This window comes from Streptomyces sp. ITFR-21 (assembly GCF_031844685.1).
GTDB lineage: Bacteria > Actinomycetota > Actinomycetes > Streptomycetales > Streptomycetaceae > Actinacidiphila.
The window spans coordinates 56,036-112,948 of the sequence record NZ_CP134606.1; the positions used below are offsets into that span (position 1 = coordinate 56,036).

Consider the following 56,913-nt stretch of genomic DNA (forward strand, 5'->3'; position numbering starts at 1 on the left):
GACGCGGACCCGAATCTGACCGGCCACGAGATGGCCGTCCTGGTGAACAGCGTCCAGGCCCACCTGGTGACCCCCGGCCGCGGTGAGCTGTGACATGCCCCTGCCCCAGACCAGCCCACCGCCCGCCGGGGACGAGCCGCAGGAGCCGCGCACCTACGCGGTCACCGGGGGCCGCACCCGGGCGAACCACACCCTTCCCCTGGAGGCACAGCTGATGGCCGGCGCTCCTGGCGCGCAGTACCCGCTGTCCGCGGAGGCGGTGCAGGTGGTGGCGGCATGCGGCACGCGCAGCGTGTCTGTGGCCGAGATCGCCGCCGCGATCCGCCGCCCGGTGTGGGCGGCCAAGGTCCTCATCTCCGACCTGCTCGACAGCGGAGCACTCCGCCGTCCGGTCTCCGCCGGTGCTGACCCCGCACGCGACCCGGACGTCCTGCGCCTGGTCCTGGACGGACTGCTGCGATGGGCGTGAACCCGCGTCAGAAAGCAGGTGCGGTGACCACCGCCGGCCGGCAGCGGCCCACGGCAGCCGTCAAGATCCTCATCGCCGGGGGGTTCGGCGCGGGCAAGACCACCCTGGTCGGCGCCGTGTCCGAGATCGAGCCCCTGACCACCGAGGAAGTCCTCACCCTCGCCAGCACCGCGACCGACGACCTGGCCGGGGTGGAGGGCAAGACCACCACCACCGTGGCCGTCGACTTCGGACGGATCACCTTCGACTACCCGGAACTGGACCTGGTGCTGTACCTGTTCGGCACCCCCGGCCAGGACCGCTTCCTCTTCCTGTGGGACGGCCTGGCCGACGGGGCGGTCGGCGCCGTCGTCCTGGCCGACACCCGGCGGCTGGCCGACAGCTTCCCGTCCATAGGCCACTTCGAGCAGCGCCGGATCCCCTTCGTCGTGGCCGTCAACGAGTTCGACGGCTCCCCCTACCGCTACACCCCCGGCGAGGTCCGTGACGCCCTCGACCTGCCCCCGCACGTACCCGTCGTGGTGTGCGACGCCCGCGACCGGGCGTCAGCCGCCTCCGCGCTGGCCGCACTCGTCAACCACGCCCTCGGCCAACTGCCCACGCCTCCCTCCCGTATCGGAGCGCCCGTATGACCGTCTTCGACACCGAATCCGGCCTGCACGTCACCGCACCGGATCACGACCTGCGCGAGAGGACGGAGCTCCTGAAACAGCTCCGCCTGGACGACGAGGCGATCCCCGAACTGGACGCCATAGCGAAGGAGCTGGGGGAGGCGGCCGGCCAGCCCTGGGCCATGGTCAACTTCATCACCGACCAGCAGCACTTCGCCGGCCTGTACGTCGCCCCGGGCGCACAGCCGGTCGGCCGCAGCATGGTCCGCGCACACGGATACTGCCCCGACGTCCTTGACCGCCCGGTCGCGCTGATCCTGCCCGACGTGTGCAGCCACCCGCGCTTTAAGTCCAACCAGGTCGTCGACTACCTGGGCGTGCGCACCTACGCTGGCGCCCCGCTCATCCACAACGCCACCGGCATCACCATCACCCTGGGCACCGTCTGCTTCATCGGCCCCGAGCCCCTGCCCCAGGAAACCGGCCAGGCCAACCGAGCCCTGGTCAACGCCGCCCGCGACACCGTCATGAACACCATCCGCAACCGCTGACCGGAACGAGGAAGACCATGGTGACGACATCTCCGGCACCTCCGGCCGCATCCGGCGAGGAACCGCGCGGTGAGAGGGCACAGGCCGGCCCGGCCCGCGCCGGCACCCCGTCCGGCCGCCACGAGCAACTGCGCCGGGAGGTCAGGAAATGGGCGCGTGAGGAGGTCGCGCCCCGGGTCGCGGCGATGGAGGCGTCCCAGGAGGTGGATCGGGAGCTGCTGGCGGCGGCCGCGCGCAAGGGGTGGATCGGCGTCACCATCGGCCCGGAGTTCGGGGGCATGGGGCTGGACCACACGGCCAGGACCATCGTCATCGAGGAGCTGTCGCGGGTGTCCGGCGCGGTGGGGGCGGCTGTCCAGGCGTCGATTTTGGGCACGGCCAAGATCATCCACTGGGGCAGTGCCGAGCAGCGCAGGGTGTGGCTGCCCCTGGTGGCCAGCGGCGCGTGCCTGCCGACGATCGCCGTCACCGAGGGGGGCTCCGGCGGCCACGTGCTCGGCATGCGGGCCACCGCCCGCCGCGACGGCACCGACTGGGTCATCAACGGCGCCAAGAGCTTCGTCGGCAACAGCCACGTCGCGACGATGCACGGCGTCGTCGTCCGCACCGGCGGCGCGGGGGCGCGGGCGCTGTCGGCGTTCCTGGTCCCGGCCGGCACCCCGGGACTGTCCCTGCGCCCCCACCCCGCCACGCTGGGCCTGCACGGGTTCTCCTTCGGCGACCTGGTCTTCGAGGAGTGCCGGGTGCCCGCGGACGCCATGGTCGGCGCCGAAGGCGACGGCCTGGAGGTCGCCCTGTCCTCCAGCATCCTCTACGGGCGCCCTAATTTGGCCGCGGTCGCTCTCGGCATCCACCGGGCCATATCCGAGGCGACCATCGCGTACGCGGGGGAGACCCGCCGCTACGGCAGGCCCCTGGCCGATCTGGACTCCGTGCGCACGAAGATCGCGGCGATCGCCTCCCACCTGACGACCGCGCGGACACTCGCCTACCAGGCGGTGGCCATGCTCGACCAGGGCCTGCCCTGCGACATCGAGCTGATGAACGCCAAGCTGGTCGGCGCCGAGCTGGGCACCCGGTCCGCGCTGCTCGGCATGCAGGTCCACGGCGCCGCGGGCCTGCGTACCGGGCGGCCCGTGGAGCGCCTGCTGCGGGACATGCTCCACACCGGCCCGCCCGCTGGCACCAGCGACATCCAGCTGCTGCGCATCGGGCAGGACGCCCTCGGCCAGGCCCCGTACGAGCAGATGTCGGTGCGTTTCGGCAGACCCCCGGCGGCCCCGCCCCGCGGCGGGGCCGCCTGAACCCCCGCCGCCCGTGCACCCGCAGCGGCGCCCCTTCCCCCGCACGCCCCGCGCCCGCACCAGGCCGCGCAGTATCCGACCCCGACAAATTTGTCCACCAGCGCTTCGCGCCCGGTGTCCGAGACGAGACAACATCAGTGACCACGACCACCGCCCAGCCCGTCGCGACCGCATCCGCCGCACCCTCACGGCCGCACCTGCGCGAGACCCTCATGGACTGCGACGACAACGCCCGCCGCGCCCGTCCGCCGGACGGCCTGATCGCCGTCCTCCCGCCGCACCAACTGGACGCCGTCCTCACCCACGCGCTCGAACTCGACGAGCACAACGCCGGGATACTGCGGCGCATCGTGACCGCGCTCGGAGGGTGGCCCGGCCGCGCCGCCGTCGCAGACGACGGATGCCGGGCGGCCCTCGGGATCGCCCTGCGCTGCGACCACGACCCCGACTTCCAGCGCATGCTCCTGGCCATGCTCAACCAGGCCGCCAGGGAAGGGGACGCGAGCAGCGCCCAGTGGGCCCGCCTGTCCGACCGCGTCCAGGTGAACGCCGGCCAGCTCCAGACCTACGGCACCCAGTTCCGGTACGGGCCCTCCGGTGTCGAGCCGTGCCCCATAGCCGATCCGGACGGGCTGGACACCCGCCGCGCCTCGGTCGGCCTGCCGCCCCACGACGAGCAGTTCGCGCGGCTGCGCCGGCGCCACGAGCCCGGCCGGGGCCCGGTCCCCACCCCAGCTCCCGGAGCGGTGTTCGACCCGGGGGCCGGTGTGCGGATCCCGGCACCCCGGCGACCCGGCGGATCCCCGGCCGGTGCCGCGAGATGACCGGGCAGCCGCCCGGCGGGACCGCCCTGCCCGCAGCCCGCATCCGCCGGGTGAGAACGCGGACCCATCCCACTCAACTGCGCGCGCGCCAGCCCCAGACCGGTCCAGACACGAAAGGCGCTGCCCATGGGACTGCGCATCGAAACGGCGCAGCTCGGCAGGATACTGAGAGCAGCCAGGGGCGGGCGGACGCTGGGAGACCGCATCCGTCGCCTTGCGGGCAGTGCTGCGGCACTCCCCTGGCGGATGGAAAGGTTCTGGGCCCGCCACGTCGGCCAGCGCGATCTGGCCGGGCGTCTCGACCGGGCCCTCCTCAGGCCCCCGGCGCCGGGGGCAGGGGAGCCCCCGGCCGAGCCCGGCGGGTGGTGAAAACCCGGACCGGCAGATCATCCCCGGCCTGCCCCCGCCCGCACCACAACCGTCCGGATCCTGGAGAGAAACCGCACATGACCACCCCGACCGCGACCTGCTTCGGCCCCGCGGGGGCCCGCGTGGCCGTCACCGCGGGCCGTGACGAGGCCGCCGCGCTGGCACGGCTGTTCACACCCTGGTGGGACTGCGCGCCGCAGAGCGGGGCCCAACCCGCCGCCCACATCGGCGTGCACGTGAGCGAGCGTCTCCACGGACAGGCCGTCGACGCGTTCCGTACGGCCGCCGCGCGCCCGCGCACGGGCCGGTACGCCGGTAGCCCGCTGGTGGCCACGGCCGGCGCGGACGGCACGGTGCACGCGCTGGCGCCGGACGCCGGCGTCGCCTACCGGTCGGCCGGGGGCAGCGTCACCGTCGTCGGGCGGGACCGGGACCGGGTGGTGGCGGCCTCGTTCCAGGTGGCGGCCGACCTGGTGCAGGGGCTGATGGAATCTCAGGGCTACACCCTGCTACGGGCCTCGTCCGCGGTCCACGGCGGCCAGGCCGTGCTCGGCCTCGGCGGACCGGGACCGGACAGGTCCGGCCGGGCCGCGGCGGCGCTGCTGCTGGCGGCACGTCACCGGTTCGGCCTGCAGGCCACCGATCAGGTCTTCGCGCGCGCCGAGGCGGACGGCACCGTCAGCACCCGGCCCCGGACCGGTCCCATCGCCCTCGGCCTGGGCCTGCTGGACGCCCTCGGCTGGTACGGCACGGTCCGCGAACGCCTCGCAGGCGGGGAGGCACTGCACCCCGGCACCGACCGGCACGTGGCCGTGGCCCTGGCCGCCGGCCGCCGCACCCCGCTGTTCGGCCCCGCGGGGGAGCGCACGGCCCGTCTGTGGCCGGACCAGGTGTTCAGCTGGTTCGGGCTGGTCCCCGCCCACGCGGCCACCGCGGCGGCGGTCGCGTTCCCCGCGGCGGATCCCACGGTCGCGCCCGCCTTCACCGGCCGCAGGGCCGTCACCGACGGCGACCTGCTCCTGCCCGCTCCCGACGGCGAAGACCCGCTGGGCCTGCGCCCGCTGCATCCCGCCGCCCGCCGCACCGCCGCCGACCGCCTGCTCGCGGCCCTGAACAGGCTGCCGCACCACACCACGCCCCCGCCCCGCACCGCAGCCGCCTGCGCCCCGGGCGGTGCCCCCGCCACCCCCTGACCCCCCTTCGGCGCCCGCAGCCGCAGCCGCGGCCGGGCCCGTCAACGGCTCACTGCCGGGGACACGCGCCATCCTCCCCTGACGGCGCGGGCAGCGAGCAGCCGGCCGCCGCCGCCCCTGAACCCCGGCGGCGGCCGGACCCACCCACCCACCCGACACCCACGCCCGACCGAGGAACCCGTGACCACACTGCCCGCCGCCGACCTGTCCACCCCGCTGCTGACCGATGTGGGGCTCACCGACGCCGCGTTCGCCGCCACCATCTACGCCGCACTGGGCCGGCTGAACGGCCTCGCCCGGACCGCCGGCCTGCAGCTGAACCCCGGATTCCCCGACGAAGAAGGGACCAGCGTGTCGCTGGGAGACGCCGACGAGACCACAGTGGTGAGGCTGGCGGGCCTGCTCTCCACGGCGCCCGCCCCCGCCCCGCCCGCGTCCGGGAACCCGCCGGAAGCCGTCGACGGCATGGACGGCGCGGCCCGGACGCTCCTCACCGCCGCCCGGGCCGCCGGTGTCGAACTGACCCCCGGGGCCCCGCGGACCGGGGATGACGGACGCAACTGGCTGCCCCTGGGACACATCGGCCACGCCGGCGCCATGCGCCTGGCCGACGTGATCGAGCACCATCTCGCCGGCCTGTTCGAGGCCGAGCAGGCCCTGCGGGCCGCGCTCAGCACGGCCGGTGTCACCGCCGGCCGGCTCTCGGCAGACATCGGCGCCGTCGACCTGGGCGACATCACCATCCCCGGCGCCGTCGCCCTGCTGCGCCGCCTCCTTCCCGCCGGCCGGGTGCCGGACGTGCCAGACACCGATCCGGACGACCCGCCCGCCGGCGAGGCCCTCGCCGGGCACATCGCCCGGGCCGTCACAGCGGTCACCGGCCGCCCCTTCGACGCGTCCTACACCCACCCCTGCCACTGGTGCTCGCACGGACCCGCCATCGTCCTCGGCCGGCTCCAGCCCGCCGACGCACAGGCCCTTGCCGCCCGCCTCACCACCGTCTGAGAGAACCATGCCCACAGAATCCGTCCCCTACATCACCCTGCGCGACGGGGAGAGCGACACCTCCGACCAGGCCCTGAAACTCAGCGCCACACGAGACGGCTTGCGCCTGGCCTACGACGGCGAAACCCCCGACGACCGTGACGGGCGGGGCTTACTCCTGGCCCGGACCACCGAGCAGACCGACGAAAAGGGCCTGCCCACCGGCGTGCCGCGGTGGGCCGAGGTCCATCCCGGGCGGCAGCGCGAGGCCATGCTCGACCTGCTCTGCCACTACTGCGCGGACCCGCCCGACTGGACCCTGCAGGGCGTGCTCTTCCTCGACGTGGCCGGCCCCGCCCAGCGGGCCAAACCCGCCTGGCCCGCTGGCTCCGCCCAGTACGCGGTCTCCCTGCACGAGGTGACCGTGGTCGACCTGGACCGGGAACTCGCCACCGCCGACCTCGCCTGACGGCCGGGCCGGGGCCCTGCCTGGCTGTCCCCGGCCGCGCACCGGCCGGCCAGACCCCACGGCCCCCACGGCCCCGGGCAGAAGACCGGCAGCGCCGAGGCCACCGAACGCCACCGGACCAGCTCGGCCCCGCCCCTCAGGGCCGCCCCGGGCGCCCGCAGCCCGGCATCACCCCGCGCCCGCACCGCGGGCGCCACCACCAGAAACGAGCCCCCACATGAAACGCCGCACACTGACCGTACTGACCTGGAACTCCCAGGGCAACGGCAACGGCGGCCGGGCCGCCCGCATCGCGGGCCACGAGCTGCTGGCCCGGCACACCCCCGACCTGATTTTCCGCCAGGGAACCGGGGGCGCCGACGCCGACGGCGGTACCATCCGGTACGAACTGGAGGACGTCCTCGCCCTGCGCGGCTGGCTGGGGCCAGGCTCCCACACCGCCCTCTTCGCCAGCACCCACACGTTCGCGCCGGTCCGACAGTGGGCGACGACCGGCGGTAACGCCTGGCTGACGCCGCCCACCGCGCTGACACTGCGGCTGCGGCGCGCCGGTGACGCCTCCCTCCCGATCCTCGCCAGCTCCTACCACCTCGACGACACCTCGGCCGCCAACCGGCTGGCCGAGACCGGGTGGCTGACCGCCCTCGCCGGCAAGCAGTGGACCACCCCGGACGGGCGCAACGTCGGCCTTCCTGCACTGCTCGGCGGGGACAGCAGCAGCTACCCCGCAGACGACCTCCCGGACGCCCCCGCACTGCCCGACCTCGAAGCCATCCCCGACCCGCAGCACCGCGCGCACCGCTCCCGCCCCGACCCGGCCGGCGGCCGCCGGCCGGACACCGCCCCCGACGCCGCGCTGCGCAGGGCCGGGCTGGTCGACACCGCACGCCACTGGGCGGCCGGCCACGGCGACCCCACCGCCGTGGCCCGCACCGTCAACGCCTCCCCGGCCACCGGTCCGGACAGCCGCACCGACCGGATCTACACCACCGGCCAGCTGCTGCCCGCCATCGCCGGAGCCGACGTGATCGAGGTGCCCGAAGCGACGTCCGGCCACCACATCCTCCGGCTCACCCTCGACGCGGACACCCTGGCCGACCTCCTCGCCGAGCTCGCCCGGCCGACGGCATGAACACCGGGAAGGCGGCCCGCCCCGACGCCGGCCGGGCCCGCACCGGACCCGGCGGCAGACCGCCACCACCACCCCCGCCCGGCCCAACGCCGGGCCCCAACCGCATCCGCACCATCCCCGCCACCACGCGGCCGACCCCGAACGGAACCACCCGATGAACAGCGACGCGGCCCTGCACAAGCTCGTCGGCACCCTCACCGCCGACCGGGACCTGGCCCCGCACTGGCGCCAAGCGCTCCTGGACACCCCGCGGCATCCGTTCCTGCGCCCAGGCTTCTTCCGCCCGCAGCAGGGGACTTCCTACTGGGAACCGGTGGTGCCCGGCAACGACGACTGGCTGCCCGGCTGCTACACCGACACCGTGCTGGTCACCGAACTCGCCGGAGCCGTCTCACCGCAGGACGTCGACGGCCGGATCACAGCAAACCCCACCCGCTCCGCCCTGCCCCCCGGGCACGTCCTGCGGATGCTCGACGCCGCCCGGACCGAGCCGGGGATGAGGGTCCTGGAGGTCGGTACCGGCACCGGCTACACCACCGCACTGCTGTGCCACCGGCTCGGCGACAAGCACGTGACCAGCACCGACACCGACTACGAGGTCTCCTCCCGCGCCGGCATCACCCTGGAGCAGCTGGGGCACTCCCCGGAACTGCTCGCCGGCGACGACGTGCAGGACAAGCTGCCCCGCCACCGGTACGACCGGCTCATCGCCACCAGCGCCGTGCGGGACCTCCCCGTCGCCTGGCTGACCGCCGTCAAGCACGGCGGGCAGATCATCGCCGCACTGGGCGGATGGATGGGCGCCACCACCCTGGTGCACTTCACCGTCGACGCCAACGGCACCGCCGTGGGACGGCCGGTGACAGGCGACTGGCCCGCCGACCTCGCCACCGACGACCGGATACCGCAATACGGGCCGATCCCGGACGGCGGCAGGGAGCGCCAAGTGGCCGTCGACCCCCAGACACTGGAGGACGGCACGGCACGGTTCATCGCCCAGACCGCCGAACTCTCGGCCCAGATCATCCGCCTCACCGGGGACGACTCCTCCGCAGTGCACGACTCGCTCGCCCTTCTCGACCAGGAGGACAACTCCTGGGCGGTCCTGCGCCGCCGAGGCGGGAAATGGATGGTCCGGCAGGGCGGCGAGACACTGCTGTGGGACCGGATCGAGACGGAACTGATCCGCTGGCACCGCGACGGCCGCCCGCCGTTGAAGGACCTCCTGATCGTCTCCACCCCGCACTGGTCCCGGCCCTCGGTCACCTGGACGCCCGCCCTGTAGCGGCTGATCACCGCGCACGCGCTGCATCCGCTCTTCTCGCCGACTCGCGATGAGCTGGAGTGGGCGGCCGACGCCACGGACTGCGATGAGCATCTGCTGGCCTTGCTGCTGATGCTGAAGCCGTACCGGCGCGCGTGCTGGACACCCTCGCGCACACCCAGCCGCACCAGGCGGCCTGCGGCGGGTACATCACCGCCTTCAACGAGGAGGGCAAGGAGGTCGACATCTCCTTCGCCACCCCGGAACTGGCACAAGGCGGTGGTCGACAAGACCCGGAGCGGGCGCAGCCGCCCGACGACGGTGGCCGCAGGCCGCGTGACACCCGGCGCGGCCGTGGCCGCCCCCTGCCGGCAGTAGGGCAGGGACGGGTGAACCGCCTGCGCACATGCGGGTCGGGTTGCAATGATGGGATGGCAGGTTGCCGAGGGGTGGGACACCGCAGAGCGCAGAGCGCGGGGAGCGGGCCGCGGTGCCTACTTGCGGAAAGCTCTGGCCACACAGGCGAACCTCCTGGACGGGATCGGCCGCGCCGCGGAAGCCTCCCGCATCCGCACAGAGCTGACGCAAAGCGCGCCAATGGAGGACGGCGGCTGAACCTGTGCCGTTCACCTGCCGCGGTAAACACCGGATTTACTGCGGCAGACCCCCTACGGTGATCTTCGCAACCTGCGACGGGTGGTGGTGCACCTGTCCGCCCCGCCCTCCTCGTACACCGCGGCGGTCGACCGGTACCTCACCGGTGCGGGCATCGCGAAGTCCTCCGCGCGGCCGGTGGGCACGTCGCTGGTGATGAAGACGTAGTCGCTGTCTTCGGCGAGGCCGCGGACGGACTTCTCGTAGGCGACCTGGACGGGTGAGCGGTCGGCGCTGTCGTGAACGTAGGCGAGGCCATCGCCCTGGACGCGGCGCAGGACAGCATCGGCCCGCGGCGACAAGACCGTCCGCACCGCCCTCGCCTCCGGCCGGACCATCCGCCGCGGCCAGGGCCACTCCCTCCGGATCACCGCACCGCGCGAACTCCACCGCACCGCGCTGCAGCAGGCCGCCGCCTCGCCACCGAATCCGCCAGCCCCGCCGGGCGCGTGACTGATCCCCGAAGCCGATGGCGCTCCGGCCGGGCGGAGGAGCGGCCGGGCTGTCCTCTGACGGCCTCAGTGTTCGGACACTCCTCATCGGGCCCACCCCTGCATGTGTGCGTCGGACCGGCGCATTCGTGACCGTCGTCCCCTTAGATGGGGCCCATCCCTGCGTGCACGGGCTGGAGCCGTTGATCATGAACACCTGAGGGGCCATGCGGGCCCATCCCTGCGTGTGTGGGCTGGAGGGTCGGTGAACTGCGCGTTGTCGCGTCCGTACTCTGCTGACGCGCACACTGTGGAGTTGTGAGGGATGGCTGGTTCATTGCTGAGCCAGGGTGGCCGCCCCCTGGGGGGTGGTCTTCCACCCGTCGGCTAGGCCGTCGGGGGTCGCTTCAGCGACGGGGGTCCTGTGCCGTTGCCGGCACGCGGGTGGTTCCCATCTCGGCGGGCGTTTTGCGTGTCCCCTCTGCCAGGGGCCACGGACGTCGGTACTGCCCGGCGCGCGGCCTGGTGGATACTGCGCACGGCGTTGATCCTGCGGCTGACATCGAGGCCGCAGGATGGGCAGGTGAAGCGCTGGTCGGAGGGCTTTGAGCTTGGGTTTCGCTCTCCGCACTTCGAGCACTTCGTCGCGGTGGGCTCGCCTTTGTCCAGGAGGACGAGGACGGAGCCGTACCAGCAGGTCTTGTAGGCGAGCTGACGGCGCAGCTCGCCGAGTCCGGCGTCGAGCAGGTGCCGGTTGAAGGTCGACTTGACCGCGACGTCGCGGCCGGGCTCTTCGAGCGTGCCGCGCGCCGACGCCGTCAGCGCCACCAGGTCGAGGTTCTCCACCGCCACGATGTGGGCGCCGGTCGCCAGGCGCTTGCTCGCCAGGTGCAGGTGCGTGGCGCGCTGCTGGGCGACCCTGTGGTGGATGCGCCCCACCCGTTCCGCGGCCTTGCGGCGGGACTTCGAGCCGCGGCGTGTCCGGGCCAGGGCGCCCTGGGCGGCTGCCAGGCGGTCCTGGGCGGTGTTGAGCGGCTTGAGGGAGGCGATCGTGCTGCTGGCGGGATCGGCGGGGTCGAGCGGCGCGGACAGGACCGCGAGGGGCTGGGAGCCGAGGTCGACGGCGACGAGCCCGGCAGTGCGCTGGCGGGGTGTGGGGTGTCCGATCTGCCGGATGGTGCCGCCGTGGACGGACTGGGCGGTTTCGGCTGCCTGCGGGTCGAGGTAGTCCCGCCAGGCGTCGGGGTAGGCGGGGGCGGTCGCGCCGGCGGGCAGGTGGTGGCGCCACACCACGGGCACGTCCTGCTGGACGGTGGCCAGCGCGGACGCGTACCAGCGGTGTGCGCCCCGGGTGATGGTGACCGAGGTGATCTCGGCGCGGTCCTTGCGCAGCAGGCGCAGCAGCGCCCTGGCGGGGGAGTCCAGACGGAGCAGGCCGACGCCCTTGACGAGCAGATGCCGGTAGTCCGGCAGGAGGATCGCGCCGCGATTGGGGTTGGGCAGGAAGAAGGAGTCGGCGGCGCGGCCCTTCTTCTTGAAGCGGGGCAGTCCCATCCGCCGGCCGGCGCGGCGCCCCGTGGCCGATGACAGCCAGTTCCTCCAGGCGGTGTCGGCCCGGGCGAAACCGCAGGCGAAAACGCCGTTGGCGACCTGCGGCCACCACGGGCTGCCACCCTCGTCCACGGGCCGGTCACGGTCGGCGACCCACATCGCCTGCACGTCGAAAGCCCCGGGCCGGTACACGCCGGCCGAGACAAGGTTGCGCTTCATCTGCAGAACGAGCGGCCGGACACCCGCCAGCTCCGCCCTCTTCGCCGCGGCGTACCCGGCCGGATCGGACCGCTGAAGGCCGGCCAGACGCACCCGACGGGCATACAGGTCGTGCGCGGTGGCACTCGCGCCCTGGTCCGGAGCCGGCCCTGGATCGAGCAGGGGCCTGCCCTTGTGCACCACACGCCTGCGATGATCGTCGACAACCCGGAGATCCGCGCTGAGCACCGCGTTCTCGGCGCTCAGCGCGGTCCGCGCCCGCCGGTACAGCTCCAACCGCTCGGCCTTGGAACGCTCCTCCAGCAGACGCCCGGCATCCAGCCCGGTCTCCGCCTCCACCCACGCCTGCCTGCGCTCGGCGTAGACCCCGTACTGACCGAGCATCAACGCATGCGCACGGTTGTACGCCCACCGCGCCGCACCCGCATGACGCTCCATCACCGCCACCTGGCCCGGATCCAGGTCCAGGGCGAATCGGTACGCACGGATAACCTCCACGACAGGCACGACTCCCCCTCCCCCTGCTCCGACCGGCAACGCAGCGCAACCTACACCATCAGCGTCCAGGCAAGCACTCTGAGTAGTCAGACCCGACGCTGCCCTGGACCCGCCACAGCGGCCGGCCGCCGTCCGACTCGGCCGTCACGGTGCCCCGGTAGACCGCGGCCTCGTACAGCGACCAGGGCGGTCGGTGTCGGCGGGCCGTACGAACTGCACCGGCTGCTCGTCGACGTCGCGGACGAACAGGTCTTCCCAGCGGGCGGGGTCCTCGGTCTCCTGGGTGGTGGTCACGGGTGCCTCACGCGCGGGCGGCGATGCGCTCGCCGAGCTCGGCGGAGGCTGGGCTGTCGGCGATACCGGGGAGGCGGGCGGCGATGTTGGTCAGGCCGTCGTTGATGCGGACGGACTGCACGCCGTCGGCGCAGTCGAGGAACTCGCTCCAGCTGGCCAGGGCCGCCTCGGTGTTGCCGCGCTTGAGCTGGACCTGGCCGAGATCGGCGAGCACGATCGCCCGCGTCCTCTTGCGGTCGAGGCCATGGATGTCGAGGGCGAGGTGGAGGTGTTCCTCAGCGGCGGCGAGGTCGCCGAGCTTGGCGTGGATCATGCCGGACTCATGCGCCCACCGGCCGTGGCTGTAGTGGCTCGCCCAGGACTGCCCCGGCAGGGCCGGCGCGTGCTCGATCGCGGCCTGGGCTGAGGTTAGGAGCTTCGCGGCGGTGGTGTGGTCGCCGTCGGCTGCTGCCGCGCGGGCGTAGGTGTTGCGGTAGTACGCGAGCGCCTTGGCATTGGTCAGCTTCCGGCCGCGCTGCTCGCACGCCTCGGCGAGGCGTACGGCGGTGGGGATGTGGCCGAGGTCGATGGCCTGGTCCGCGAGCCCGCGCAGGGCGGTGGCGGCGAGTTCGTTCTCGCCGGCCTCGGCGGCGAGGCGGAAGCTGTGCAGGTGGTACTTCTGGCTCAGGCCCTGGTTGCCCTCGTCGCGGGCCATCCAGCCGATCAAGTGCACGAGTTCGCTGGTGGCGGCGAACAGCTCCCGGCCGGTCTTCTCCGTGTAGCGGCCGTCCAGCCAGCGTTTGACGTCCATGGTCAGGTAGCGGACGGCGAGGTGGCGGGCGTGGCCGCCGCCGAGCTCGGAGGCGGCGTCTCCGAGGGTGGTGGTCATCGTGCGGACCGCGGCGACCTCGCCCATGCCGACGGCGACGGGGCCGGGACGGTTCGCGCGGCGGGTGACCGCTTCGGCATCGGGCAGGTCGAGCGCGGCCAGGCCGACAGCGGCGGATGCCGCGAGGAACTGCCGTCGGTCCACGTCGGTGCCTCCCAGGAGCATGACCGCGGTCACGGTATCGGCGAACTGGCCCCCATTGTCCTTGGACAGATCGATGTTGAGGACCTGTTCGATGAATGGCAGCCACACCCGGGGGACCCGTAACCCCTTCTCCCACCGGTAGACCTGCTGCCGGTCGCAGAACCCCGTCTTCCCCCAGCGCGCCACCGACAGCTCGTCCGAGAGCTTCTCCTGGCTGCACCTGGGCCGCCGTGCTTCGCGTGCGGCGCGGATGCGTTCCCCGATGGTCATGTCCGGCCCGATCGTCGGTTTTGGTTCACAACTGGCCTACAGCTGGCAGACATTCTGGCAGCTCCCCACGGCCCGCGTCTGCGCGTTGACTGATGGTCACCAGCCCGGCGACACAGACAGCCGGGCAACGAGCGGAAGGAAGTCCGCCATGGGCGAGAACACCACCCCGGTCTACCAGGCCCCCGTCGTCCTCGACGCCGGCGCCGTCGTCGTGGTGACGCTGGGCACCAACAACTTCGACACCGCCGACGAGACCCAGTACAAGAACGCCTGACCCGCGAACGGCCGGGGCCCGGCGGGGAACCGAGTGCCACGCCCTGACCCCGGCAAGGAGGCGCCGGGCCTGCTTCGTCCTCGTGCTGGGGCACGGGGGCGGGCGGCCCGGCGCCTTCGCCTTTCGACGGCCGGATGGAAAAGGGAGAGGGCACCGATGAGGTGGAGTGCGGGATGGTACGGGGCCGCCGGGAGCGACCGGCGGCCCGCCGGAGGCCGGGCGGTCCCCGGCCTCGACAGCACGTGGACCTGTGGGTGGCCCGCCGCCCGGATCAGCGCGGTGGGCGACGGGCGGGCGGCGCTGGCGGTGATCGGCGAGTGCGGCGCCGACGAGGCCCAGCTCCGGGATGCGCTGCCGGTCGTACGGGCGAAGGGCTGGCGGGCGCTGACGCGCTGGCCCGGCTCATACCTCGCCGTCGCCCGCACCGGCGAGACATCGGCGGTGATCGGGGACCTGGCCGGGCAGCACCCGGTGTACTACCGGACCGACGCGGCCGGCACATGGTGGTCGACCGCCGCGTCCGCGCTCGCCGCGCTGGACGGCGCCCCCATCGACGTGACCGCGCTCGCCGCCCATCTCGCCTTCGGACAGCCCGACGTCCTCGCTGGCCGGAGCCTGTTCCGCGACGTTCGCCGGGTGCCCGGCGGGCATCTGCTCCTGCTCGGCCCGGGCGGGGCGGCGGTGGAGCGGTACGAGCCGGTCTCCTCCCCGCGGGTGGACCTGCGCGCACAGGCGCCGGTGGTACGGGCCGCGCTCGCCGAGGCGGTCGCCGCCCGGATCGACGACCGGCCGGTCAGCACAGACCTGGCGGGGCTGGACTCCACCACGCTCGCGTGCCTGGCCGCCCAGCGCGGGCCGGTGGCCGCGGTGACGTTCGCCGACGAACGCCTGCATGACGACGACCTCGCGTTCGCGGTCCGCACCGCGGCCACCGTGCCGGGGCTCATCCACCATACGGTCCCCGGCACCTTGGGCACCGTGTACTACGCGGGCCTTGGCGACCTGTCGGCCCTGCCGGTGACCGACGCCCCGAACGCGTACGTGGTGACCGCCTCGATCAAGCGGGCCGTCCTCGACACGGTCGCCGAGAACACCCCGGGCCCGGGGGTGCACTTCACCGGCGCGGCCGGCGACGCCGTCCTGTCCGCCCCCTCCTCCTACCTCGCGGATCTGCTGCGCGAACGGCGCCACCGCCGGGCCTTGCAGCACGCCCTGGCCCATGCCCGCCTGCGGCACACCTCCGCCTTCCACGTGCTCGCCCGCGTCCGCCCGGCCTCCAAGGTCGACCTGGTCGGGGCCTGGTGGCAGACGGCCGCCGAACTGCGCGGGCCCGCGCGGGACTGGATTCCCCAGGCCCAGCGCCCGCTCGCCTGGACGCCGCTGCTGGCCTCGGCGGACTGGATGACCCACGGAGCCCGGCTGATGCTCGCCTCCGCCCTGGACGAGGCCGCGGGCACGCTCACCGACGCGCCGGCCCGGCTGGCCGAGTGGTCCGACCGGCAGGACCTCGCGCGGGTCGGCGCGGACACCGCCGGGTTGCGGGCGCTCGCGCTCGCCGGGCACGGCATCGAGGTGGCCGCCCCGTTCCTGGACAACGAGGTGATCCGGGCCTGCCTCGCCGTGCCCGCCGACGAGCGCGGCGCCCCCGGCGCCTACAAGCCGCTGCTGGACGCGGCGTTCACTGGCAGCGGCGTCTTGCCCGGCTTCGTGCTGGCCCGTACGACGAAGGGCGGGTTCAACGCCCTCGCGTACGCGGGCCTGCGCGACAACGCGCCGGTCCTCAAAGACCTGCTGGGGCCGTCGTCACAGCTGGCGGCGCTCGGGCTGGTCACCGAGCAGCCGGTCGCCGACGCGCTGGCCCGGGCCGCGGCCGGGCAGCCCACAGCCCAGGGCGCCCTGCACCTGGTGGTGGCCGCCGAGGTGTGGCTGCGGCAGCACGCCGCCGCCCGGGCGGCGGCGTGGGAGGAGGTGGGCGGCCGTGTGGCGGCTGCGTGAGGGCACCCACCCCGTGCTCACCGACGAGGGCGGCGCGATCCTCAGCGAACACACCGGCCGCTGGGCCTACCTGACGCCCACCGCGTCGGCCGCGGTGATGCTCCTGCTCGCCTCCACCAGCCAGGAGGAGGCCGCCGGCCAGTACGCCGCCCGGTACGGCATCGGCGTGGAGCAGGCCGCCGCCGACGTCCGCACGGTCGCCGAGGCGCTGGCCGCTCAGGGCCTCGCCCTGGGCGGCCAGGCACCGGCCCGACCGCGCCGCCGCCGGTGGAGGTGGCGGCCGTGACCAGCATGGAGGCGTACTCCACCGTCCGCACCGGCACCTTCGGTGAGCGGCTGGCCGCCGCGGCCGGGTTCGCTCTCGCCCTGGTGCTGCTGCGGCTGCCGTTCAGGCACGCGGTCAGGGCCGCCCGTCTTGCCCGGCGCCGGGGCCGGCGCGAGCTGGACGCGGCCCGGGCCGAGGTCCTGGTCGGTGCCGTCCGGCACACCGCCCGCTTTTGGCCGGGCCGGGCCGCCTGCATGGAGACCTCCCTCGGGGCCGTGCTCGCCGCCGCCCTGCTCGGCCGCCGCCTCGACTGGCACCTGGGGGCCCGGTTCGCCCCGCCTCCGGTCGAGTACCACGCCTGGGCCGAACTACCCGGCCACGGCCCCGTCGGCGAGTACACCGCCGCCGGATGGCACCACCACACCGCCCTGACGATCTGACCCCGCCGACGAGCTGCCGGGCGCGTGTCCTTCACCCGCCCGGAGCAGTTGTCGCATACGAGTGCCCCAAGCCCCTTGAAGGAGTGAGCAGTGACCGCCGTCGCCGACGCCGCCACGACTGTCCCCGAACGCCACTACACCCACCACGACGGCCGCGGCGCCACCCCGCACCGCTCCAACCCGGCCGTGATCCACCGCGAGCTCACCACCCTCGACGTCCAGGCGGGCATGAACGTCGCCGAGTTCGGCACCGGCTCCGGCTACTCCGGCGCGCTGCTCGCCGAGCTCGTCGGCCCCACCGGCGCGGTGACCAGCCTCGACATCGACGCCTACCTCGTGCGCTGGGCGAACCTCATCCACCACGAGCGCGGCCTCGACCACATTCGCTGCCACGTCGCCGACGGCACCGCCGGCTTCCCCGAGCGGGCCCCGTACGACCGGATGATGGCCTGGTGCACCCCGCCGCTGCTACCGAAGGCGTGGGTGGACCAGGTCGCCGACGGCGGCCTGATCGTCGCCCCACTGCCGATCGCGACCGTGCCCAACATGACGGTGGTCGCCAAGATCCGCGTGGTCGGCGGCGAGCCGGTCGTGGAGGCGGTGTTCACCGGCGGGTACATCGAGGCGACCGGCTCCCCGAAGGACAACCTCGACCTGCCGGGCCGGTGGGTGGACTGGGAGATGCGCACCCCTGCCCCGTCGTGGATCTCCATCGCCTGGCGCGGGCGCGACGACCGCCTCCACACCGGCGCCCGTACCGCGCTCGCCCGCCTACTCAAGGACGCCCACACCGAGCCCTACGGCGGCGGCGAACTCGACTGGCCGTCCTGGCGGACCTTCGCCGCCACCCAGGCCGACCCGCAGCTCACCATGGCGGGCCTGAGCCCGGACCTGTGGGCCATCGGGCACTCCACCGCGACGACGGCCGCCGTCCTCCAGCAGGACGGCACGATCCTCGCCGACCGCCCCGACTCCCCGTCCCTCGCGATCCTGCGCGACTGGCTGACCGCCTGGGAGACCGCCGGCTGCCCCGCGCCCGAGACCTACACGCCCGCCCTCGCCCCGGGCGCGGAGGGTTGGCATCTGCGCCTGACCCGGTAGAACCCGGAAGGCCCTGCGGACTCAGGGGCCCGGGCGGGGAGCGTGACGGCCCCCGCCCGGGCCCCTGGCAACCTCCACTGTGCGCCTATCAGGTCTGCCCGCTGCACCGGGGAACTTCGCCGATATCCGTGATCGCTGTACGCCATCGCCTCTACCGTCCAGCCCGACATGTGATCACAGGGGTGTGCGGAAGGGGCCGAACAGTGGGGCGGGATCTGGGCCTGGACGGGGTGGTGGGCCACTTCACCCTGTGAGGGGCCTCGCATTTTCCGGACAGTGATCTGACAGTTTATTTCACGCGGCTATACGAAACTCCATGTATTCGGCGTGAACTTCTCGCGGTGGGCGGTATCCGACAGCCGAGTGGAGGCGTTTGTGATTGTACCAGAGTTCGATGTATCGGGTGATGTCCTGTCGGGCGTCCTCTCGGGTCGGGTACGTCACGCGGGAAACCCGCTCGTTCTTCAGAGCGCCGAAGAATGATTCCGCCATCGCGTTATCCCAGCAGACGCCGGTACGTCCGGATGACCGGCGGAGTCCGAACTGTTTCAGCGTCGCCGCGAGCTCGGCGGACATGTAGTTCGATCCGCGATCGGAGTGGAATATTGCACCGTCGGCGAGTTTCCTGTTCCGCGCCGCGTTGCGGATGGCCTGGGATATGAGAGGAGTTTGGTAGTGGTCGTCCATCGCGTAGCCGATGACTTCCTTCGTGCAGCAGTCGATGACGGTCGCGAGATAAAGCCATCCTTCTCCGGTTTTTACGTAGGTTATGTCGCCGACGAGTTTTTCGCCGGGCGCGTCGGCGGTGAAGTTCCGGCTGACAAGGTCCGGCACGTCGCTGGCTGCGGCCTGGGTGAGCGACCACCGCTTCGGCTTGGGCTGGCAGGGCACCAGACCCAGCTCACGCATCAGCAGGCGGACCAGCTCCAGGCCGGCGGGGCGGCCCCAGCGGACGAGCTGGGCGTGGACGCGCCGGTATCCGTAGGTGCTGTCCGACATGTCGAATGCCTTCTTGATGAGCAGTTTCAATTCCTCGCGCCGCTGGGCTGTGGCAGAATCCGGGCGGTTCCGCCATTCGTAATAGCCGGACTTGGACACGTCGAGCCGTTCACACATGAACTCGACGGGATGCGCGTACTCCGTGGTGTCGAGCCGCATCGTTTCGATGAACTCGTACCTGCTCACTACCGGGGATCCTTCGCGAAGTACGCCGCACATTTTTCAGGAAGACGTTCTCCATCTCCAGTTCACGGATACGCCGGTCCTGTTCCTTCAGGCGTGCCCGCTCATCCAGCGTCAACGGCGAACCTGCCGCTGGCTCGTTCTGCTTCTGGTACTTCTTCACCCAGCCCCGGAGCGTCTCCGGGTTCAATTCGAGCTCGCGGGCCGTCTCAGAGATGGTCCTACTGGACTGGAGTGCGACCCGGACAGCTTCCTCACGGAACTCCGGGGTGTACTTACTGGGTGGCGCCACTTCGTGCTTCCTCGTTTCCTTGACAGGACAACCCTATTGGGTCCCTGTCCGGAAGCTTAGGGGCACCTCACTGAACAGCGACGAGGCGGGCTGGTTACGGAACAAGACCGGGGCATCCACAGCATGAAATCTCGGGCATCCTCACGGACCGCTCGATCCCAGTCTGCTACGCCGATCGCTGCAAGAAACCGCCACCACCGCAGGAGGTCATGTCCGTAAGAACGCAGCGTTGAGGGAGGGCGCCCTGCCGCCAGCAGGTCCTGCAAGAAGACCTGGGCTGGCTCGACCCGGCGCCCAAGTCCGTACTCCAAGCAGTACGGCTCCCAGGGATCGCCCGTCTTCAACAGCCGACCTATCGCAGGCACCTCAAGGCGCCTCAGATCTCGCTCTGGTACCCCTGTATCGTCCACGGCCGGAACTTAGCAGATCATGCGCGAAGCGTAGTGAGAACGGGCGCCGACGCTTCCTCCTTCATGTACCGGTTGCATGGCCTGACACCTGCAGCGGAGCTGGGATGCGGCGCCGGGCCGAGGCCGTCCCCGTGCGGGAGCTCGCCGGGTCTCGGCCGGCCGGGTCTGGGGGCCTGCCGCCTCGACGCGGGGTTCGCGGGCTGGCTGGGCGAGGCGGGGGGCGATGCTCTGCGTGGGACGGGACCGATGCCCGCTGCAGCTCGGCGGCCGGATATACGGTGATGCACTGCCGGGGGACGGCCTGCCGGCCGGCGAAGCGCTCCGCCCGGTAGGCCCGGCCCGGGCGCGGAGAACGCGGCGCCCCTCCCGAATTGCAGTCGGGAGGGGCGCCGTGTCTGCAGGGCCGCTGCCCCCGGCCGCTCCCCGCGGGGGCGGGGAGCGTTCAGCCCACGGAATTGGGGATAGGGGTCATCTCCGCAGGTCGGGGAGTGCGTGCGCCGGGTGGGTGGACGGGCCGTCAGCTCACGCCGGGGGGGTGCCTTCGGTCCGGGTGCGGGGGCGTCCGCCGCCGACACCGCGCCCGGGGCGGGCGCCGGCGCGGGCGACGATCTGCGCGGCGCTGTACCGGGCCTCGGCTTTCCCGGAGGGGCCGGGTTCGTACCGGGTGTCGATGTCCCAGCGGGACATCTGCTTGCGGACGGAACCGGGGTCGATACCGAGGTGGGCGGCGACCTGCTGGGTACTCATCCACCCCGCCTGGGCTGCCCCTTCGGTGTCCGTGGCCGCGTCCGGCCAGAGCTTCGCCAGCGCGGTCTCGGCCTCCCTGGCGCGCTGGGCGGCCTGCCAGGCGGCCTGGGCGGCCTGCTCCGCTGCCCGCCGGGTGTGGCGGACGGTCTCCTGTCGATCGTGGACGGCCTGCTCCCACTCGGCGAGGACCGGCTGCACGTGGGGCCACAGCTCGGCCGTGATGGTCAGGCCGCGGGGCTCGGCGGTCGTGCCCGTGGTGCTGGTGATGGTGACGGCGGCGATGCGCAGGCGCTGGGACTCGCTGAGGCGGCTGGCCCCGGTGATCTCCACGGTGACCCCGCCGCGCCGCCAGACCGCGGGCGTGCCCAGCGGACGGTCGGCGGTTATGGCCGCGGTCACCTCAGCGGTGAACCGGTCCGCGGCGGTGTCGGTGTCGGTGTCGTCGGGCAGGCTGTGCCGGTCGACGGCAGCCCAGAACTCATCGGAAGGGATGTCGTCTATGTGCACCGGCCCGTACCGGGTGCGGAGCTCGACGGCGAGGGCCTCGATGTCGTAGTCGTCCGCGCTGTCGCCAAGCGCGATGCTGATCGCGTACTGGGTCTCGTCGTCGGTGACGGGGTCCGCTGCCATGTCAGTAGTCCTCTCGCAGGCTGCTGATGTAGGTGGACGCGTCGGCTTTGGTGAGCTGCTCGATGCCGGCGCGGTCGGTGGGTCCGGTCATGAAGCCGCCGCCGTCGCCGCTGCGGCGGCGCTGGGCGAGCAGGCTGAGGATGTGGTCGACCTGGCGGGGGTGGCCAGGTTCACGGCCCGCTGCGCCTGGGCCCGGTCCTCGGCGTCCTGGGCGCGCAGGGCGATGTCGGTCAGCCGGTCGTCCAGCCAGCGGCGGGACCGGCCGGTGAAGGGGCGGTAGCGGCCCATCCCCTGCGCGTCGGAGCCGAGCGCGTCGAGGATCTGCTGCACGGTGATGCCGCTGGCGACCAGGCGGTTGAGGTCGGCGGCCTCGGGGTGGTCGCGGTCCCAGGGAAGCGCGGCGGCGGGTTCGGTCATGGGGGTGGCCTTCCGGGTACGGCGCATCGCGGCGATGGCGATGCGGTGGGCGAGAGAGGCGGCATCGACGGTCCACCGGCGGCCGGCCTTCTGTGCGGCGATCACGCCGGTCCGGCACCAGGTGCGGATCGTGGCGGTGGTCACGCCGGCCTGGAGCGCGGCTGCGGTGGTATCCATCGGGGTCCTCCCTCTCGACATCCCTAACTATGCCCCATGTGGGGCATAGTTAGCAAGAGGTGGCCCCCGCCGGACGACGACTGGGAGCTTCCCCCCGGCCGAAGACCAGGGCGCCAGCCCGCTGGCGTCCGCCGGCACCGGCGTCCCGCTGGCCTGCCGGGACCGGGACGAGGTGCAGCGCGCGTCCGAGCTCACCCTGCTGGGCGCGGCCAGCGGCGCAAGGTACGTGGGCCGTGCGGCGGCTTCGATGGCACGCGGTCAAGGTTCGACGGCAGAGGACACGATCCTCCTGCCCCGGATGCTCGGACAGGACGCCACCGGGTCGTGGTCGGCGTGCTGCGCCGGGTGCAGCGGGACGGCGGCTGGCGGTACGTCGTGGAGCTGTGCCGCTGCGCCAGCACGCGCAGGCCGTTGCCCACGCCGCTGTTCGCTCCCTGCCCGCGCCCCGGTGAGCCCCGTACGGGCGGGGGCGAGGGCCCCGGCCCGTACGACGGCGCCCCGCCTGCGGCTATTAGTGCTGCCGGGGCGGGGGCGCTGCGCGTCGTACCCGCGCGGTCGGAGGGGCCTGCGCCGAGCGGTGTCGGGGTGCCGGTCAAGTGCGGTCCGGCCGGCTGCTTGCCGGGTGCCAGGTGTTGAGGGTCTGCCGGGTGAGGGCGCCCAGTGCGGCGGTGTCGCCGGGGCCGAGGGCCGTGGAGGCGAGGATGTGCCCGGTCAGGTCCCGCAGTGACTGGGTGTTCGCCTCCTGGCGCTGCGCGAGGATGATCCGTGCGGCGCCTGCGAGGGCGAGGCGCTGGACCGGGGTGAGTTTCGGCGGTGCGGCGGAGCGGAGCGTTTCGAGGCGGTCTGCGAGAGCGGTCCAGTCTGCGCGCTCGGTCCACTCGGTGCGGCCGGCGGAGGCACGACCGCGGTCGCGCAGGAGGCGGCGGGCTCCGTCCGGGCCGCCGAGGAGGCGCAGCTGCTGCGGGGTGAAGCCGGTCAGGTCGTCGGTGTCGGCGGCGTGGTCGGCTTCGGTGAGCCGCTGCTCGCGCAGGGCGTCGAGGTGGGCGGGCGGCATGGGTTCGGCTAGCAGGGTCTGCGCCGGGGTCAGGTCGTGCCAGCCGAGATTGTCGGCCTCGTCGGCCTCGTCGTCATCCTGCGCGGGCGCGGGCCAGGGTGCGGCGGGCGGCAGTACCTGCTGCCGGGCGGGCACGGGGATGGACCAGCGAACGGTGTAGGCGAGGTGGACGGCCGCGTGGCCGCAGGCGTCGAGGTCGGGGTGGGGGGTGACGCGCAGGACGGGCAGCCGGTCGCGGGTGGCGGCGTCGCGGGCGTCGACGGTGCGGGAGTCGGCGAACCAGTTGCCAGCGAGGACCATGAGGAGGGGCCGAGTGGGGGCGGATTCGGGCGTTGCCTCGACGAGGAGGTGGGGGGCGTGCGGGAGAGCCATCAGCGGGTGCCTTTCGGGTTGACGACCACCCGACCGTAAAGCAGTTTACGAAGTAGCGTCAAGTACTTTACATTCGGGTCGGGGTGCGGCATCGTGGTCACCGCACCGGACACCGAGGAGGACGTGATGAGCGAGACGACCGGCACGGCCGACCAGCCGGCCTGGGTGGACATCTACCTGGGCCACCGCGGCAGCTTTCGGCAGGCCCACCCCTACCCCGCCGGGGACACGGCCCTGGCGAAGCGCCACGACGCCCGCCTGGAGATCGTGCCCCTGGCGCACACCATCGCCGACCTCACCGGGCAGGACCGCTACGACCACGGCGCGTACTGCGCCCGGACCGACCCGACCGGCCAGGACGAGACGTACGGGGAGACGCACGGGAAGCACTGGAGCGGGCACGCGGTGGAAGAGGAGCTCGCCCCGGTCCTGCAGGCCCTGCGGGGGGTGGAGGCGGCTCTGGACGCGGTGGACGCCGTGAGCCTGGACCCGGAGCTGATCGCCCGGCTGTTCCGTGACGCCGCGCCGGAAGTGGCCCTGAAAAGCCTCGCCACCGCCCTGGCCAACGAGCGGAACGCCGCCCTGGACAGGCACGGCCTCACCTACGGCCTGCTGCACGTCTATCTCGCGTACCGGCACCTGCCGATCAGCCACGGTCGGGAGCTGTACGTCGCGCCGAGCACCCCCTGGGACTACGCGGGCACCGCCCTCGCCAACGCCCTGTCCGCATACGCCAGCGCATCCCCGAGCCGGTTCGAGGACGCGGCGAACAAGATCTTCCAGCACCGCCGGCAGCACGCCACGGGCCTGCCGCCCGAGCACTGGATGTGACCGCAGGCCCCCGGCCGGGGGGCGTCCCGGCCAGGGGCCTGCCCCCTATCATCAGCAGGCTCCTCCCGGGCCGCGGCGCTGCCGCAGACCCCGGATACCGGCCGGGCAAGGCCGGTCTTCCCTGCGTGCGCAGGGCTGCACGGGCGGCACTGCCCGCGCCCCGTCCACCCTTCCAGCAGGAGACCGTCATGCCCGAAACCCCCCCTGCCGCTGCGGCGCGGCCCACCGCGCCGGAACTGGCCGCCTGGCTGGCCGAGCACAGCCCGGCCCTGTCCGTCGAACCCGAGGGCGACTTCATGACGGAATATTTGTACCGGGTGGCTCGCACGATTGGTGAGTATGGGTACGCCGTGCAGCCGGTAGTAAGCGACGGGCATAGTGCGCCATACTCATACACGATCGGACTGCACCAGTCTCATGGCTACGAACTCGTGATGACTGGCCTGGGCCATGAAGTAGCCAACGGTGTGCTTCACAGACTAGTTGACAGGTTTAAAGACTCGACTGGGCCCGCGTCAGGTGTTTCCCTCGACGGCGTGCTGGCTGGTGGATTTCAGGTGCGGATGCGACGTGTGGAGTCCCTGGAGAACTTCTCATTGCACCGTGCGATTTTCGGTGATGATTCCTGCCCACCGTACTGGCAGGTGGTCTGGCCGGATGCTGCGGGCGTCTTCCCTACGGACCTGGGATGTTCCATTTCACCGGAAGGCCAGCCGCTCCTGTGATCTCAGGGAGTACAGGCCGTCGGGCGGCAGGACGCCCTGTAGAACAGCGCCGGCTCCCGCCATCCGAGCGATCCCGGCCTGATCCGATGCGCCGCGAGGAGAGCCTCGCGAATTTTCGGCCCCTCCATTCAGAGAGCGATGTGCGGAAGCCCATACGGTGGCCTCCGCACATCGCTATGCGTCCCGCCCAGCTTCAATCTTCTGCACGCCGAACGGCGCAGGGGCGCGGCGGTCTGCCGGCGCCCGTCACTGACCGGGCGACCTGGGCGCCATACCCAGTAGGGGCGCAGCGAGCCCCTCCCTCGGTGCGCGCAAGTCGGGCGGGGCGGCGGGGGCGTTGTCGGGTGGAGTCGCACGAGGTGGCCCGGCTCCGGCGCGGCTTGACCCGGTCAGCCCCCGCCCCTGCTCGACCCTGCGACGTTGGTGTCTTCCCCGGCGGCCGGGCTGGTCCCGCCGCCACCAACCAGAAGCGTACGGCTGGCCGCTGCGGCCGGCTCGGGGGCGCCCGCCAGGGAGGCGCTCGGCCGACACAGCCCACACTCCTGCAGCAGGCGGTGCGGCCGTTTTTGAGGATGGCCCGGGCGTCCTGGCGGCGGCCATCCTCGCGGGGCACCACGGCGCGTGTCCCCGGGCCGAACGGAAGAGACCGTGACTGTTCGCTCCGCTCGTCGTTGAGTATGCGGAACCACGCCCGCCTGCCGCTGGAGTTACCCGTGCCGGTTCTCACGGCCACGCCGCCCGGCCTCGTGCCCACCTGGGACCGCAGCCCCGTCGAACTGGCCATCGTGGACGATGCGCTCGCCGCGGAGGATCCCGAGACTCTGGTGCGCACCGACATCCCCCAGCCCGACGGCTCGGTGCGCCTGTACGCGGCCTGGACGGATGGCGGCGGGCCACTGGCCGACCACATCGACCGCATCGCGCTCGCGCGCGGGCTGGACGCGTGGTCTTGGATCGATCCTCACGCACTGTGCCCGCACCTCCCACCGCGGCCGGATCGAGATGCGCACCCACCCCCTGCTGCAGGTTCTCGCGGACGTCGAGCATGGCTACAGGGGCAACGAGGAGTACCGGGCCAATCTCGCCCGGCTGCTGGCCGACGACGCCGCCCGAGGCGGCCGCCCACCGCTGCCCGCGCCTGGGATTCCAGCCTGGGTTGGCGTCGGTCCCCTCCTGTGGCACCGGTATCAGGGAGGCGACCCGGTCGTCGAGCGGCACTGGCTGGCCCGCTGAACGAACGTCCGCCCCTGAATGGTTTGGTCCGAGTGAACTTCGGGGGTTGCCGCACGCTCCCGCTTCGTGACCGAGATGATGTCCCACGACAGGGCACAGCGGGAGGCTGGAGGAACTAAGAGGTGAGCCGCTGGGGGAAGGAGCAGGACCGCTACGTGGTGCGGGCTGTCGACGTGCTTTCGGGCGTGGTCAGCGGGACCAGGCCGGAGCCGGCCCGCCGTGTCATCGCATCTCGGGCGATCCTGGCTGTCGAGCAGCCGATGCACGAGGAGTTGGTGCTGGCGGAGAACGCGGACGCTGCGGCATCGAAGGCGGCTGACGAGCAGTGGGTGGACGACGTCGCGGTGCGACGGTGGGTGACCGAGACGCTGGCGGACCACGCCGTCTCCTACAACGAGCTCCATGACGTGTGGGAGGGCGATGCGGAGTACGTCGACCGCACCGACCATCCGGTGTGGGAGCTGGTCAGCCTGTCCCCCTTCTCGCGGCGCCTGCGGCTGTTGCAGGACGCGACCGCGCAGACGGCCGCCGGGCTGGGACGCGACATCGGCGTCGGCGCGCACCAGATCGGGCACTGGGCAGCGGGTCGGTCCCGGCCCGGGGAAGGTGACCGGGAAGCCCTGGCCCAGGCGCTGGGAGTCCACCCCGCGTGGCTGCATGCCTCCCGCGACGAGCAGGCCGATGCGCAGCTGTATCGGTTCCGGTCCTGTCCGTGCGCGAAGTCGTCCAGCATGACGCGCCTTGGTTTGGGGCCTGAGGAGCCGGGTTGGTACGACAGCCCCGCCGAGCAGGACGCCGCGGTGCATTGGTGTGATGGTTGCGGCCAGTCCTGGCTGAAGGATTCGGCGCAGTGGCTGCTGCCGCTGCCGTCCGGCGAGGAGCCGTCACCCTCCGAGGGGCATCTGGCCGACGGCAGCCATCCTGCCGATCGGCTTCTCCACCGGTCTCTTGACGAGGCGTGGCCGGCGGCGCTGTGGCCGTCTCCGAACCCTTCTCGCGGGACGAAATCGCGCGCCCGGGCTGGGTACCGGATCCCCGCACTGCTGACGAAGGAGCCGCGGCTCCTGTCTGCTCAGCCGAAGGTGGCGAAGCCGCAGGCGCCGGAGCCGGTGTGGCATGCCCGGCCGGAGGAACGAGTGGCCGCCAACGCCGATTGGTGCCGTACGTGCCGGTCACTCGTCGGCGCGCCGCCCACGGCCGCCGGCGGACCCTGGCTTCTCCTGCACCGCAGCGAGCCGGGACGTTCGCTGAGCACCTGGACGTACCCCACCGAGAAGGACGCTCTGCACGCCGCCGCCCATCTGGCCATGACGTACCTCGGGCTGGACGGTCCCGTCGATTCGGTGGCGGCGGACCTCTTCGCCGATCAGGCGCACGCCCAGGTCCTCGCCCGCTTCCTCGAACTGCGCCCTGAAACCGACCAGTTCGAGGTCGCGGAACTCGTTCCGATGCGTGCCGATCAGTTCTGAGTCCGGCCCACAGCTCCTGAAGTCCCGCCGGACAGGGCGGCCTTCACCGCTTCGCGGCTCGTCAGCCAGGCGATCCACGCTCCGTCGGGTGCCCGGCCCAGGTGGAGGTCCGGCGTGTGGTCTGTCGGTCGGACGCAGATACGGCCGTAGGCACCGTGCAGGTCGGCGCACAGCCGGGCCAGGTCTTCGGCAGCGAGCGCCGAGAGATCATCCGGGAGGCTCTGGCCGACCACGGTCGCACGGGCTTCTGCTCCTCGGCGCCGCTCGACGGCGTCCATACGCTCGGCGATCAGACGGGTCCAGCGCAGCTCGGTGTCCTCTGGGTCACCTGCGGGGGTGTAGAGGCACTGCTGTGCGCCGTGTTCGTAGAACTCGTCGGCCAGGGTCATGCCGATCGACTCCAGCATGCGGCGCGAGGGGACGTTCGCTGCCTGGGTGACAGCGACCAGCGGCCCGCCGGCGGGGATCGCCTCAGCCCACCACTGGGCGATCGCGGCGACGGCTTCCCGGCCAAGGCGCTGGCCCCAGACGCTCGGGAGCAGTTGGTAGGAGACCTCGGCGCGCCCTTCACAGCGATGGTCGGGGCCGATGGCCACCAGGCCGATCGCCCGCTGGTCGGCGATCCGTACGACGGCCCAGGTGCCGGCCGTCTTGGGGTATGCGGCCTGTCCCGCGGCAGCGCGCTCTTCCGTGGCCGGACCGCCGAGGTGCGCACGGACCCGGTCGTCGGTCAACAACTCGCGTACGACGGCTCCGTCTTCGTCCGTGTCCGGGCGCAGCAGGAGGCGGTCGGTGCGCAGTTCGGCGGGCCAGACGCGGTCCAGGGCGGTGTCGACGGATTCCATGAGTGCCACCTTGGCAGCGTAGGGCTATGCCTGGGTCGGTTTCGTGCGGAGACGGCACAGGCGGGTAGCTAGAGCCTGCGGCCGCCGGCTCGTCCTCGTCGGCCGGCCCTCTTCGAAGGCGTCGGGCGTTCGCGAGTTCGCACGGCTGATCGTTCTTTCGGTTCGCGTGCGATTGCCGGTGGGGGTGGTGTCAGTGGCGGCTGGCAGTCTGGCCGGGTAGAGGCCGAGGCCGTTCGGCACAGCAGGAAGAGGGAACACCGTGGACCAGTTCAGGGGCTGGAAGAGGTACCCGCGCGTCATCGAGAGTGCACTGGGACGCGCCGGCTACGCGGATGCGGAGTTCACGGTGCGCCGGACGCAGGCGCGGGGGACGGCGGAGGCCCGGTGGTCGTGGATCGGCGGCGCTGCGGAGCTGACCGGCGAGGAGTGGCCGGACGGCTTCGAGCTGCTGTGGGACTCGTCCACCGGCTGGTCGTACCGGGAGCGAGGCGGCGACAAGCTCGTCGCCTTGCCGGTACCGGTGCTGGCGGCGCCGGAGGCGATCACCGCACTGCTGCCTGCCCTCATGGACGGGCGGCGCGACCAGCTTCCCGCATCCGAGGACCGGTGGGAGCACGCCGCGCTGCTCGCGAGCTGGGCGGAGTCTGCCGCAGTCCTCGGGGACGACAAGTACGACGCGGCCTATCAGCGTGCCGAGGAGCAGGCCGGGACGTTCGACCGGTGGCAGGCCGAGCTGGACGGCGCTCTGCCCGCCGCGGCGCGGCTTCCCGCAGAGGCCGAAGGCACCGCCGCAGCCGCCGGCACGTCCAGTGACGCCGACGGGCCGGACGCCGCGGAACAAACCCGGCGCGCGCACGTGAACGTCGTCCTGGACTGTGCCATCAAGGCACGCGATGACCGCAGCCGCCGCCCGAACCCGGAGCTGTTCGGGGCCTTGACCGACTTCTTCACCCGCGCCGTGGTCTTCCCCGGCCGGATGGACCCCGCCGAAGGGCAGCGCCACACCAGCGACCCGTCTCGGGCCCTGGCCCACCTGCTCATCCAGCACCTGGAGCACTACGGCATGGACTTGGAGGACATGCCCGAGTTGGAGTCGCCCGAGACGTCGGTCGCACCCGTCGGCGATTCGGTAGCCGAGTGCGTCGCCCAGGCGTTGCGCTCCAGCCGCTGGTTCACGGCCGCAGCCTCCCGACCCGGCGGCCAGGTAGGGTTCCACACCGTGTTCGGCACCGAAGGGGTTCTCCACCTCGCCAACGTGACCGGCCCGGACGACGGCCCGAAGGCGTAGGGCGGCGTTCCCGAGTTGAATCTCCTGCCGGAGGAAGCCGGCCCATGGCGCTCGGGCCACCAGAAGGCCTGCCAGGGCGCCCCGGTACAACGGCCCGAGGCCGTCGTTCTCACCTTCAGAACCTAGATGTTCCGTCCTCCGGGTCCCAGCCCGGCACATCGCGTTCGCTTCCCGATCACCCGACACCAGCCAGGAGTTGACGATGTCAGAGACCACCACGCGATCCGAGCCCCGTGGCGTCGCCTTAGTCCTGATCAGGATGACTGCTCAGGGCGAAGCCGCTCATCACGCCGCGGGCGGCGAGGGTCCCCCTCCTGCCGACAGGGGGATGTACGGCGCCCTGACGGCTGCGCTGGAGACATGGCAGGGTCTCGGCTCCCTCCGCCCGGACGCACTGCTGCTGATCGAGTGGTTGGCCACCGAGTGGGCGGGATACCGACGTCAGCTCCTCGGCCATGATCAGGACCGGTTCGACTCCTGGCTCGGCGAGTTCGGTGACGAGGTCAGCCTGAGCCAGCGCCACGCCCACCCTGCCGGGCCCACCTGCCTGGAACTTCTCAGCGTCGCCGCCTCTGCCCAATCCGGCGACAGTCCGACGGAGCGGACGGCACAGCTCGCCATCCCCTTCCTCGCCTACCTCCGCCCGAACTCCGAGCTCGAAGACGCCCGCGAGATCGCGCTGAGCTTCGCCTTGTGGGCGGGTCAGGACCTGTCCGTACTGATGCAGCACGACGCCGAGCGGATCGCCGGCTACACGCAGGCACGCGCTCGCTGACCGCTGCGCAGGCGGTCGTACGCCGGGGCCTTGCTGGTAAACGTGTGAGACCTGGCCGCGAGAGGCCGGTGCGCCGGTAGATACTGCCGGAGTGGTGAACGATCTGAAGAGCGCACTGGCCGCGCTGGAGGCCCACCAGCCCGGCTCTCTGCTCGGGCTGCGCGAGACCCAGTGGCTCGATGCGAAGGCCGCGGCGTACCAACTCGATGCCGACCCCCGCGCGCCCGAGGAACTCGCCAAGGATGTCGCCGCTTTCGCCAACGGGGGAGGCGGCGTCATCGTCGTCGGCATCGCCACCCGCATGGAAGGCGACGAGGAAGTCCTCGACCACATCAGGGGTCTCGCCCCGGATGCGGTGAACGTCGACCAGGTCCGAAAGGTGATCCGCGCCCGGATCACCTCCGCGCCCCGCGGGGTACGCATCGGCTGGTCGGGCGACGGTGAGGAGCGCGTGCTGTTCATCGACGTTCCTCCGCAGCCCGCGGCCACGCTCTTCGTCGTGGCGGCGCCGACCGGGAAGCCGGGCGCCCAGCGGACGGACACCGTCGCCGTGCCGGTGCGGGACGGCGACCAGACGCACTGGCTGCCGCGCGCCGAGATCGCAGCGCTGCTCTCCGCGGGCGTCCGGGCTTCCGGCATGCCGACCGCCGAGGCCCTGGCCGACCTCGTGCGGCAGGCTGTTTCCGAAAGCGGGCCGGGGGGAGGGCTGCGGGTCGGCCAGGGGCTCCCGGACCGCGAGCGGGAGATGCAGGAGGCATACCGACAGCTGGCCAGAGCCGAGCTGGGGGAAGCGGCTGGGGAAGCGTGGGCCCACGGGTCGACCGCTCTGCAGGATCTGCACCACGAGCGCGACAGCGAGTCGGGGTGGGTGCTGTGTCTGGTGGCCGGCCGCCCGCCGGTCGTGGTCGCCACGCCCGTATGGCAGGCGATCGTCGAAGCCGGCCGGTACGCGCCCGGCCATGACCCGCTCGCGGCCGTGGGGTATCCCGTCCCGCCGGAGGGGACAGACGGATCATGGATGGTCGGGGTCGATGAACGAAGCGTGGATCTCGACGGCGGATCGTGGGGCGCAGGCCGACTGGCGTGCTCGGGACGCGGTGTGTGGCGGTGGGAACCTCTTCCCCACTTCAGCCTCAACCAGGGGCGGTCTGCCGAGAACTGGACCTCCGGCCAGTCACCGGCGCTTCGCTTGCGCGCTGTGGTGAACCTGCCCTGGGCTGACCCGGGTACGTTGGAGATCAGCAGGCCGCGGCGCCAGCAGCTCGAACAGCAGCTCCCGTACAGTGCGCTGGCCGGTGCGGTGACCACGCTGTCCAGGCGCCGGGGAGCGGAACTCCCCGCGGCCGAGTGGAGCCGAGGACGGTTCAGTAATACGGCCCGCTCCGTCAGCTACACGTGCACGGTCAGCGCACCGGACGGCGCCCCGGCCTTGAGGGCCGCCGCGACGCTCGCTTTGCCCACGACGACGGACTCCACCGTGGTCGCCTGCGCGGACGTCACGATCGAGAACCCCGCGGCGTGGGCAAGCGCCCTGGACATCGACTGGGGCACCCAGCTCAGCTTCGACGAGGTTCAGGCCGTCTTGCTGGGCGCGTGGGAGACGGCCGCCGAACTGCTGCCCGACGTGGTCGGAGACCCGGCAGCACTACGGTGGGCCGCGCCGCCCACAACCGAGCTGCGGATGACGTGCGAACAGCCCGCCGAGAACAACGTCCTGCCGGCCTTGGACGAACTCGTCGATCTGGAACCGCTGGGCGCCAGCACCGACGGCGGGCGGTCGAAGATGGCCGTCACGATCACCACCGCGCCCACCATGGGCCGCGGGGAACGACAGAGCCTGATGCGGCAGGCGCTGGTGCACATGGCCCAGCAATTCGGCTACGTCGACGCCGAGGTGGAACTCCTGTAGGCGTGCGCTGATCGGCTCCGGAGGTCCTCGGAGACGGGCCAGTCCCGGCTTGCGCCGGAGCCGACCACGCATCCACGGTCACCTGCGAAGGACCGGGCCTCCATCTCGTCGCCGCCACTACGCTCAGGTGCCATGAGCGATCCGACGAACTTCTTCCTGGCCACGTTCCCCGGTGTGGGCCGCGCCCTGTTCAGCAGCGTCGAGGCCGCCCAGGAATGGTGCGACAAGCGCGCGGAGGAGCGGTTTCCGGGTGACGTCGTGAAGTGGGCCGAACCGGAGGACTTTGACGAAGCAGGAGTCGGCACGGGGCAGACCGGTCAGCGGTGGCACCGGCAGGTGCCGAAAACGGGTCACAGCGTCCCGTCGCTTAGCCTCGGCACCGTGGTGTCGCTGCCCGTCGACGCGGAGAGCTGACGAGCGATCGTCTCCGAGTCCGGATGAGCCCGCGCAAAAGCCCCGGGCCGCCATCAGCCGGCAACTTCCCACCGTCCCCCTTCGCCTGAGCGCGCCAGCCGGGCGTGCTCGGTGCGGGCCGCCTCAAGCAACTGGCGCCAGGAGGTCACGGTCGGCCGCCGGCGCAGCAGGGCGCGCCGCTCCCGGTCCGTCATCCCGCCCCACACGCCGTGCTCGATGCGGTTGTCCAAGGCGTACGCGAGACACTCGGTGCGTACATGGCAGCCGGTGCATATGGATTTCGCCCGGTTCTGGGCCGCGCCGTCCACGAACAGTTCATCCGGATCGCTGGTCCGGCATGCCGCCCGCGTCTCCCACCCGTCCTCGATCACCGCAGCGCCGTCCTCTCCCCGTGCCGGCTCACCGCCTCCACCCGACGAAGGGGCGATCCGGAGACGGTACGGCAACCGCAGGGGGCATGGGACAGCGTCATCTCACGGCAATCCCTTCGGGTGACCTGTCCCTTGACAGCAGTGATCGCCGGTGGGTGCCACGGGGTCCTAGGGCATCGTGAGGAGGTCGGTGGGCCGGGCCAGGGCGCGCACGCGGTGTGCCTCCTTGTCGCGTTCCCGGCGCAGGACCGTCAGCTGGGTGTAGAGATCAGTCCATCCCGTCGGCGGCTCGGGCTCAGTGACCCGGCTGCCGTCCCACACCGGTCCGGGGACATGGAGCGCGAAGACCCTGCGGGTCAGGTCGCGTTCGTCGTCGGCCAGGATCCGCACAGCGGTCTGCGGGTGCGTGTCGCGGTCGTTGGCGACGAGCGCGACGAGTTCGTGGTCCAGGAGGTGTCCGATGCGGGTCTCCCACCAGGACCAGCGACGGTGCGGGTCGGCGCCGGCCCGGTGGGCGTCGCGCGAGAAATCGACAGTGGTCATGACGCCCGAGCGCCGGATCTCGGTCAGGATCTCCTGGTGGGCCTGGGTGAGCCGGGCGGGCCGCGGTGGCTTGACCGTTCGGGCCTCGGGCTCGGGCAGGCCGGCTTCCCGCCGCAGGGTTGCGTGCATGCCGGCCATGCAGGCGGCACCGAAGCGCGATCGCCACCAGCGCTCACGGGTCGGAGCGTCGTGAAGGTGAAGCAGTCCGGGGCAGATCTGGCACAGACGCACCCGGACGCCGGCCGGCTCGTCGGCGGCGGCGTTGCCGTGCCGGTCGGACCACCAGGCGAGCGGTGCAGCGGCCGTTCTGCCGCACAGGGCGCATCCGGTGGCGTGGCGCGGCTGTTCGGTCAGGGTGGCGACGATCCGGCGGGCGGTGCCGCGGCCTCCGTCAAAGTCGTACGCCGACGATGCCGCGGCGCCGCCCAGGACCAGGCAGTCCTGGCACAGACCGATCGGTGAGGTGCTGTACTCGCGGCCGGGTGCGGCGACGCGCTCGGCCGGCCCCGGCTGCCGGCACCACGAGCAGTGCGACAGCGGACCGGGGTCGGCCGGCCGGGCGTAGGGGGCGGTCGGCTCGGCGTCCAGGGTGAGGTCGCGCGGCTCGCGGAAGAGCACTCGCTCTCGGACGTCCTCTTCGGCTTTGAACAGGCGGACGGTCTTGCTGTGGCCGGCGAGCTTGAGGCGGGTCTGCCAGTGCCCGTAGCCGATCATGTCCCGGACCAGGCCGCGCTCGCCACGGTCCCGGGCCGCGTCCTGCATACGCCGTTCCGCCTTGGCCTGCTCCAACGGATCGGCCAGACGCGGGCGCAGCGTCACGGCGAGGTCGACGTGGAGCAGCGGACCGTCGGCCGGCTCCGCGAGCCCTCCCAGCGCGCGGATCTCCTCGACCCAGTACAGGGCGTCGTCCGGGCTGGCGTTGATCTGCTCGGCTGCGGTGACCACCGCGGCCGCCAGGGATTCGGCGCGTCCCCGGCTGGAGGGTTTGCGGCCCGAGGCGTGGGCGAGGACTTTGCCGGTGGGGGTCGGCTTCCAGAGCCGGTAGTCGTGGTGCTCCCACTCCTGAGCTCGTTCGTCCTCGCCGTGCGGGCCGCTGAGCAACCCGGCCCTCACGAGTCGGCCCAGGTAGTCGGCGGCGTCGCCCTCGGTGAGGTTGAGGGAGCTCGTCAGGTCGTGGACGCCGACGCCCCACGGGTCGGCCCGCTTCAGAACCGTGCGGGCGTCGCGGACGTCCCGCCCGCACATCGGGACAGCGAGATCGACGACGAACTCGCCCTCGTACGTGCCCAGGCCGCCGAGGGGAAACAGAGGCGGTCTGCCGGACGGGCGTCCTGCTGCGGTCTGGAGGTCACGCAGCAGACGGTCCTCCGCGCTGTCCGTCTGGTCGCCAGCCGCCCGCGGGCTGATCACTCGGGCGGCTGGCCGGGGCGGGGAGAGGTCGGAGTTCCGGTCGGTCACGCGGGCAACGCTATCGGTCCGCGAGAGCGACGGCTGCCGCTCGCCGGCCTCGGCGAAGGGTCCCCGCACTCTCCGTACCGCGCTGGCGGCCCGGCCTGAACCGGGGCCGACCGCCAGCCGGTGCCGTCTGCTTCATCCGGCGTTACCCGGTGGCCTGTCCTGCCGGCATCGGCGGGAGCTGCTCTTCGCCCGTCAGCTGGCTGATGCGCCGACGGATCGCAGCGAACATCGCGGCGCGGTCCGGTCGTAGCGCAGTTGGAGCGCCGCGGTCTGGTTCGGGGCTTTGAGGAGCACCAGGCCGAGGCTTTCGCCGGGCGTAAGGTCGCGGTGTCCGCGCAGCTCCAGGGGCAGGCCGTGTTCAGGGTCGGTCAGCGCGTTGACCAGTTCCGCCCGCCGCAGACCGGTGTCGGGGAAGTGGTCCAGTTCCAAGATCCACCACTCCCCCAGCCGCGACTCGTGGCCGGTGACGACCTGCGGGACCGCGACGGTGTGCAAGAGCCCGAGCCGGCGCAACAGTCCGCTGGGGAGCCACGCGGCGTTCCGCCAGATCGGCTCGTAGATGAGCGGCTGGCGCTCGGCGTCCCACCGCATCTCGTAGTCGGTCCACGCGTTCTGGGTGCGCCAGCACGCCTCGGCGCCGCTCTCCTCGACCTGCTGCGCGAGCGCGGCCTCGGCCTTGTCGAAGGCGCGGCGCGGCAGGCCGGTCAGTTTCAGACTGGTCGGCTGTCCGAGACGCTTCAGCTCGATGCCGGTCTCGGTACGGGCGCAGATGCGCACCCCGTACAGGCCGTAGATCTCGTCGCGTTCGCGGTGGTCGAACGACACGCGACAGGGCAGGAGCCCGGCCAGGAGACGGTCGAGGCTCGCGGGGCTCTCCAGATGCAGGCGCAGTCCGTCCGCGGTCGGCTGGACGTACCGGATGCCGAACGGGTACTCGAAGTAGTCCCGCATGCTGTTGAGCAGCCAGTAGAAGATCTCGGACTCGAAGAGCAGCTGCGCGTGTTCGGCCGGCGCCGGGATGAGCGGCGCCCCCGGCTGCAGGGCCGCAACGACTTCACAGGCGAGCTGGCGGGGCGCCCCGGTGTAGAGGGCGTACGTACGGGCACGACGGCTGATCTGGGTCACCGACATCGGCGCAGAGCCTTTCACTCGGTCCCGTCGGCCCGCGGAACGTGAGGAACAGGTACTGCGTGGTGGCAGTGGAATACGGGGGTGGCACTGGTCGAAGACCGTGCTTCTTCGCCTCCGCCTGGAACCTCTTGGGGCCGAAGGTTCGCGGTAGGAGCAGCAGACCGATGCCGCAGACAGCGACTGTAGCTGCGAGCGAGGTGCGTGCTCCGCGCCGCGCCGGGCCTGTCACTCCGAGGAGCTACCGAAGATCTGACGTTCGAAGGCGGACGCGCCGGCCAGGCGTTCCCGGACGCCGCTCACGGGGGGAAGCGGCGTCCGGGAACTACGTGCTCAACGTACAGCGCACCGAGATCACTTATCGCACATATCGGGAAACTACTGCCGCGCGGCGGAGCGGCGCACTGGCTTTCGCGCCGTCCCAGCGGTCGGAATCTCGTGCCTGGCGGCAGGTTCGATCGCTGGTGGCCGGAGCAGCGGGTGTTCCGCCTCGGGCGTCGCCGGCAACGGCCCGCGCTCCGCGCACACGATGCGCAATCGCAGCGGCGGATGGGTTCGAAGGCCGCGGCCCTCACATGGATCCTTCGGACAAGCGGCCGAGCCCGGTCGCGCTCCAGGTCCCCGCGCCACATGTCGGCCACCGCGCTCCGACCGCAGGCGCGTGCCGCCGCCAGATCACAGGCGAGCTCTCCCCACCAGTAGAAGAGGGTCGTGAGCACGAGGGTCCCGGCAGCAACCAGGGTGAAAGCGAGCGTAGACAGCAGGCCGGCTGCCAGCGCAGCCGTCGTGACGGCTGCGGACTCGCCGATGATGCGCTTGCCGGTGTCGCGGCGTTCGAGGTGGGCGAGCTCATGCTCCAGGACGGCGGGAAGGTGCACGGTGTGTTGGGGAAGGAGCCACCGCATGCCGATCCATACATGCCCCCGCCCGCCGCGACCCGTTGAGCGGGCGTCCGCCCCGCTACCGGGTTCAAGGGAGGTGGCCAGTGTGACCTTCTGCAGTCCACGTCGAGCAGCGGAACGGCGGACGTGCTCGGAGACCTGCCGCATCCTGGTCCCGACGAGGCGGTAGAGATCGTCACCGGACGAGGGGTATGCACTGCCCGACGGCACTCTCCACGTCAGGGCCTGAGCCGCGGGGCCCCCGGCAACGGCAGCACGCTGCCGGACGCGCCCCTGGACGGTCCACAGGCCGCCCGCGACCGCGGCGGCGAGCACGGCCGCCCCCGGTATCGGCCCGCGCGCCCCCGTCATGACAGCCTCGGTGGTGATCACTGCGGTCACCACGGTCTGGGCCCCGTAGCGTCGCAGCATGTCCCCCAGATTCATGTGATCACCGTAGTCGGCTGGTGACTATGGACGTCTATCTGCGTTCCGCGTTCATCGGCGTCCTGGCCTCCGTCACCACAGGCCGAGCGCTTCCAGAACGTGCGCGGCCTTGGGCAGCGGCGCGGCAGGTACGGCGGTGAGGAGGTCGTCGGGGAGGCCGGCCTTCGTGTCGAGTTTGATCATTTCGCGCCAACGCAGCGCCTGCGGCCACTGCTGCGTCCAGGCGGGGCGCAGTTCGTCGGCGGGGATGTTCTCAAGGCGGCGTGCCTTGTAGTCGCTGTCCTGTCCAGTACGGGCTTGGGAGCCGTGCTCGGAGTCGAAGACCACGAAGATCTCGAAGCCGTCGGCGTGCTGGACCTGGGCTTTGCGCAGGAGCGCGGCGAAGCCGAAGACGCCGGTGCGGTCGAGGGTCTTGTCGCGGCTGGTGATGCGGGCGGCGAAGCCGAACCAGGCGCGGTGCAGGAGGTAGTGGCCGTCGACGAGCAGCAGGGGCGCGGTCATGGCGGCCTCCAGGGGATGGTGCGTGCTGGTGGGTGCCTTTGACCGTGGCGTACGGGCATCCGGTGCCGGATGACCATGGAGTGTAGCGACGGGGGTAGCGCGCCGCGCAGCATGACGTCCGGGGCTGCCGCCTGTCGCATCCGCCCTGTGGTGCAGAGCCCAAGCGAAGGGTCCGGTCGTCTCCCCGGGCTTGGTCCGTGCCGCTACGCTGGCTGCAGGCACACAGCCGTCGAAGGAGAGTGAGGAATGGCGTCACACGACGAGTGGACCGTGGACCGGCTCCACGTTGGCCTGCCCCACAGCGCGCTTCGGCAGCAGCTGTTGGCGGACGTCAACCTGACTCCACTCGAGGACCTGCCCGCACGGCTTGAGGGGTGGGCCTCGGCGGCGGAGACGCTTGAGGCGGCCCGCCCCCGCATCGAAGCCGCACGCGCCTACGTCAAGGAGCACGGCACCCTGCCGGCCGAGTACGAGACCGCCCCCGACATGACGGACACCGTCGTGGACGACGCTCAGGGGCGGCGGGGCGCCGCGTGACCTTCAGGCTCCACATCCCAGCCGACCAGTACGACATCTACAAGGCACTGTCCGACGAGGCACGCCGCGACATCGCGGTGTGCCTCGTCGACGCCGTTCAGGAACCGCTGGCGGCCAGTGAGCCGTACGGGGAGGACGACGGGATCGTCCGGACGGTCGCTCGAGGCCGCGCTGCCATCGTCATCCTGATCAATGAGCAGACGAACACCATCACCGTGCTGGCGATCGCTTACGCGGGCTGACGCCGAACCGTCGCAGCGTGCCCGCTGGCGACCGGGGTCTCAGCTGGGGATGCGGATACCCAGGCTGGCCGCCAGATCGCTCAAGCTGCTCAGAGGGCGTCCCCAGCGGCCGGTCGCGGCGTACTGGCGCAGGACGGGTTCGATGGCCTCGGCGGCGTTGCGGGTGACGCCGTCGGTGAGCGTGACGCGGTGGCAGATGGGGCTGCCTCCCTCGGCGGAGTAATCGGTGTACTTGCCGTCTTCGTGGCGCAGGAGAGCGGGGTCGACGTCGATGAGCCCGAAGGCCTCAAGGGTCTCGTGGGTCTCGTACGCGTCGCGGCCGAGGCCGAAATGGCCGGCGCGCTCGACGCCCGTGACGTACGGCTCGTCGTGCTCGGGGTTCTGGGTCACGTCCAGCCACATCAGGTAGGCGACGGTCTCGCTGGGGGTGAGCAGGTTGACCCAGCCACAGGTGAAGAACTCCACGGGGACGTCGATGCCGGGGGCTTCGGCGCGGGGCACCTTGTAGGGGATCGGGGCGGCATCGGTGCTGGCGCCGCTGTCGCACAGCAGCCGGAAGTCCTGGAAGGGACGGGATGTACCCGCGTTGGGGAACTCCAGAAGGTGCTGGTCGCGCAGCTTCTTGAGGGCCTCGTTGATCTGGCGCGCCTTGTTGACCCGGGGGCTGGCGACGCGGCGTCCGCCGGGGGTGTGACGGGCGTGCGCACCGATCAGCCCCATCCAGGAGAGACGCTGGGTGCTGTCCGGCTCGATCGGGATGCGGTTGGGCCACTGTCGGCCGGGGGCGGCCTGGCAGTGCGCGGCGAACAGCAGGATGAGGTGGAGCCGGCCGGCGACTCCTCGGGGAGCGATGAGGCGCGCAGCGGGGGGCTGCTCGTCGCGCGGCAGTCCGTTGCGTTCACGGTCGACGGGACGGGGGACGTCGTGGCGCACGTAGGTGCGGCGCAGCCGGACGTTCTTCACCGTTCGGCCGGCCCGGCCGAAGGCACGAAGCTGCGTGTAGTTGGAGGCGACGTCGTTGAGGGCGCCGCCGCTGCGTAGGGCGGTGAGCGCGTCGAGGCGCGCTTTGATCTTGTCTGCGGCGGCTGTGCGGCTCGGCACTACGACTTCCTACCTTTTGATCGCCACGCTTTGATCCTCATGAAGCTCTCGTCCCTCTTCGTCTCACTTTCAACGTTGGCGAAGCATGAGGATCAATCCGTGATCCCAGTTTAGCGGTAGCCCGTTCCCGGTGGGGTCTGATTGATGATGTGAGCCCGGACCGCCGCGGCCGCTTCGAGAAGCCGGGGCGGGGCGCGATCCCCGGCTCACGCAGCACGGCGTAACCGGGCCCGGAAACGTCTTAGCCCCGGCGACATGATCTTCTCAGATCAGCGGTCCACCGGGGCTTGTCATCCATGACTATACCCGAACCTGTAGGAGGAACAACGTGAGCGACACCTCTCCGGCTCCCGGTGCCGGGCCGTGGGTGGATACCTGGCTCAGCCCGGCCCGCTACGGCGTCTACCTGAGCGAGACCGGCGGCGATCGTGACCGGGCCCTGGAGCTGTACCAGTGGAACACGACGGTGTCCTGCGCCGTGCTGCACGACCTCGGCCACCTGGAGGTCGCTCTGCGTAACGCTTACGGGGCGGCGCTGGATGCCACCTGGTCCGGGGCGGGGCACTGGCTCGACGATCCCGCCAGTCCGCTGCGCGCTCCGTTGTGGCGGACCAAGAAGGGCGGACCGCGCGGGCCCCGGCGCGTCGACGTGAACGAGAAGCCGCGCAAGGCGATCGACTCCGCCCGGGCCCGCTACGGCCAGCAGGCCCCACCGGGCAAGATCATCGCCGACTTGAGCCTCGGGCTGTGGCGGTACCTCTCGTCCTCCGCCCACGAGAAGACCCTCTGGGTGCCCCACCTGCACTTCGCTTTCCCGCCGGGCACCGACCGCGGCGAGGTCGACCGGGCGATCGGCAACCTCCACGGACTGCGCAACCGCGCGGCCCACTGGGAACCGCTGCTCGCCGCTCCGCTCAAGCGCCGGCTCGACGAGCTGGCCTGGGTGGCCGAGCAGCTCAGCCCTCAGCTGGCCGCGTACATCGACCACCACAGCGAGGTTGACGCTCTGCTCGCAAGCCGGCCGTGAGGCGGCGCTTCGCCGCCGGGACCGCGAGTCGCGGCCCCCTCCATGTCCGCGAGCTCCCGGTGGAACAGCAGCATGGTGACGACCGTGTCGGACGCGAGAAGCCGGTAGGGCTTCACAATCGGCTCTCCGGGACGGTGCGCGTGCCGACATGGTCGTGTCCAGCCGGGGCCGGCGAGACGCCGGGGTGGTCGGGATGGCTCTTCCACTGGTCGGCCATGGCAACGAGCGCGGAGAGGAAGCGACCGGCCCCCGTGGCGTCGCCGGCCTGCACCGCGGTGGCGTAGTCCTGGCTGAGTCCGTGGGCGTCGCGCCACGACTGGATGTACGCGTCGTGCCCCTCGGGGTGCTGTGCGTTCCGGAGATCGTCCTGACGGTCGCGGACGAACTGGTAGATCCGTACGCCGGTCTGCAGATCCACATCTCCTCCTTGTCGGTGCCGCGCGATCCGCGCCACGCCCATTCTCCCTTTCACCCTGGCACCCCCCGCAGATACCGTCAGCCGTCCGCGGACCGCTTCCCCCGATTCCTGCGGCCTGCGGGACACGGCGAGGCGGCTCACCGTGTCCTGAAGAGATCGCCGGAGGAGGGAATGCGGCAAGGCGCTCTGGCACGACGTGCTCCGCTCGGGCATCGTCACCCTGACAACAGCGTTGAAAGGGAGCAGAGTTGACCGTCTACGCCCATCCCGAGCTGAACCTCACCGACCCGGGCAAGGGATACGCCCACTTCGTTCTCTACACCGAGCCGCGGCTCAACGTTGCCGGCGCCGCCTGGAACGCCACGATCAACATCGAGCTGGACTCCCCGTACGTCCAGGAGTGGGTGGACCGGCTCCAGCGGTGTGAGCCGAACGCCCTGCACACCACCTTCGTCATGAACCGGGAAATCCCGCGTCTCTTCCACCCGTGCGTCGATGAGGACAAGACGAGCCCGGCCGCCAACGGCGGCAACTGCCACTGCTTCCGCACCTGGACGGACCCCGAGTACGGACTGCCTGTCGTCGGCCGGCACTCCCGCTCCGCGGGGCAGGACCGGTGGATCTACATGACGTACGCGCCGCTCGCCCTGCGCCCCGATGACGTCGTGTACTCCGTCGTCGCCGATCGCGGCGACGTGTTCTGGGCCCGCACCACCGGCGGTGTGCTGGCGGTCCTGCCGATGCTGGAATCCTCCGGCTACGGCGCCGGGCCGAGGTCGGGCACCGGGGGTGCGAGCACCTTCGGCGCCTACCTCCAGCAGCTGGTCGATTCAGAGGGCAGGGACACCGCCGCCAAGGGCCGGGACACCAGCTCCCGGCAGCTGGTGAACTGGGTGCGCAGCGATGCTGCCCACCGCCAGGAGCTGGTACTGCGGGATCTGGCAGCTACCTTCCCCGGTTTCTCGCCAGACACCTCCCCCTCGGCTGAGACGCCGGCTCAATAAGCGGCCCGGCGGACGGTCGTCATCGGGCGGTGGGCCTGGCAGCCCGCGCTCGTCGGGCCGCCTGGTAGGCGCTGGCCGGGTCGTCGGAGCATCCCGGGGCCGGGCGCCACTGGCCACCGGCCAAGGTGAAGGGATACCAGCGGCCGTCGGGCCCGGGGCGCAGCTGGATCCCGGCGGTGGTGTCGGTCAGCGCCCCGTCGGCGGTATCGAGGTCTCCGAGGACGAGGGCGCGGGATGCCCGGATGCTGTCGCGGGCGCGCTCCAGCACGGACGGCGGTGTAGGGGTGGCGCGGAGGGCGGCGTGGGCGCCGGCCGGCCCGCCGTGCCGGTAGCCGATCATCATGGTGCGCAGGGTGCCTGCGGAGTGGCCGCTGGATCGTGCGGCTTGCGGGAGCCGGCTCACTCCGTCGGGTGTGGCGAGGATCCGCACGGTGTCGGCGAGGGTGTCGTGCGGCTGGTCTGCGGTTCCGTCCAGGAGGGCGCGGGCGCGGGCGGCGGCGTCCTTGGTCATCCAGGCCAGGTCCCGGGCGGAGGGGCAGGGCGGGGGCGGGTCGGTGATCGTACTGGTGACGGGGACGGCGGGGTCGAGCTCGATGACGGGCTCGGGCGACGGGCCGCGGTGGGCCCACAGCGAGTAGGTCTGGTCGGCGCGGACGGTTCCGGCCGGGTCAGCGGGCAGTGCGCCCGGTCCCGCGTCGGACATGCGGTCGCGCAGGACTGCGGCGAGGACGCGGGTGGGCATGCCGCGGGCGGCGAGCAGCAGGGACGCGGCGCTGGCGAGGCGTTCGGCGACGGCGTGGCCGAGGGCTGCGCTGTGGTCGCATACGCGGCCGGCGCTGCCCGGCAGACAGGAGCAGGAGAAAGTGATCTCGTCGGCGGCGGGCACGACGGCCGTGCCGCCGGCGTGGCCGGGGTCAGCGACGGCGGCGGGAACGCGGCCGGCCAGGAGGTCGGCTGACGCCTGGGGGTCGCCCGCGAGTCGGTCGGCCAGAGCGTGCCACCGGTCTTCGGCGAGTTCGGGGAAGTGGAGGGCGGCTTTGTGGGTGGCCTTCTTCGCCGCGACGGCGGCGGACAGGCGGCCGGGGGCGGCGTGGACTTGGCCGACGGCGCCGTTGCGGTGGAGGTTGAGGCCCTTGGCGTAGGAGCCGGAACCGGCGGTGGCCAGGTGGAATCCCTGTTTCCAGGCGGCGACGAGGGGTCCCATGGTGCGCGTGGGGGCGGTCATCGGCTTCCCAGGGTGACGAGGGCGGCGAGTTCGGTGTCGTCGAGTTCGGCGAGGGCGCTCTCGCCGGAGGTGAGGACGGAGTCGGTCAGGGCGCGCTTGCGGGCCAGGAGCTCGTTGATGTGGTCCTCGACGGTGCCTTCGGTGATCAGGTGGTGGACCTGGACGGTGCGGTGCTGGCCGATGCGGTGGGCGCGGTCGGTGGCCTGGTCCTCGACAGCCGGGTTCCAGGGCCGGTCGTAGTGGATCACGTGCTCGGCCCGGGTGAGGTTGAGGCCGGTGCCGGCCGCCTTGACGGACAGGATGAACAGCGGGGCCGGTTCGGAGTCGTTCTGGAAGGCGTCGACGAGGTCCTGGCGGCGGGCGGGGGGTGTCCCGCCGTGGAGGAAGTAGATGGCGCGGTGGCCGCGGGCGCGCAGGTGGTGCTCGAGGATGCGGCCCATCTGCACGTAGCCGGTGAAGATGAGGCCGGCTTCTGAGCGTTCGGCCAGGGACGGCAGGAGATCGTCGAGGGCGGCGAGTTTCCCGGAGCGCCGTACGAGAGCGGCCGGGTCGGCTTCGCCGAGGGGTTCCTTGAGGTAGAGGGCGGGGGTGTTGCAGATCTGGCGCAGGGCCTGGAGCAACTTCAGGACCTGGCCACGGCGTTCGATGCCGGTGCTGGCGGCGATCCGTTCCATGGTGTCGCGGACGGTCGCCTCGTACAGGCCGGTCTGCTCGTCGGTGAGGGCCACGATCCGGTGGTGGTGGACCTTGTCGGGCAGCTCCGGGGCGATCCCCGGATCGGACTTGCGGCGGCGCATCATGAACGGGCCGATGAGCCGGGCGAGTTGTGCGGCGGCGGGTACGCCGGGGTCTTTCTCGACGGCTCCGTAGCGGGCGCGGAACGCGGCGCGGGTGCCGAACAGGCCGGGGTTGGTCCAGTCGAGGATGGACCACAATTCCGTGAGGTTGTTCTCCGCGGGGGTTCCGGTAACCGCGAGGCGGGCAGCGGCGGGCAGGTCGCGCAGCGCCTTGGCCGTGGCCGAGGCCGGGTTCTTGATGTGCTGGGCCTCGTCCGCGACGACCAGGCCCCACGTTGTGGCGGCGAGGGCTTGGGTGTCGCGGCGCAGTGTTCCGTAGGTGGTGACGACGACGCTGTTGCGTCCCTGGGCGTCGGCGCCCAGGGTCCGGTCGGCTCCGTGGTAGCGCACGACGGTGGTGCCGGGGGCGAAGCGGGCGATCTCGCGCTGCCAGTTCGTCATGAGGGAGGCCGGGCAGACCACCAGCGTCGGCCCGGCTCGCTCGGTGCTCTCGGCACGGTGGAGGTGCAAGGCGATGGTCGTCAGGGTCTTGCCGAGCCCCATGTCGTCGGCCAGCAGCGCGCCGAACCCCAGGCCCAGCGTGTGCGAGAGCCAGGCCAGGGCGCGTTCCTGGTAGTGGCGCAGGGTCCCGGTCAGGCCGGCCGGTGCCGGGATGGGCTGGGGGCTGTCGGGGGCCTGGTGCAGCGCATCGACGAGGGCGGCGAGGGTGCCGGCGGGGCGGGCGTGGAGAGTTTCGCCGCCGAGGATGAGGGTGCCGGACAGGGCGGCGGCCAGCGCGTCGAGGGAGGGTAGGGGCGCCAGGCGGCGGTCGCGGGCGCGGCGGGTGGTTTCGGGGTCGATGAGCAGCCAGCGTCCGCGCAGCTGGATCAGCGGGGCTGCGGCGTCGGCGAGGGCGGTCATCTCCGCGTCGGTGAGCGGCTCGCCGTCGAGGTTGATGTGCCAGCGGCAGTCCACGAGGCGTTCCAGGGACAGGTAGCCGCCGCTCGCCGGGGCGTCGTGGTCGTCATCGTCCTCGTGGGCTGCGCCGACGACGGCGGTGGAGGTGAGGACGTCGGTGAGGTGCGGGGGCCAGTGGACACCCACGCCGAGCTCAGCCAGCGGGCCGGCCGCGGCCTGGTGGAGGTGGGCGAGGTCGTGGGCGGACAAGGTGGTGCTGCTGGGATGGTCCTGGGCGGCGAGGTCCGCCAGGGGCGGGAAGAGGCGGGTGGCCCGGCGCAGCACGCGGCGTACCGCGGGCAGCGCCGCGGTGGTGAGGCCGGGATGAGACTGTCCGGCCCAGACGCCGGCTGCCGAAACGGGGTCCCGCCCGTCGCCGGCGTCCAGGTACAGCGTGAGCGGTGCGGCCGGGACCGGGCCCTCGTTCTCGGGCTGCTTGATGCGCAGCACCAGGCCGGGCGCGGGGCGGGGATCGAGACCGTCCTCGATCCCGTCCGCCCACGTCCACAACTGCGGCGTCGGACGGATGTCGTGCGCCGGGCCGCTGTAGGGGCCGGGGCCCAGGACGGTGGTGGCGCCGGGCGTGCGGAGCATGGCGTCGGCGACGGCGTCCAGCGCCGCCCAGACGGCCGGTTCCGGGGCGGCCATGCGCACCGGCGTCGTGCCGGCCAACAGGCAGTGCCCTTCGGGGGCAAGCCGCGCGGCGGCGTCGGCCACCGCACGGCGCAGCGCGTCGCTGCTCGGGCCGACGCGCCAGCAGTCGTGGCCTTCGACGGTGAGGGCCGGGTGGACCCGCTGCTGGGCCACGCAACGAAGGCCTAGCCGGACGGCGTGCCGCCAACCGGTCGCCGAGGGATGCTCCGCGTCCCGGGAGGCCAGCACGGCCGGCAGGACGAGGCCGAGCGGCGCGGCGACGCCGGTCACCGTCGCGCGGCGCGGCATGATGCCGCCGGGGCCGGCCAGGACGAGTTCGCGGGTGACGTACTGCAGCGGCGCCGGCAGGGTCGCCGCCCGGGCGGGCGGGGTGCCGTCGGGCGAGAAGAGCATCCACGCGGTGCGGGCGGGGTGCCGGGAGGGCAAAAGGGTGAGCGCCGTGCCGCCGGCGAGGAGGTGGTCGACGACGTCGCGGGCCTGGAACAGCTCCTGCGCGCTCGCCGCGGGTACCGGCGGGGGGTCCTGAAGGGTGGCCGGCGGGAGCGGCAAAGCAGCGGGAGCCGGCCCGGGGACGGGGGCGGGCTCCGGTTCGGGCTCTGTTGCGGGGACCTCGGGAAGGTCGGCGGCCAAGGCACGCTGCACAACGTCCAGGAGATCGTCGGCGGCCCCGGCTCGGGCGGCTTGCTTGCTCGAACCGGCCCCGTTGCCGGTGAGCTGCTGCTCTCCGAGGGTGGCGGTGACGGTCGCGGTGAAGGTGGTGGGCGAGTGCAGGGTGACGCGGAAGTCCGGCCGGGTGATGTGGCCCGCCTGCGCGTACTCGTTGAGGACCGAGATCGGACTGCGGCCACCGCCTGGACCTGGGCCGGTCCGGGTGGCCGGATCCTGGGACGCCGGCTCGGCGGACTGCCCCGTCCACGACGCGACGCTGTGCTGCGCGAACGGATCGTCCAGGCCGGCGAGCGAGGCGACGAGGCTGGCCATGGCCTGCTGACGGGCGCCCTTTCGGGTCCGGGCGCGCTGGATGCTGCCGGTGATCTCCCGGCCGCCGACGTCGAGCGTCGCCTGTGCCACGAAGGAGGGCTCGTTCCCGGACTCCTGACCTTCACGGACCGTCGCCGAGGGCAGGCGCAGCAACTGGGCGTGCATGGAGATGATGCTGGGCGCCAGGGCGGGAGTGGCGGCAACGGCCGTGAGTGACCTACGCCGGGCCTGTGCCCACACCGGCGTATCCGGGGCGTCGAGCAGCAGGAGGCGCAGATCGCGCACCTGCAGCCGGCCGAGGCGGCGCACGGCTTCGGTCGCGACCTGGGCGGCCGCGGCCCCCGTCGCGTCGGCGGTGGCCTTCTGCAGAGCGAGGTGGAAGGCGTCGTCGCTCAGTTTCTCCAGGGGGCCGGCGGCCGAGCCGGCCCGGGAGGGCGGGATGCCGGTGGCCGCGGAGCGGGCGGTGAACACGGCTGGCGTGACGACAGGCTGAAGACGGTCGATGGACAAAAGGACACTCCCCCAGACACCCGGATGCCGTCGGTACCGCTTGCCATTGTGGCCTGTGAGCGTGCCCGTTCGTGCAACCACGCAGATCCGGGGCGCGCGCGGCGTCCGTTCGCCAAGGGCCCGCCGAGGGTGTGACCTTCCTCGGGCGCGCTTCTCGGTCGCCTTGCGCGGTGTCGTCACTGCCGCCGCCGGGAGCGGCGGAGCAGCCGTTCCAGGAGGCCGGGGTTCTTCTCGGGCGCCGACTGCGGGAGGACTCCGGGCTGGTACGAGGGGGGCGGGGGGAATTGCTGGGCGGAGCCGGGCGCCGTTTGCTCGGTCGCCGCGGGCAGTTCGAGGGCTGAGGGCGACGGGTGGACGGGCGGCTCGTCGACGGGCGGCTCGGGGCGGGGCTCCTCGACGCTTCTGGGCGGCGGGGGTTCGGTGGCGGGCGGAGCGGGCGGTGTGTGCCGCTGGGCGTAGGTGTCACCGGCGTGCTGGTTGCGCCAGCGGAAGCGGCCCTGCTGAGTGGCGTACAAGTCGTCCATCACGGCGTACGCGTCGGCCGGCCGGAACGCAGCGCGGGTACGGGTGAGCGACGACAGGGAGATGGGGACGAGCCCCCAGCTGTCGGCCGTCGGCGCCGGCAACGGTTTGCTGATCCGCCAGTCCGCGCGCGGATCGGCGCGCTTCCACTGCCGCCCCTCCCAGTTCTGCCAGTCCTGTTCGGGTTTGACCGGGTGCAGGAACTCGTGGACTCCGTAGGGGACGAGGACCTTCTTGCCGTCGAGCCAGTACACGTGGCCGCCGGCTTCGATGATGGTGAGCTGCTGTGCGGTGGGGGCCACCTGCTCGTGCTGCTGAGTTTCGCCGTGCAACCGGACGAAGCGCGGCCTGAGCTGTCCGAACTGTGCCGGGTCCTGCCTGAGAAACCAGACGTGCATGGCGCCGCCGTGGTGTTCGCGCACAGCGCGGATCCGGCGGCGGACGGCCTCTACGTCGGGCGCGGCGGTCGGCGCTTCGATGATCACGGTCTCGGCTCCGCAGCGAGCGAGGAGCGCCGGCGGGAAGCCGGAAGGATGATCGGCCGCCTCGCCCGGTGACGTGATGGTGCAGTCGGTGACGCCCGGCAGGGCACGGATGGTCTCCCGCAGGCGGATGACGACCTCGTCGTCGGCGTCGATCTGTGCCTCGCGCTCGGGCTTGCTGCAGCCCTCGCCACTGCGGTGCGCGAAGTGCGGTGCCACCTTCGAACCGGCGCGGGCGCCTCGCAGGATCAGTGACTCCCCGCAGGCGCGGCACTGGTAGCGGCCAGCGGCCAACCCCGTGGGCAGCCCTTGGACGCCGTCCGTGATCCAGAGAACTTTCCCGTGCTGTGTGTCCCAGGCGCTCGTACTCATGAGGGCGATCATCGACGAGTGCCAGCCGCTCCCGCCAGGGTGCCGCCCACCAGGCGGGCAGCGGTGCCTCTCGCACGCCGCCCGGCGGGATGCGAGTCCAGGAGCCGGCCCGCACACCGGGACACCGGCTGATCCGGTGCGGCGCCCTACGGCGGTGCGGAGCAAGAGACCCGACCTGATCGTTGCTTAACTCGATAATTACGTGTACTGTGATTGCATCAGGTCGGCCGACAACCCGCCTCGATTCCCACCGCCGAGTTCTTCGGCGGGGCCATTCCACCCACCTCGCGGTCGCCGCTTTCCGCCCGGCGCCGACGAACCATGCCCGAGGACTGCCATGCACCCCATCCCCATGCTGTACCGCTTCACCGCGAGCGGTCCCACGCCCGAACGCGCCCTCGCTGCGGCCACCGCCGAGGACACCGCCCGGCATCATGACCCCTTCGTCCGCCGTGCGGACCTCACGACGGTGAGGCGGGTCGTCGTCGTCCCGGACCGGGCGCCGCTCCGCGCCGTCGCGGCGGGCTACGTCAACGACTCCTACGCCTCCTTCGAAGGCGCCGACGGCGGCCCTTTGTGCGAGGACGACGCCGAATGGCTGGCCGACCGCCTCATCGAGGACGACGACCGCCGCATCCGGGACGGCGCAGCAGGAGCACTGCTGCTGGACGTCCCGGGAGCCGAACCGAGCTGGCTCTTCTTCGGCTGGAGCCTCCAGGCGGACTGACACCGCGCCCGGCCCGACGCATAGCGCCCCTCCCCGCACACCGCGTACCCGACCAGCGTCACAGAAGGACCCATCCCCGATGCACACGACCACCCGATCCGGGATCCGCATCCGTACCGCCACTCCCGACGACGGCGACACAGTCGTCGAACTGGCCTCACTGGTTGATCTTCATCTGCCCATCGAGGCGGTACCCACCGCCCTCGCGCCGATGCGGTTCGCCCTCACCGCCACCGACGACGGTCCGCTGTCCCACCAGGACAATCACTTTCTGATCGCCGAGGACAACGACGGCTTCCCGGTCGGATCCATTGTCTGTGGACCGCCGAACTGGATCGCCAAGCCTGGCCGCGCCTCCGGCCTGGTTCGGCGTCGGCTCCTGCGGCGCATTTCGACCGTCCACATTCTGGCTGTCCGGCCCGAGCACCGGCGGCGCGGCGTCGCGCGGGATCTCCTCCAGCAGGCCGAGGAGACGTTCCGGGGCGCCGGATACGCCGCGCTGACGCTGCGGCACGACCGTGAACTGACCGCGTTCTACCGGCAGCTCGGATACACCAGCGTCAACCGCCTGTCGCTGATGCTGCCGCCGCAGGAGCTGTTCACGCTCAACGACAGGCCCTGGAAGCACGCGTTCAAGGTCCTGTCCGCTGACGCCTCCGTCATCACCGTCCAGGGGCTTCCCACCATCACCGGCGTTCTGCCCACCTGACCGACTCCGCGGGCGCAGCCGTCTCTGCGGTCGCAGCTGATCCATATCTCCCGGTGCCGCGCTGGCCGTGTCCTGCGCGGCACCGTCCCCTGCCCCAAGGATCCCGATGTCTTCGCCCTCCACGCTCTTTCACGCCCAGCGTCTCGCCGAGCAACTCCCTCCCCTGCCGGAAGACATGAAGGGCAACGACGGCCGCGAACTCGCCCGGCACCGCTTCCTCACCCGCACGCTGAAGGTACTGAGCAGCGGTGGGACCGTGACCGGCGACCGGGCGGAGGACTGGAGGCGGGTGACGCGGCAGCTTGCCCTGCTCTGGCAGATGGCGAACGCCCGTGAGTTCCGGCTGAGTGTGAGCGGCCTGGAGCTGGTCTCGCTGGAGGCCGAGTCCCTGGAGCCGGCCCCCGCAGGGCGCCCCGCCGCCACCGGCCCGCTCGGCGGCGATCTGATCCATCCCTGGCAGGCAGCCGTCGGCGACTGGGTCTCGGTGCCCGGCTGTCCCCCGGGGCCGTTCGCCGAGGCTTCCATGGCCATGCCGGATCAGGAGGGCATTGCCGGAACGGTGGTGATCGTCGACCAGTGGCACCGCTTCAACCCCGGCGGAGCGCCGCACGCCGAGGTGCTCGTCGACAGCGACGCGCTGATCGAACGGCTGGACGCCGGGGCAGAACGCGCCCGGGCTCGTGAGCAGTGGGACGAGGACCGCCGGCGGTGGCACGCCGGATAAGGGGCCATCCTCGTGACATCAATCGGGTGACCGGCCGGGTCAAACCGGGGGTGACGGACCGCGTGCTCCCGCCTGCAGCGTGCTCAACGGCGTCCCGGCAGCGCCCGGCCGTGGGACGCAGCCACCCATTCGACCTGTTCGACTGGAGGGACGGCAGCGGCGCCTGATGGGCAATCCAAAGTCGTAGGATCAGCCCCAACCAAATAGAACGACCCCCGAGCTTGGCCGCGTGGGGGTCGTTCTTCGATACTCGCTGGTTCCGAGAGTAACCCGCGCGGGCGCCATCGTGCGAGCCCGCCTGGTTGCCGAGGAGCAGTCAGGAGCACTCCCCCTATGGACGAACAGAGCAACGGCGCCGAACTGGGTCTCCGGCCGGTGCAGCCCTTCGGATCGACGCGGGTCCCCGGAGAGCGGGCCCGTGTGGTCGGCGCCCGGGCGCAGACGGACGGCAGCAGGTAGTGGCGAAGAAGAAGGACCAGGAGGAAACCCATGCCGTCAGCGTGACCCGCGGCGAGGGACCTGGCCTTGACTGGGTCAAGATCGACTACCGGGTAGCGCGCGACGGGTCGCTGTCCCCGAACTCCAAGGCCCTGTACATGGCGTTGGCGACGTACGTGGACATCGACACCCGCGCCTCGGACTACCGGCCGCCGTACCGCCGGGAGCTGGCCTCCAACATCGGCAGGTCGGTCTCGACGGTGGAACGGAGCCTGGTCGAACTGAAGGAGTACAAGCTCCTCAAGATCGTCAACCAGTACGACGACGAGAACCCGAAGCTCCTGAAGGCGTCGAACTACATCCTTCTCGACGGAGGATGGTGGGCGCGCCGCGTCCTGGAGCGCCTGGAGGCCGCGCAGCAGGGAGCGTAGCAAAACAGCAGGTCAAGGGCCCGGAGCCGTGCGCTGTCGGGCCCTTTGCCTGGCTTCTGACCTAGCCTCACGGGTGAAGCCACCCCCTGAAAGGGAGGTCGCAGGACCTCACCTCACCGGTGAGGTGAGGGTGGCGGCACCCGTGATGTGAGGGTCACTTCACCCGCGAGGTGAGAGGTAGCCTCACCGGTGAGGTGGAGGTGACTTCACCGGTGAGGTAGTACATCAAGAGTCAGATCAAGAAGAGGACAGTCGAGAACCACAGTCCTCGAGCCACATCACGAACCATCCGTGTGCTGCGCACCCTCATCAACTGCCGGGGGCTAACGCCGCCCCCGGCCACCCCGCGCCAGCGCCTTGGATGCGCTGGACCATCCCCCAGTCACCGATCTGCGCTGCGCGCACCATTCCAGGCCCTTGGGGGCCTTCCATTGATCAGTGCCTCCTGGATACCTGTGGTTGCCCACCGTCGTGGCTGAGAACCCACCTGATGTCTGAACAGAAACCACAGGACGCGCGCGCGAGGAAGCAACGCAGCACCGCCAGGATCAGCCCGGCCGCGTTCAGGACGACGCAGTGAGGTGGTCCTCGTACCACGCTGCAAGGTGGGCGGGGTCCTGCGGGATGGACCTCACCAGGCGGCGCAGCGGCGCGCGCACGGGACGCAGATCCTGGCAGGCCAGGGCTGCCAGATCGGTAGAGCGCAGGGCGGCGACGCCGGCGAGGTGTCGCTCTTCGAAGGTGTGGGGACCGGTGAGTCGGTCGGCTGCGGCGAGGTAGCGGGTGACGAACGGGTCGAGGGCCGTCCGGTGGGCGGCCAGATGACGAAGGTAGGCGCTGCTGTCGACTGGGGCTCCGTTGGCCTCTTCCACGGGGTGGGGCGAGGACAGCTCGAACCAGTCGCTGACGTGAGCCGTCAGGGAGCGGGGGTAGTCGTTCGGGTCATCGGGAGAGGTCGGGTCGATCTGCCAGTGCCCGTCGGCCGCTCCCTGGGCGGAGTCCACCCGCTGGCCCAGCTGCGCGAGGACACTGGCGAAGGCAGCGAAGCCAAGGACGTAGTCGGCTCCGGCGAGGACGGTACGGATCGTGGGCTCGGCCGGAACGGGAGCAGGCAGCAGGAGGCGCTGCTTGCGGTGCTCGCGCTGGAAGGGCAGGCAGACGGATGCCTCGATCGCGGCGTGCTCGGCCAGCAGAACCGCGGCGGCCTGTGACGGCGCTGCCTCGCGCTCCCACTCCACCGTGTCCTCCTCGCCGGCGAGGTCGGTCAGGCCGAGGCTTTCCAGATGTACGCGGTAGACGCCGGTGCCGCTGGCGGTGAGCTCCAGTGTGCCGTCCCGGCCGGGCAGCGGCCGGGTGGAGCGGGCGCCCAGGAGGTCGTCGCAGGTCCAGGAGGGCCGGGTTCTGGGGCGGGTGGCGGCGGCGAGGGCCCAGTCGAGCAGGTGGACGAGTTCGTCCTGGCCGGCGCACAACAGGCGGGAGTCGTCCGGTGATCCGCCGAGGGTGTGCGCGCCGATGCGTACGAGGTCGGCGTCGGGGAGGTCGGTGACCTCCTCCGCGCCGGGCGGGATGCACGGGTCGGCGCCGTGGACGGAGCCCTCCGGGTAGGTGCGGCAGCTGCCCGCCCAGCCGCCGGCGTCGTACAGGCTGGCGTGCGCGGGGTCGGCGAGGATCCGGGCAGCGACGGCCAGGGCGTGCTCGGCGGCCTGCACGAGGACGGGGTCGGGGCGGTTGCCGGCCAGGTGGCACAAGGCCAGGGCGGCGTGGTCGTGCGCCGCGACGGACGGTTCCACCGCGGTGACGATGTCGAGTACGGCGGCATGGGGGTCAGCCGGGCCCTGGGCGGGGATCCGGCCGGCGGGCCACAGGGCCAGGGGCAGGGAGCGCGAGGTCCACAACGGCAGGACGGTGGGAGTGCCCTCGCATGCCTCGATCAGGTGGAGGCTGCCGAGGTGTCGGGTGGTGAACAGGTTGACGTGGCCGTTTCGTGCGAGGGCATCGACCAGGCGGATGCGGCGCAGCGTGGCGGAGAGGTGGTCGGCGATCCCCGCGAGGTCCGTTTCCTGAGATGCTGCCCGCTCCGCTTCGTCGACGATCACGGGAATCCAGTGCGGCATCAGGCTGGCGTGGTCGGCCGACCGTTGAGCGAGTGCCTGACGCCAGGTCGTCTCGTCGATGCCCTCCAGCGAAAGCGTCATCCCGGCCAGGGTCAGGACGATGCCGTCACGGTGCGGCGCCCAGCGCAGGCCTGCGACGCCTGGGCCTTCCGACCGGTACGCGAGCGCGTCGATCCAACGGGGCAACTGGGAGGGGGCGATGCGCACGACCAGTTCCGTGGGGCGCGGGGTGAGGCTGCGGATGCCGAGCGGGCCGCCGGTGAGCGTGGAGCGATGACGGCCATAGGCGTGCATGAGGGCGTGGAGGATCTGGGCTTCGCCGCAGGCCTGTTCGGCCGTTGCCGTGGGGATGAGGCGTTGAAGGTCAGCGAGTTCGGCCAGCTCGATCCGCGCGGTCTCCTCGGTCTCGCCGGTGGCCATCTGGCGCAGCGCGGTCGGCGGAAGCGCCGCATCGGTGGAACGCAGGCCCCACTGCTGGCGAGGCGTATACGGCGTCAGGGTGAGGGTCACGGCAGCTCCCAGGGTGATTTCCGTCTGTCACCTGCTACAGGTGTGCGAGGAGCACGCGGTGTGACAGCGGGAGCGCACGAGTTTCCGGGTGGGTGAAGCGGGAGGATTCGAGTGGCCACCGGCGAGGGTCTGCCGGTGGGGGCGAACTGGTTGCGAACCCGCCGTACGCGCGGATCGACGGCACCGAGCGCCTGGAGACCGGGCGGGGAACCGCCGGGGCGGTGCCGGAGGGATCGAAGCATGTGCCGCACGGGGTCCTTACCGGCGCCGCCACCAGCGTCGGTCCGGGCGGAACGGTTCGGACTGCTCCGGCTCATACGGCGGAGCGATGCGATCCGGTTCCAGGCCCACCTTGTCCGGATGCACACAGGCCGGCATTCGGTCCGCGGTGTAGCGGTGGCCGTCCTGCGGGTCGAACGGGCAGTCTCTGCTGGGCCGGTCGAAGACCACAAAGCCCGCTCGGGGAAGCCGTAGCGCCGGACAGATGCCGCAGCAACGGTGGTCCCCATCCGGATCGATGAAGGGCCCCTCCATGCCGTCGCCTCTCAGACGCGGGTCGCGGCCAGGATCGGTTCGGCCCGTGGCGCGCCCGCGGCGGTGCGCCTGAGCTGTTCCGGCTTCCCCACGGGGCCTGCGACGCCCGATCGTGCGGTCACCAGGACAGCTTGGGGAGCGGCCGCTGGGCCAGCTCTACGGTGTCGGCGACGGCGAGGATGCGCGCCGCCGTCTGCTCGCCGACCGCCTCGGCAAGGATCTCCGGACTGGGGGCGATCAGGATCCACGACCGGTTGGGCAGAACGATGAGGGAGGCGATCGCCTCGGCGAGCGCGCCGGCTTCCAGGGCCATCATCGCCTGTACGTCGACGGAATCGGGAGCGAGCGGTCCTTTGGCCTCACGGACCAGGTCGACCGACACGGTCACGTCGTCGACCACCGTCACCGCGGTGGTGTTCGCGATGACACGCGGGTCGTACGTCCGCTTCAGCTCGCTGGCGCCGTGGACCGTGATCTCGTGGCTGTTGTAGCCGGCCGCGAGCAGACGGCGTACTGCTGCGTAGGCGGTGTGGGTCTTCCCTGACCAGTGCGGACCGAGCAGCAGGAGCCGGGCAGGTGCACCGGACAGGACAGTAGAGCACCACTGCTCGATGGCCGGATGGTCGGTTTCGGCGTCCTGGAACAGGGCTGGGACGATGTCGGGGCGGGTCATCGCACCAGCGTATGCGCCGGCTCCGGGGCCGCGTGCCTTACCGGTCAGCCGCGGCAGCAGGTGGTGCGAAGGGGAGAACGAGTCAGTCGTCGGGCGGGGTTGCGTACGACGGGGGTGTCGGCTGGAGCCCTCTTCCGCCGAGCACCCCTGTCCTCTACGGTAAGTAGCCGAACAAACCCCCCACCGTGTTGGTCGAAGTTCCGGGAGCACTCCTTGGTAGACCGTCGCCGGCTTCTCTCCCTCGGCACCGGAGTCGGGATTGCCTCGTTCCTTCCCGGACCCGCCTTCGCTGCCGCCCCGGATCTGGCCCGGCTTGGGCAGGAACTCGCGGCCGGACGGTCTGAGTTCCAGGCCGCCCGTTACACCGCCCTTGCTCGCCGTCTGCCCACTCTCCAGTTCGCTGCAGCGACCGCCCTGAGGCAGTCGACGGGTTCAGCGCGACGCTCGGCGAGCGCCGTCCTCGCGCGGGTGCACATCCTCGCCAGCGAGCTCAGCGTCAAGGCCGGTGATAGCGAGACCGCTTGGTCACATGCCCAAGAAGCCCTCGCAGCGGCCGGGGTCTGCGGAGATCCTGCCGTTCTCGCCGATGCCACCCGGATCTGTGCGACCCCGCTACGCAGGCAGGGCCGCGCTGGTGATGCGGTGCTGCTGCTCGAAGGCACTCTCCGCCGGCTTGACGCCGAATCACCCCGAGCCACGCCCGTGGTCTTGACGGCTGCGGGCTCGCTGGCGCTCTCCGCGGCGTACTCGGCCGCGCTCGCCGGGCAGAAGGCGACGGCGCTGGAACTGGTCGAACGAGCCCAGGACGCAGCCGACCGTCTGGTTACCCCTGCCCGGCGCCGTTCGGGCGAACTGTCCTCGCAGCAGGTCCAGCTGTACCAGGTCGGGGTGCATCATCTTCTCGGACAGGATCGGACGGCCGTCCGCATCGCCCGGCAGATCGACCCCCGGGCCCTGCCGACACCCGAACGT

At 71.9% G+C, this 56,913-nt stretch carries 55 protein-coding genes (2 of these 55 only partly in view); 34 read left to right on the forward strand and 21 right to left on the reverse strand.

All coding sequences use genetic code 11. The features are described 5' to 3' along the window. The 11 genes from RLT57_RS30945 to RLT57_RS30995 form a co-directional block, all read left to right on the forward strand. Window positions 1–93 carry the 3' end of a roadblock/LC7 domain-containing protein gene (locus RLT57_RS30945; protein WP_311300979.1) on the forward strand. Its footprint begins 336 nt before the window's first position, so 93 of the gene's 429 nt are visible here — the last part of the coding sequence; its start codon lies beyond the left edge, outside the window; the stop codon is at window positions 91–93. Window position 94: 1 nt separating this feature from the next. Then, window positions 95–469, forward strand: coding sequence for a DUF742 domain-containing protein (locus tag RLT57_RS30950; protein ID WP_311300980.1), 375 nt, complete (start codon window positions 95–97; stop codon window positions 467–469). Continuing rightward, the gene (locus tag RLT57_RS30955; RefSeq protein ID WP_399130015.1) at window positions 460–1,101 is read left to right on the forward strand and encodes a GTP-binding protein; all 642 of its coding nucleotides are present in this window, start codon (window positions 460–462) and stop codon (window positions 1,099–1,101) included. The genes RLT57_RS30950 and RLT57_RS30955 overlap by 10 nt, the downstream gene beginning before the upstream one ends. Continuing rightward, entirely contained in the window at window positions 1,098–1,631 is a 534-nt protein-coding gene (locus RLT57_RS30960) for a GAF domain-containing protein (protein WP_311300982.1), read from the forward strand. The genes RLT57_RS30955 and RLT57_RS30960 overlap by 4 nt, the downstream gene beginning before the upstream one ends. A gap of 17 nt (window positions 1,632–1,648) precedes the next feature. Then, window positions 1,649–2,935: an acyl-CoA dehydrogenase family protein gene (locus tag RLT57_RS30965; RefSeq protein ID WP_311300983.1), complete on the forward strand. Its 1,287-nt coding sequence runs from the start codon at window positions 1,649–1,651 to the stop codon at window positions 2,933–2,935. A 137-nt stretch (window positions 2,936–3,072) separates the two neighbouring features. Further along, window positions 3,073–3,759, forward strand: coding sequence for a DUF6624 domain-containing protein (locus tag RLT57_RS30970; RefSeq protein ID WP_311300984.1), 687 nt, complete (start codon window positions 3,073–3,075; stop codon window positions 3,757–3,759). Window positions 3,760–4,205: 446 nt separating this feature from the next. Next, window positions 4,206–5,321, forward strand: coding sequence for a hypothetical protein (locus tag RLT57_RS30975; protein ID WP_311300985.1), 1,116 nt, complete (start codon window positions 4,206–4,208; stop codon window positions 5,319–5,321). A 180-nt stretch (window positions 5,322–5,501) separates the two neighbouring features. Further along, complete coding sequence (locus tag RLT57_RS30980) at window positions 5,502–6,326, forward strand: hypothetical protein (protein ID WP_311300986.1); 825 nt, start codon at window positions 5,502–5,504, stop codon at window positions 6,324–6,326. A gap of 7 nt (window positions 6,327–6,333) precedes the next feature. After that, window positions 6,334–6,774: a hypothetical protein gene (locus RLT57_RS30985; protein ID WP_311300987.1), complete on the forward strand. Its 441-nt coding sequence runs from the start codon at window positions 6,334–6,336 to the stop codon at window positions 6,772–6,774. Between the two features lie 217 nt (window positions 6,775–6,991). Beyond that, entirely contained in the window at window positions 6,992–7,906 is a 915-nt protein-coding gene (locus RLT57_RS30990; RefSeq protein ID WP_311300988.1) for an endonuclease/exonuclease/phosphatase family protein, read from the forward strand. Window positions 7,907–8,060: 154 nt separating this feature from the next. Then, on the forward strand, window positions 8,061–9,191 hold the full coding sequence (locus tag RLT57_RS30995) for a protein-L-isoaspartate(D-aspartate) O-methyltransferase (RefSeq protein ID WP_311300989.1): 1,131 nt from the start codon (window positions 8,061–8,063) through the stop codon (window positions 9,189–9,191). Between the two features lie 647 nt (window positions 9,192–9,838). On the opposite strand, the gene RLT57_RS31000 is transcribed toward RLT57_RS30995, so the two are convergent. The 4 genes from RLT57_RS31000 to RLT57_RS31015 form a co-directional block, all read right to left on the reverse strand. Then, complete coding sequence (locus RLT57_RS31000; protein WP_311300990.1) at window positions 9,839–10,138, reverse strand: hypothetical protein; 300 nt, start codon at window positions 10,136–10,138, stop codon at window positions 9,839–9,841. Between the two features lie 504 nt (window positions 10,139–10,642). Continuing rightward, complete coding sequence (locus RLT57_RS31005) at window positions 10,643–12,523, reverse strand: RNA-guided endonuclease TnpB family protein (protein ID WP_311300991.1); 1,881 nt, start codon at window positions 12,521–12,523, stop codon at window positions 10,643–10,645. A gap of 144 nt (window positions 12,524–12,667) precedes the next feature. Then, window positions 12,668–12,817: a hypothetical protein gene (locus tag RLT57_RS31010; RefSeq protein WP_311300992.1), complete on the reverse strand. Its 150-nt coding sequence runs from the start codon at window positions 12,815–12,817 to the stop codon at window positions 12,668–12,670. A 7-nt stretch (window positions 12,818–12,824) separates the two neighbouring features. Further along, window positions 12,825–13,937, reverse strand: coding sequence for a tetratricopeptide repeat protein (locus RLT57_RS31015; RefSeq protein WP_311301220.1), 1,113 nt, complete (start codon window positions 13,935–13,937; stop codon window positions 12,825–12,827). A gap of 310 nt (window positions 13,938–14,247) precedes the next feature. Between RLT57_RS31015 and RLT57_RS31020 the strand changes: the two genes are divergently transcribed. The 5 genes from RLT57_RS31020 (at window position 14,248) to RLT57_RS31040 (ending at window position 18,174) form a co-directional block, all read left to right on the forward strand. Continuing rightward, window positions 14,248–14,373, forward strand: a complete 126-nt coding sequence (locus tag RLT57_RS31020; RefSeq protein WP_311300993.1) for a hypothetical protein — start codon at window positions 14,248–14,250, stop codon at window positions 14,371–14,373. Between the two features lie 156 nt (window positions 14,374–14,529). After that, complete coding sequence (locus RLT57_RS31025; protein ID WP_311300994.1) at window positions 14,530–16,368, forward strand: albusnodin/ikarugamycin family macrolactam cyclase; 1,839 nt, start codon at window positions 14,530–14,532, stop codon at window positions 16,366–16,368. Continuing rightward, the gene (locus RLT57_RS31030; RefSeq protein WP_311300995.1) at window positions 16,352–16,654 is read left to right on the forward strand and encodes a PqqD family protein; all 303 of its coding nucleotides are present in this window, start codon (window positions 16,352–16,354) and stop codon (window positions 16,652–16,654) included. The genes RLT57_RS31025 and RLT57_RS31030 overlap by 17 nt, the downstream gene beginning before the upstream one ends. A gap of 5 nt (window positions 16,655–16,659) precedes the next feature. Then, window positions 16,660–17,073, forward strand: coding sequence for a lasso peptide biosynthesis B2 protein (locus RLT57_RS31035; protein ID WP_311301221.1), 414 nt, complete (start codon window positions 16,660–16,662; stop codon window positions 17,071–17,073). Window positions 17,074–17,163: 90 nt separating this feature from the next. Continuing rightward, on the forward strand, window positions 17,164–18,174 hold the full coding sequence (locus RLT57_RS31040) for a protein-L-isoaspartate O-methyltransferase family protein (RefSeq protein ID WP_311300996.1): 1,011 nt from the start codon (window positions 17,164–17,166) through the stop codon (window positions 18,172–18,174). Window positions 18,175–18,468: 294 nt separating this feature from the next. Here the strand turns inward: RLT57_RS31040 and RLT57_RS31045 are convergent. The 5 genes from RLT57_RS31045 to RLT57_RS31065 form a co-directional block, all read right to left on the reverse strand. Next, window positions 18,469–19,648, reverse strand: a protein-coding gene (locus tag RLT57_RS31045) for an IS3 family transposase (RefSeq protein WP_311300997.1) whose coding sequence is annotated in 2 segments (ribosomal slippage) — window positions 18,469–19,381 and window positions 19,380–19,648 — 1,182 coding nt in all. Because the reading frame shifts where the segments join, the coding sequence is not laid out codon by codon here. Between the two features lie 56 nt (window positions 19,649–19,704). After that, on the reverse strand, window positions 19,705–20,058 hold the full coding sequence (locus tag RLT57_RS31050; protein WP_311300998.1) for a site-specific integrase: 354 nt from the start codon (window positions 20,056–20,058) through the stop codon (window positions 19,705–19,707). Between the two features lie 522 nt (window positions 20,059–20,580). Further along, a complete protein-coding gene (locus tag RLT57_RS31055) occupies window positions 20,581–21,435 on the reverse strand; it encodes a hypothetical protein (protein ID WP_311300999.1) in 855 nt (284 codons plus the stop codon). Window positions 21,436–21,522: 87 nt separating this feature from the next. Further along, the gene (locus RLT57_RS31060; RefSeq protein WP_311301000.1) at window positions 21,523–22,029 is read right to left on the reverse strand and encodes a hypothetical protein; all 507 of its coding nucleotides are present in this window, start codon (window positions 22,027–22,029) and stop codon (window positions 21,523–21,525) included. 592 nt (window positions 22,030–22,621) lie between these two features. Continuing rightward, window positions 22,622–23,455 (reverse strand): hypothetical protein, encoded by an 834-nt coding sequence (locus RLT57_RS31065; protein WP_311301001.1) that lies wholly within the window; start codon window positions 23,453–23,455, stop codon window positions 22,622–22,624. 126 nt (window positions 23,456–23,581) lie between these two features. Here RLT57_RS31065 and RLT57_RS31070 point away from each other — a divergent pair, with 126 nt between their 5' ends. The 4 genes from RLT57_RS31070 (at window position 23,582) to RLT57_RS31085 (ending at window position 27,713) form a co-directional block, all read left to right on the forward strand. Next, window positions 23,582–24,286: a hypothetical protein gene (locus RLT57_RS31070; RefSeq protein WP_311301002.1), complete on the forward strand. Its 705-nt coding sequence runs from the start codon at window positions 23,582–23,584 to the stop codon at window positions 24,284–24,286. A gap of 188 nt (window positions 24,287–24,474) precedes the next feature. Next, window positions 24,475–25,011 (forward strand): DUF4262 domain-containing protein, encoded by a 537-nt coding sequence (locus tag RLT57_RS31075; protein WP_311301003.1) that lies wholly within the window; start codon window positions 24,475–24,477, stop codon window positions 25,009–25,011. A gap of 882 nt (window positions 25,012–25,893) precedes the next feature. Continuing rightward, window positions 25,894–26,244 carry a hypothetical protein gene (locus tag RLT57_RS31080; protein WP_311301004.1) on the forward strand — a complete coding sequence of 117 codons (351 nt, stop codon included), beginning with the start codon at window positions 25,894–25,896 and terminating at the stop codon, window positions 26,242–26,244. Window positions 26,245–26,366: 122 nt separating this feature from the next. After that, window positions 26,367–27,713, forward strand: a complete 1,347-nt coding sequence (locus RLT57_RS31085; RefSeq protein ID WP_311301005.1) for a helix-turn-helix domain-containing protein — start codon at window positions 26,367–26,369, stop codon at window positions 27,711–27,713. Here RLT57_RS31085 and RLT57_RS31090 read toward each other — a convergent pair. Further along, window positions 27,704–28,558: a GNAT family N-acetyltransferase gene (locus tag RLT57_RS31090; protein WP_311301006.1), complete on the reverse strand. Its 855-nt coding sequence runs from the start codon at window positions 28,556–28,558 to the stop codon at window positions 27,704–27,706. The genes RLT57_RS31085 and RLT57_RS31090 overlap by 10 nt on opposite strands. A gap of 259 nt (window positions 28,559–28,817) precedes the next feature. Here RLT57_RS31090 and RLT57_RS31095 point away from each other — a divergent pair, with 259 nt between their 5' ends. The 4 genes from RLT57_RS31095 to RLT57_RS31110 all read left to right on the forward strand — a co-directional run bounded on the left by RLT57_RS31095 (window position 28,818) and on the right by RLT57_RS31110 (window position 32,944). Next, window positions 28,818–29,846, forward strand: coding sequence for a hypothetical protein (locus tag RLT57_RS31095; protein WP_311301007.1), 1,029 nt, complete (start codon window positions 28,818–28,820; stop codon window positions 29,844–29,846). A 328-nt stretch (window positions 29,847–30,174) separates the two neighbouring features. Further along, entirely contained in the window at window positions 30,175–30,621 is a 447-nt protein-coding gene (locus tag RLT57_RS31100; protein WP_311301008.1) for a hypothetical protein, read from the forward strand. A gap of 91 nt (window positions 30,622–30,712) precedes the next feature. Continuing rightward, a complete protein-coding gene (locus tag RLT57_RS31105; RefSeq protein WP_311301009.1) occupies window positions 30,713–32,530 on the forward strand; it encodes an RNA-binding domain-containing protein in 1,818 nt (605 codons plus the stop codon). 132 nt (window positions 32,531–32,662) lie between these two features. After that, on the forward strand, window positions 32,663–32,944 hold the full coding sequence (locus tag RLT57_RS31110) for a hypothetical protein (RefSeq protein ID WP_311301010.1): 282 nt from the start codon (window positions 32,663–32,665) through the stop codon (window positions 32,942–32,944). A 53-nt stretch (window positions 32,945–32,997) separates the two neighbouring features. Here the strand turns inward: RLT57_RS31110 and RLT57_RS31115 are convergent, their stop codons facing one another. The 4 genes from RLT57_RS31115 to RLT57_RS31130 form a co-directional block, all read right to left on the reverse strand. Next, entirely contained in the window at window positions 32,998–33,315 is a 318-nt protein-coding gene (locus tag RLT57_RS31115; RefSeq protein ID WP_311301011.1) for a WhiB family transcriptional regulator, read from the reverse strand. 168 nt (window positions 33,316–33,483) lie between these two features. Next, on the reverse strand, window positions 33,484–35,316 hold the full coding sequence (locus RLT57_RS31120; RefSeq protein WP_311301012.1) for a hypothetical protein: 1,833 nt from the start codon (window positions 35,314–35,316) through the stop codon (window positions 33,484–33,486). Window positions 35,317–35,508: 192 nt separating this feature from the next. Then, on the reverse strand, window positions 35,509–36,447 hold the full coding sequence (locus RLT57_RS31125) for a hypothetical protein (RefSeq protein ID WP_311301013.1): 939 nt from the start codon (window positions 36,445–36,447) through the stop codon (window positions 35,509–35,511). A gap of 1,397 nt (window positions 36,448–37,844) precedes the next feature. After that, window positions 37,845–38,273 (reverse strand): hypothetical protein, encoded by a 429-nt coding sequence (locus tag RLT57_RS31130; RefSeq protein ID WP_311301014.1) that lies wholly within the window; start codon window positions 38,271–38,273, stop codon window positions 37,845–37,847. A gap of 246 nt (window positions 38,274–38,519) precedes the next feature. Here RLT57_RS31130 and RLT57_RS31135 point away from each other — a divergent pair, with 246 nt between their 5' ends. After that, window positions 38,520–38,810, forward strand: coding sequence for a hypothetical protein (locus RLT57_RS31135; protein WP_311301015.1), 291 nt, complete (start codon window positions 38,520–38,522; stop codon window positions 38,808–38,810). Next, window positions 38,807–39,052 carry a hypothetical protein gene (locus RLT57_RS31140; RefSeq protein WP_311301016.1) on the forward strand — a complete coding sequence of 82 codons (246 nt, stop codon included), beginning with the start codon at window positions 38,807–38,809 and terminating at the stop codon, window positions 39,050–39,052. Before RLT57_RS31135 ends, RLT57_RS31140 begins: the two co-directional genes overlap by 4 nt. Window positions 39,053–39,091: 39 nt before the next feature. Here RLT57_RS31140 and RLT57_RS31145 read toward each other — a convergent pair whose 3' ends face one another. Continuing rightward, on the reverse strand, window positions 39,092–40,153 hold the full coding sequence (locus tag RLT57_RS31145; RefSeq protein WP_311301017.1) for a hypothetical protein: 1,062 nt from the start codon (window positions 40,151–40,153) through the stop codon (window positions 39,092–39,094). Between the two features lie 328 nt (window positions 40,154–40,481). Here RLT57_RS31145 and RLT57_RS31150 point away from each other — a divergent pair, with 328 nt between their 5' ends. Then, the gene (locus tag RLT57_RS31150) at window positions 40,482–41,180 is read left to right on the forward strand and encodes a hypothetical protein (RefSeq protein WP_311301018.1); all 699 of its coding nucleotides are present in this window, start codon (window positions 40,482–40,484) and stop codon (window positions 41,178–41,180) included. 112 nt (window positions 41,181–41,292) lie between these two features. On the opposite strand, the gene RLT57_RS31155 is transcribed toward RLT57_RS31150, so the two are convergent. Next, the gene (locus RLT57_RS31155) at window positions 41,293–41,598 is read right to left on the reverse strand and encodes a hypothetical protein (RefSeq protein ID WP_311301019.1); all 306 of its coding nucleotides are present in this window, start codon (window positions 41,596–41,598) and stop codon (window positions 41,293–41,295) included. A gap of 248 nt (window positions 41,599–41,846) precedes the next feature. Between RLT57_RS31155 and RLT57_RS31160 the strand changes: the two genes are divergently transcribed. Further along, window positions 41,847–42,602, forward strand: a complete 756-nt coding sequence (locus RLT57_RS31160) for a hypothetical protein (protein WP_311301020.1) — start codon at window positions 41,847–41,849, stop codon at window positions 42,600–42,602. Between the two features lie 19 nt (window positions 42,603–42,621). Here the strand turns inward: RLT57_RS31160 and RLT57_RS31165 are convergent, their stop codons facing one another. The 3 genes from RLT57_RS31165 to RLT57_RS31175 form a co-directional block, all read right to left on the reverse strand. Then, window positions 42,622–43,827, reverse strand: coding sequence for a hypothetical protein (locus tag RLT57_RS31165; protein WP_311301021.1), 1,206 nt, complete (start codon window positions 43,825–43,827; stop codon window positions 42,622–42,624). Next, a complete protein-coding gene (locus RLT57_RS31170; RefSeq protein ID WP_311301022.1) occupies window positions 43,824–47,705 on the reverse strand; it encodes an SNF2-related protein in 3,882 nt (1,293 codons plus the stop codon). Before RLT57_RS31170 ends, RLT57_RS31165 begins: the two co-directional genes overlap by 4 nt. Before the next feature lie 176 nt (window positions 47,706–47,881). Continuing rightward, window positions 47,882–49,081, reverse strand: a complete 1,200-nt coding sequence (locus RLT57_RS31175) for a competence protein CoiA family protein (RefSeq protein ID WP_311301023.1) — start codon at window positions 49,079–49,081, stop codon at window positions 47,882–47,884. A 337-nt stretch (window positions 49,082–49,418) separates the two neighbouring features. Here RLT57_RS31175 and RLT57_RS31180 point away from each other — a divergent pair, with 337 nt between their 5' ends. The 5 genes from RLT57_RS31180 (at window position 49,419) to RLT57_RS31200 (ending at window position 52,110) form a co-directional block, all read left to right on the forward strand. Then, window positions 49,419–49,808 (forward strand): hypothetical protein, encoded by a 390-nt coding sequence (locus tag RLT57_RS31180; protein WP_311301024.1) that lies wholly within the window; start codon window positions 49,419–49,421, stop codon window positions 49,806–49,808. 79 nt (window positions 49,809–49,887) lie between these two features. After that, window positions 49,888–50,517: a GNAT family N-acetyltransferase gene (locus tag RLT57_RS31185; protein WP_311301025.1), complete on the forward strand. Its 630-nt coding sequence runs from the start codon at window positions 49,888–49,890 to the stop codon at window positions 50,515–50,517. A gap of 106 nt (window positions 50,518–50,623) precedes the next feature. Continuing rightward, the gene (locus RLT57_RS31190) at window positions 50,624–51,241 is read left to right on the forward strand and encodes a hypothetical protein (RefSeq protein WP_311301026.1); all 618 of its coding nucleotides are present in this window, start codon (window positions 50,624–50,626) and stop codon (window positions 51,239–51,241) included. A gap of 333 nt (window positions 51,242–51,574) precedes the next feature. Continuing rightward, window positions 51,575–51,700, forward strand: coding sequence for a hypothetical protein (locus RLT57_RS31195; RefSeq protein ID WP_311301027.1), 126 nt, complete (start codon window positions 51,575–51,577; stop codon window positions 51,698–51,700). Continuing rightward, on the forward strand, window positions 51,700–52,110 hold the full coding sequence (locus RLT57_RS31200) for a hypothetical protein (RefSeq protein ID WP_311301028.1): 411 nt from the start codon (window positions 51,700–51,702) through the stop codon (window positions 52,108–52,110). The genes RLT57_RS31195 and RLT57_RS31200 overlap by 1 nt, the downstream gene beginning before the upstream one ends. Before the next feature lie 563 nt (window positions 52,111–52,673). Here the strand turns inward: RLT57_RS31200 and RLT57_RS31205 are convergent. Continuing rightward, entirely contained in the window at window positions 52,674–54,734 is a 2,061-nt protein-coding gene (locus RLT57_RS31205) for a hypothetical protein (RefSeq protein WP_311301029.1), read from the reverse strand. 652 nt (window positions 54,735–55,386) lie between these two features. After that, on the reverse strand, window positions 55,387–55,941 hold the full coding sequence (locus RLT57_RS31210) for a hypothetical protein (protein WP_311301030.1): 555 nt from the start codon (window positions 55,939–55,941) through the stop codon (window positions 55,387–55,389). Between the two features lie 468 nt (window positions 55,942–56,409). On the opposite strand from RLT57_RS31210, the gene RLT57_RS31215 reads away from it, so the two are divergent. Then, window positions 56,410–56,913 carry the 5' portion of a transcriptional regulator gene (locus tag RLT57_RS31215; RefSeq protein WP_311301031.1) on the forward strand. 213 nt of this gene lie beyond the right edge of the window, so the window shows 504 of its 717 coding nt (coding positions 1–504); the start codon lies at window positions 56,410–56,412; its stop codon lies off the right edge, out of view.

Coding starts and splice junctions, on each gene's coding strand:
- RLT57_RS31035 (WP_311301221.1), top strand. CDS start 16,660: ATGGAGGCGTACTCCACCGTCCGCACCGGCACCTTCGGTGAGCGGCTG.
- RLT57_RS31190 (WP_311301026.1), top strand. CDS start 50,624: ATGTCTTCGCCCTCCACGCTCTTTCACGCCCAGCGTCTCGCCGAGCAA.
- RLT57_RS30985 (WP_311300987.1), top strand. CDS start 6,334: ATGCCCACAGAATCCGTCCCCTACATCACCCTGCGCGACGGGGAGAGC.
- RLT57_RS31075 (WP_311301003.1), top strand. CDS start 24,475: ATGCCCGAAACCCCCCCTGCCGCTGCGGCGCGGCCCACCGCGCCGGAA.
- RLT57_RS31165 (WP_311301021.1), bottom strand. CDS start 43,827: ATGACCGCCCCCACGCGCACCATGGGACCCCTCGTCGCCGCCTGGAAA.
- RLT57_RS31100 (WP_311301008.1), top strand. CDS start 30,175: ATGTACGGCGCCCTGACGGCTGCGCTGGAGACATGGCAGGGTCTCGGC.
- RLT57_RS31195 (WP_311301027.1), top strand. CDS start 51,575: ATGGACGAACAGAGCAACGGCGCCGAACTGGGTCTCCGGCCGGTGCAG.
- RLT57_RS30990 (WP_311300988.1), top strand. CDS start 6,992: ATGAAACGCCGCACACTGACCGTACTGACCTGGAACTCCCAGGGCAAC.
- RLT57_RS31125 (WP_311301013.1), bottom strand. CDS start 36,447: ATGTCGGTGACCCAGATCAGCCGTCGTGCCCGTACGTACGCCCTCTAC.
- RLT57_RS31025 (WP_311300994.1), top strand. CDS start 14,530: ATGAGGTGGAGTGCGGGATGGTACGGGGCCGCCGGGAGCGACCGGCGG.
- RLT57_RS30960 (WP_311300982.1), top strand. CDS start 1,098: ATGACCGTCTTCGACACCGAATCCGGCCTGCACGTCACCGCACCGGAT.
- RLT57_RS30950 (WP_311300980.1), top strand. CDS start 95: ATGCCCCTGCCCCAGACCAGCCCACCGCCCGCCGGGGACGAGCCGCAG.
- RLT57_RS31135 (WP_311301015.1), top strand. CDS start 38,520: ATGGCGTCACACGACGAGTGGACCGTGGACCGGCTCCACGTTGGCCTG.
- RLT57_RS30975 (WP_311300985.1), top strand. CDS start 4,206: ATGACCACCCCGACCGCGACCTGCTTCGGCCCCGCGGGGGCCCGCGTG.
- RLT57_RS31210 (WP_311301030.1), bottom strand. CDS start 55,941: ATGACCCGCCCCGACATCGTCCCAGCCCTGTTCCAGGACGCCGAAACC.
- RLT57_RS31055 (WP_311300999.1), bottom strand. CDS start 21,435: ATGGCAGCGGACCCCGTCACCGACGACGAGACCCAGTACGCGATCAGC.
- RLT57_RS30965 (WP_311300983.1), top strand. CDS start 1,649: ATGGTGACGACATCTCCGGCACCTCCGGCCGCATCCGGCGAGGAACCG.
- RLT57_RS31180 (WP_311301024.1), top strand. CDS start 49,419: ATGCACCCCATCCCCATGCTGTACCGCTTCACCGCGAGCGGTCCCACG.
- RLT57_RS30995 (WP_311300989.1), top strand. CDS start 8,061: ATGAACAGCGACGCGGCCCTGCACAAGCTCGTCGGCACCCTCACCGCC.
- RLT57_RS31060 (WP_311301000.1), bottom strand. CDS start 22,029: ATGGATACCACCGCAGCCGCGCTCCAGGCCGGCGTGACCACCGCCACG.
- RLT57_RS31070 (WP_311301002.1), top strand. CDS start 23,582: ATGAGCGAGACGACCGGCACGGCCGACCAGCCGGCCTGGGTGGACATC.
- RLT57_RS31185 (WP_311301025.1), top strand. CDS start 49,888: ATGCACACGACCACCCGATCCGGGATCCGCATCCGTACCGCCACTCCC.
- RLT57_RS31090 (WP_311301006.1), bottom strand. CDS start 28,558: ATGGAATCCGTCGACACCGCCCTGGACCGCGTCTGGCCCGCCGAACTG.
- RLT57_RS31110 (WP_311301010.1), top strand. CDS start 32,663: ATGAGCGATCCGACGAACTTCTTCCTGGCCACGTTCCCCGGTGTGGGC.
- RLT57_RS31080 (WP_311301004.1), top strand. CDS start 25,894: ATGGCGGCGGGCCACTGGCCGACCACATCGACCGCATCGCGCTCGCGC.
- RLT57_RS31020 (WP_311300993.1), top strand. CDS start 14,248: ATGGGCGAGAACACCACCCCGGTCTACCAGGCCCCCGTCGTCCTCGAC.
- RLT57_RS31130 (WP_311301014.1), bottom strand. CDS start 38,273: ATGACCGCGCCCCTGCTGCTCGTCGACGGCCACTACCTCCTGCACCGC.
- RLT57_RS31175 (WP_311301023.1), bottom strand. CDS start 49,081: ATGAGTACGAGCGCCTGGGACACACAGCACGGGAAAGTTCTCTGGATC.
- RLT57_RS30955 (WP_399130015.1), top strand. CDS start 460: ATGGGCGTGAACCCGCGTCAGAAAGCAGGTGCGGTGACCACCGCCGGC.
- RLT57_RS31065 (WP_311301001.1), bottom strand. CDS start 23,455: ATGGCTCTCCCGCACGCCCCCCACCTCCTCGTCGAGGCAACGCCCGAA.